General features: G+C 63.4%; 51 protein-coding genes and 2 pseudogenes (2 of these 53 cut by a window edge). 29 read left to right on the forward strand and 24 right to left on the reverse strand.

What is annotated here, in order from left to right:
- Positions 1–1,089 carry the 3' portion of an ABC transporter permease gene (locus DWB23_RS11640; protein WP_121742950.1) on the forward strand. The gene continues 192 nt to the left of window position 1, outside the view, so only the last 1,089 of its 1,281 coding nucleotides appear in the window; the start codon falls outside the window, past its left edge; its stop codon occupies positions 1,087–1,089.
- Positions 1,086–2,333 carry an ABC transporter permease gene (locus DWB23_RS11645; RefSeq protein WP_121742951.1) on the forward strand — a complete coding sequence of 416 codons (1,248 nt, stop codon included), beginning with the start codon at positions 1,086–1,088 and terminating at the stop codon, positions 2,331–2,333. The genes DWB23_RS11640 and DWB23_RS11645 overlap by 4 nt, the downstream gene beginning before the upstream one ends.
- A 35-nt stretch (positions 2,334–2,368) precedes the next feature.
- Here the strand turns inward: DWB23_RS11645 and DWB23_RS11650 are convergent, their stop codons facing one another.
- Together DWB23_RS11650 and DWB23_RS11655 are read right to left on the reverse strand one after the other, a co-directional pair.
- Entirely contained in the window at positions 2,369–3,001 is a 633-nt protein-coding gene (locus tag DWB23_RS11650) for an METTL5 family protein (protein WP_121742952.1), read from the reverse strand.
- A 10-nt stretch (positions 3,002–3,011) separates the two neighbouring features.
- Entirely contained in the window at positions 3,012–3,413 is a 402-nt protein-coding gene (locus tag DWB23_RS11655; protein WP_121742953.1) for a hypothetical protein, read from the reverse strand.
- 164 nt (positions 3,414–3,577) lie between these two features.
- Between DWB23_RS11655 and DWB23_RS11660 the strand changes: the two genes are divergently transcribed.
- The gene (locus tag DWB23_RS11660) at positions 3,578–3,745 is read left to right on the forward strand and encodes a TFIIB-type zinc ribbon-containing protein (protein ID WP_121742954.1); all 168 of its coding nucleotides are present in this window, start codon (positions 3,578–3,580) and stop codon (positions 3,743–3,745) included.
- A gap of 99 nt (positions 3,746–3,844) precedes the next feature.
- Here DWB23_RS11660 and DWB23_RS11665 read toward each other — a convergent pair whose 3' ends face one another.
- Complete coding sequence (locus tag DWB23_RS11665) at positions 3,845–4,873, reverse strand: disk-shape morphogenesis protein volactin (RefSeq protein WP_121742955.1); 1,029 nt, start codon at positions 4,871–4,873, stop codon at positions 3,845–3,847.
- A gap of 96 nt (positions 4,874–4,969) precedes the next feature.
- Positions 4,970–5,875, reverse strand: a complete 906-nt coding sequence (locus tag DWB23_RS11670; protein WP_121742956.1) for a DUF7139 domain-containing protein — start codon at positions 5,873–5,875, stop codon at positions 4,970–4,972.
- A 172-nt stretch (positions 5,876–6,047) separates the two neighbouring features.
- Between DWB23_RS11670 and dph2 the strand changes: the two genes are divergently transcribed.
- The 6 genes from dph2 to DWB23_RS11705 all read left to right on the forward strand — a co-directional run bounded on the left by dph2 (position 6,048) and on the right by DWB23_RS11705 (position 12,400).
- The gene (gene dph2, locus DWB23_RS11675; protein ID WP_121742957.1) at positions 6,048–7,097 is read left to right on the forward strand and encodes a diphthamide biosynthesis enzyme Dph2; all 1,050 of its coding nucleotides are present in this window, start codon (positions 6,048–6,050) and stop codon (positions 7,095–7,097) included.
- Between the two features lie 364 nt (positions 7,098–7,461).
- Positions 7,462–8,172 carry a DUF7344 domain-containing protein gene (locus tag DWB23_RS11685; protein WP_121742959.1) on the forward strand — a complete coding sequence of 237 codons (711 nt, stop codon included), beginning with the start codon at positions 7,462–7,464 and terminating at the stop codon, positions 8,170–8,172.
- Positions 8,173–8,321: 149 nt separating this feature from the next.
- Positions 8,322–9,155: an MBL fold metallo-hydrolase gene (locus DWB23_RS11690; RefSeq protein WP_121742960.1), complete on the forward strand. Its 834-nt coding sequence runs from the start codon at positions 8,322–8,324 to the stop codon at positions 9,153–9,155.
- A 136-nt stretch (positions 9,156–9,291) separates the two neighbouring features.
- Positions 9,292–10,932 carry a midas domain-containing protein gene (locus DWB23_RS11695; RefSeq protein WP_121742961.1) on the forward strand — a complete coding sequence of 547 codons (1,641 nt, stop codon included), beginning with the start codon at positions 9,292–9,294 and terminating at the stop codon, positions 10,930–10,932.
- 74 nt (positions 10,933–11,006) lie between these two features.
- The gene (locus DWB23_RS11700; RefSeq protein ID WP_121743098.1) at positions 11,007–11,942 is read left to right on the forward strand and encodes a hypothetical protein; all 936 of its coding nucleotides are present in this window, start codon (positions 11,007–11,009) and stop codon (positions 11,940–11,942) included.
- A gap of 92 nt (positions 11,943–12,034) precedes the next feature.
- Positions 12,035–12,400, forward strand: coding sequence for an ArsR/SmtB family transcription factor (locus DWB23_RS11705; protein ID WP_121742962.1), 366 nt, complete (start codon positions 12,035–12,037; stop codon positions 12,398–12,400).
- A 268-nt stretch (positions 12,401–12,668) separates the two neighbouring features.
- Here the strand turns inward: DWB23_RS11705 and DWB23_RS11710 are convergent, their stop codons facing one another.
- Positions 12,669–13,706: a tyrosine-type recombinase/integrase gene (locus tag DWB23_RS11710; RefSeq protein WP_121742963.1), complete on the reverse strand. Its 1,038-nt coding sequence runs from the start codon at positions 13,704–13,706 to the stop codon at positions 12,669–12,671.
- Complete coding sequence (locus DWB23_RS11715) at positions 13,699–14,088, reverse strand: DUF5805 domain-containing protein (protein WP_121742964.1); 390 nt, start codon at positions 14,086–14,088, stop codon at positions 13,699–13,701. The genes DWB23_RS11710 and DWB23_RS11715 overlap by 8 nt, the downstream gene beginning before the upstream one ends.
- A gap of 1,773 nt (positions 14,089–15,861) precedes the next feature.
- Here DWB23_RS11715 and DWB23_RS11725 point away from each other — a divergent pair.
- On the forward strand, positions 15,862–17,595 hold the full coding sequence (locus DWB23_RS11725; protein ID WP_121742966.1) for a histidine kinase N-terminal 7TM domain-containing protein: 1,734 nt from the start codon (positions 15,862–15,864) through the stop codon (positions 17,593–17,595).
- Between the two features lie 68 nt (positions 17,596–17,663).
- Here DWB23_RS11725 and DWB23_RS11730 read toward each other — a convergent pair whose 3' ends face one another.
- The 3 genes from DWB23_RS11730 to DWB23_RS11740 form a co-directional block, all read right to left on the reverse strand.
- Entirely contained in the window at positions 17,664–18,638 is a 975-nt protein-coding gene (locus tag DWB23_RS11730) for an acetamidase/formamidase family protein (RefSeq protein WP_121742967.1), read from the reverse strand.
- A 182-nt stretch (positions 18,639–18,820) separates the two neighbouring features.
- A complete protein-coding gene (locus tag DWB23_RS11735; protein ID WP_121742968.1) occupies positions 18,821–19,054 on the reverse strand; it encodes an HVO_2901 family zinc finger protein in 234 nt (77 codons plus the stop codon).
- Positions 19,055–19,446: 392 nt separating this feature from the next.
- Positions 19,447–20,856, reverse strand: a complete 1,410-nt coding sequence (locus DWB23_RS11740; protein ID WP_121742969.1) for a class II fumarate hydratase — start codon at positions 20,854–20,856, stop codon at positions 19,447–19,449.
- Positions 20,857–21,110: 254 nt separating this feature from the next.
- On the opposite strand from DWB23_RS11740, the gene DWB23_RS11745 reads away from it, so the two are divergent.
- From DWB23_RS11745 to DWB23_RS11760, 4 genes are read left to right on the forward strand one after another with little or no spacing between them, the layout of a single operon-like run.
- Entirely contained in the window at positions 21,111–22,328 is a 1,218-nt protein-coding gene (locus DWB23_RS11745) for an ABC transporter substrate-binding protein (protein WP_238717393.1), read from the forward strand.
- A gap of 15 nt (positions 22,329–22,343) precedes the next feature.
- Positions 22,344–23,354: a carbohydrate ABC transporter permease gene (locus DWB23_RS11750; protein WP_394341746.1), complete on the forward strand. Its 1,011-nt coding sequence runs from the start codon at positions 22,344–22,346 to the stop codon at positions 23,352–23,354.
- Positions 23,351–24,277, forward strand: coding sequence for a carbohydrate ABC transporter permease (locus tag DWB23_RS11755; RefSeq protein ID WP_121742971.1), 927 nt, complete (start codon positions 23,351–23,353; stop codon positions 24,275–24,277). Before DWB23_RS11750 ends, DWB23_RS11755 begins: the two co-directional genes overlap by 4 nt.
- Positions 24,278–24,316: 39 nt before the next feature.
- On the forward strand, positions 24,317–25,495 hold the full coding sequence (locus tag DWB23_RS11760; protein WP_121742972.1) for an ABC transporter ATP-binding protein: 1,179 nt from the start codon (positions 24,317–24,319) through the stop codon (positions 25,493–25,495).
- Between the two features lie 155 nt (positions 25,496–25,650).
- Here DWB23_RS11760 and DWB23_RS11765 read toward each other — a convergent pair whose 3' ends face one another.
- From DWB23_RS11765 to DWB23_RS11780, 4 genes are all read right to left on the reverse strand, one after another.
- A complete protein-coding gene (locus tag DWB23_RS11765; RefSeq protein ID WP_121742973.1) occupies positions 25,651–26,364 on the reverse strand; it encodes a DUF4013 domain-containing protein in 714 nt (237 codons plus the stop codon).
- Between the two features lie 125 nt (positions 26,365–26,489).
- Positions 26,490–28,190 (reverse strand): PH domain-containing protein, encoded by a 1,701-nt coding sequence (locus DWB23_RS11770; protein ID WP_121742974.1) that lies wholly within the window; start codon positions 28,188–28,190, stop codon positions 26,490–26,492.
- Between the two features lie 8 nt (positions 28,191–28,198).
- Positions 28,199–28,660, reverse strand: coding sequence for a PH domain-containing protein (locus DWB23_RS11775; protein WP_121742975.1), 462 nt, complete (start codon positions 28,658–28,660; stop codon positions 28,199–28,201).
- Positions 28,661–28,748: 88 nt separating this feature from the next.
- Complete coding sequence (locus DWB23_RS11780; RefSeq protein ID WP_121742976.1) at positions 28,749–29,003, reverse strand: BolA family protein; 255 nt, start codon at positions 29,001–29,003, stop codon at positions 28,749–28,751.
- A gap of 122 nt (positions 29,004–29,125) precedes the next feature.
- Here DWB23_RS11780 and DWB23_RS11785 point away from each other — a divergent pair, with 122 nt between their 5' ends.
- A complete protein-coding gene (locus tag DWB23_RS11785; protein ID WP_238717394.1) occupies positions 29,126–29,635 on the forward strand; it encodes a DUF7523 family protein in 510 nt (169 codons plus the stop codon).
- A gap of 80 nt (positions 29,636–29,715) precedes the next feature.
- Here the strand turns inward: DWB23_RS11785 and DWB23_RS24110 are convergent.
- Positions 29,716–29,784 (reverse strand): annotated as a pseudogene (locus DWB23_RS24110) (DUF7861 family protein); the annotation flags it as partial.
- Between the two features lie 160 nt (positions 29,785–29,944).
- Between DWB23_RS24110 and cysS the strand changes: the two are divergent.
- Both cysS and DWB23_RS11800 read left to right on the forward strand, forming a co-directional pair.
- Positions 29,945–31,438 carry a cysteine--tRNA ligase gene (cysS, locus tag DWB23_RS11795; protein WP_121742979.1) on the forward strand — a complete coding sequence of 498 codons (1,494 nt, stop codon included), beginning with the start codon at positions 29,945–29,947 and terminating at the stop codon, positions 31,436–31,438.
- Positions 31,439–31,602: 164 nt separating this feature from the next.
- Positions 31,603–32,328 carry a DUF6517 family protein gene (locus DWB23_RS11800; protein ID WP_238717395.1) on the forward strand — a complete coding sequence of 242 codons (726 nt, stop codon included), beginning with the start codon at positions 31,603–31,605 and terminating at the stop codon, positions 32,326–32,328.
- 46 nt (positions 32,329–32,374) lie between these two features.
- Here the strand turns inward: DWB23_RS11800 and DWB23_RS11805 are convergent, their stop codons facing one another.
- The 4 genes from DWB23_RS11805 to DWB23_RS11820 all read right to left on the reverse strand — a co-directional run bounded on the left by DWB23_RS11805 (position 32,375) and on the right by DWB23_RS11820 (position 35,320).
- Positions 32,375–33,475, reverse strand: coding sequence for a presenilin family intramembrane aspartyl protease PSH (locus tag DWB23_RS11805; RefSeq protein ID WP_121742981.1), 1,101 nt, complete (start codon positions 33,473–33,475; stop codon positions 32,375–32,377).
- A 143-nt stretch (positions 33,476–33,618) separates the two neighbouring features.
- Entirely contained in the window at positions 33,619–33,897 is a 279-nt protein-coding gene (locus tag DWB23_RS11810) for an H/ACA ribonucleoprotein complex subunit GAR1 (RefSeq protein ID WP_121742982.1), read from the reverse strand.
- Position 33,898: 1 nt separating this feature from the next.
- Positions 33,899–34,180, reverse strand: coding sequence for a signal recognition particle subunit SRP19 (srp19, locus tag DWB23_RS11815; protein ID WP_121742983.1), 282 nt, complete (start codon positions 34,178–34,180; stop codon positions 33,899–33,901).
- A gap of 60 nt (positions 34,181–34,240) precedes the next feature.
- Positions 34,241–35,320, reverse strand: coding sequence for a PGF-CTERM-anchored ABC transporter substrate-binding protein (locus tag DWB23_RS11820; RefSeq protein ID WP_121742984.1), 1,080 nt, complete (start codon positions 35,318–35,320; stop codon positions 34,241–34,243).
- A gap of 60 nt (positions 35,321–35,380) precedes the next feature.
- Between DWB23_RS11820 and btuC the strand changes: the two genes are divergently transcribed.
- Both btuC and DWB23_RS11830 read left to right on the forward strand, forming a co-directional pair.
- The gene (gene btuC / locus DWB23_RS11825) at positions 35,381–36,511 is read left to right on the forward strand and encodes a vitamin B12 ABC transporter permease BtuC (RefSeq protein ID WP_121742985.1); all 1,131 of its coding nucleotides are present in this window, start codon (positions 35,381–35,383) and stop codon (positions 36,509–36,511) included.
- A 128-nt stretch (positions 36,512–36,639) separates the two neighbouring features.
- Positions 36,640–37,869, forward strand: a pseudogene (locus DWB23_RS11830) (ATP-binding cassette domain-containing protein); the annotation flags it as partial.
- 150 nt (positions 37,870–38,019) lie between these two features.
- On the opposite strand, the gene DWB23_RS11835 reads toward DWB23_RS11830, so the two are convergent.
- Positions 38,020–39,195: a M24 family metallopeptidase gene (locus tag DWB23_RS11835; protein ID WP_121742987.1), complete on the reverse strand. Its 1,176-nt coding sequence runs from the start codon at positions 39,193–39,195 to the stop codon at positions 38,020–38,022.
- A gap of 306 nt (positions 39,196–39,501) precedes the next feature.
- Here DWB23_RS11835 and gatE point away from each other — a divergent pair, with 306 nt between their 5' ends.
- Positions 39,502–41,370 carry a Glu-tRNA(Gln) amidotransferase subunit GatE gene (gene gatE / locus DWB23_RS11840; RefSeq protein ID WP_121742988.1) on the forward strand — a complete coding sequence of 623 codons (1,869 nt, stop codon included), beginning with the start codon at positions 39,502–39,504 and terminating at the stop codon, positions 41,368–41,370.
- A gap of 74 nt (positions 41,371–41,444) precedes the next feature.
- Here the strand turns inward: gatE and DWB23_RS11845 are convergent, their stop codons facing one another.
- A complete protein-coding gene (locus DWB23_RS11845) occupies positions 41,445–41,927 on the reverse strand; it encodes an Lrp/AsnC family transcriptional regulator (protein ID WP_121742989.1) in 483 nt (160 codons plus the stop codon).
- A gap of 180 nt (positions 41,928–42,107) precedes the next feature.
- Between DWB23_RS11845 and DWB23_RS11850 the strand changes: the two genes are divergently transcribed.
- Positions 42,108–43,184, forward strand: a complete 1,077-nt coding sequence (locus DWB23_RS11850; protein ID WP_238717396.1) for a DMT family transporter — start codon at positions 42,108–42,110, stop codon at positions 43,182–43,184.
- A gap of 104 nt (positions 43,185–43,288) precedes the next feature.
- The gene (locus tag DWB23_RS11855; RefSeq protein ID WP_121742990.1) at positions 43,289–43,951 is read left to right on the forward strand and encodes an HTH domain-containing protein; all 663 of its coding nucleotides are present in this window, start codon (positions 43,289–43,291) and stop codon (positions 43,949–43,951) included.
- Positions 43,952–44,100: 149 nt separating this feature from the next.
- On the opposite strand, the gene DWB23_RS11860 is transcribed toward DWB23_RS11855, so the two are convergent.
- Positions 44,101–44,874, reverse strand: coding sequence for an RNA methyltransferase (locus DWB23_RS11860; protein WP_121743101.1), 774 nt, complete (start codon positions 44,872–44,874; stop codon positions 44,101–44,103).
- A gap of 1,132 nt (positions 44,875–46,006) precedes the next feature.
- Here DWB23_RS11860 and DWB23_RS11865 point away from each other — a divergent pair.
- The 4 genes from DWB23_RS11865 (at position 46,007) to DWB23_RS11880 (ending at position 50,001) form a co-directional block, all read left to right on the forward strand.
- A complete protein-coding gene (locus tag DWB23_RS11865; RefSeq protein WP_121742991.1) occupies positions 46,007–47,245 on the forward strand; it encodes a Cdc6/Cdc18 family protein in 1,239 nt (412 codons plus the stop codon).
- A 95-nt stretch (positions 47,246–47,340) separates the two neighbouring features.
- Positions 47,341–48,534 carry a dihydropteroate synthase gene (gene folP, locus DWB23_RS11870; protein WP_121742992.1) on the forward strand — a complete coding sequence of 398 codons (1,194 nt, stop codon included), beginning with the start codon at positions 47,341–47,343 and terminating at the stop codon, positions 48,532–48,534.
- A 197-nt stretch (positions 48,535–48,731) separates the two neighbouring features.
- Positions 48,732–49,439 (forward strand): 6-hydroxymethylpterin diphosphokinase MptE-like protein, encoded by a 708-nt coding sequence (locus DWB23_RS11875; RefSeq protein ID WP_121742993.1) that lies wholly within the window; start codon positions 48,732–48,734, stop codon positions 49,437–49,439.
- Between the two features lie 118 nt (positions 49,440–49,557).
- Positions 49,558–50,001, forward strand: coding sequence for a hypothetical protein (locus DWB23_RS11880; RefSeq protein ID WP_121742994.1), 444 nt, complete (start codon positions 49,558–49,560; stop codon positions 49,999–50,001).
- 54 nt (positions 50,002–50,055) lie between these two features.
- On the opposite strand, the gene DWB23_RS11885 is transcribed toward DWB23_RS11880, so the two are convergent.
- Positions 50,056–51,228: a tubulin/FtsZ family protein gene (locus DWB23_RS11885; protein ID WP_121742995.1), complete on the reverse strand. Its 1,173-nt coding sequence runs from the start codon at positions 51,226–51,228 to the stop codon at positions 50,056–50,058.
- A 315-nt stretch (positions 51,229–51,543) separates the two neighbouring features.
- Here DWB23_RS11885 and DWB23_RS11890 point away from each other — a divergent pair, with 315 nt between their 5' ends.
- The 3 genes from DWB23_RS11890 to DWB23_RS11900 all read left to right on the forward strand — a co-directional run bounded on the left by DWB23_RS11890 (position 51,544) and on the right by DWB23_RS11900 (position 55,815).
- Positions 51,544–53,292 carry an ABC transporter substrate-binding protein gene (locus tag DWB23_RS11890; RefSeq protein WP_121742996.1) on the forward strand — a complete coding sequence of 583 codons (1,749 nt, stop codon included), beginning with the start codon at positions 51,544–51,546 and terminating at the stop codon, positions 53,290–53,292.
- 119 nt (positions 53,293–53,411) lie between these two features.
- Positions 53,412–54,284 (forward strand): phosphatase PAP2 family protein, encoded by an 873-nt coding sequence (locus DWB23_RS11895; protein ID WP_121742997.1) that lies wholly within the window; start codon positions 53,412–53,414, stop codon positions 54,282–54,284.
- A gap of 118 nt (positions 54,285–54,402) precedes the next feature.
- The gene (locus DWB23_RS11900) at positions 54,403–55,815 is read left to right on the forward strand and encodes a cryptochrome/photolyase family protein (RefSeq protein ID WP_121742998.1); all 1,413 of its coding nucleotides are present in this window, start codon (positions 54,403–54,405) and stop codon (positions 55,813–55,815) included.
- Positions 55,816–55,889: 74 nt separating this feature from the next.
- On the opposite strand, the gene DWB23_RS11905 is transcribed toward DWB23_RS11900, so the two are convergent.
- Both DWB23_RS11905 and DWB23_RS11910 read right to left on the reverse strand, forming a co-directional pair.
- Positions 55,890–56,858 carry a sugar phosphate isomerase/epimerase family protein gene (locus DWB23_RS11905; RefSeq protein WP_121742999.1) on the reverse strand — a complete coding sequence of 323 codons (969 nt, stop codon included), beginning with the start codon at positions 56,856–56,858 and terminating at the stop codon, positions 55,890–55,892.
- Positions 56,859–56,945: 87 nt separating this feature from the next.
- Positions 56,946–57,017, reverse strand: partial view of a carboxypeptidase regulatory-like domain-containing protein gene (locus DWB23_RS11910; RefSeq protein WP_121743000.1) — the end only. The gene runs 246 nt beyond the window's last position; 72 of the gene's 318 nt are visible here — the last part of the coding sequence; the start codon falls outside the window, past its right edge; it ends in the stop codon at positions 56,946–56,948.

The raw sequence follows: 57,017 nt of genomic DNA on the forward strand, positions 1-57,017 counted from the left end.
CTCGCCGACGGCGGAGCGATCGCGGACAACGACGCCGCTGTCCAGATCAGTCCCGAAGAGAGCGACACCCTGTCGGCCGTCGACGGAGTCGAGGGGCCGCGACTCGGCGAGACCAACGAACGAGCCGAGACGATCCGCGGTGAAGACGGCGTCGACCACGCGTCGCCGGTTCTGATCGAACCGGTCCAGTTCGAGCCGGCGGACGGGGAGGGCGATCCACGGACGGTATTGCTCGTCGGGGTCGTTCCCGACGACGAACCGCGGACTGTCAGCGGGCTCTCAACGGAGCACCTCGAGCCGGGTGACTCGCACTACGCGAACGGCTCGTACAACGGCACCCGGCAGGGAGAGATCGTGCTCTCGGCGGCCGCTGCGAACCGACTCGAGGCGGAGACCGGCGACGAACTCGCCGTCGGGGGCGCACACATTCCCGCAAACGTCTCGGCACCGTCGGTTACCGCGACTACCGTCGAGCAGGCCGGCGACGGCGACGACGAGACGCCGATCGCGCTCGTTCACCTGAGCGAACTACAGACGCTCGCCGGAGCCGACGACGGCCAACTCGCCGACCAGATGTTGATCTGGGGCGACGCCGGTGCCGGGGAGACCGCCGCGGCGGATGCGTATCCCGACGCGGCGATTGAATCCACCGGCGGAGCCGACCCGTCGTCGCTGTTCGGCGACGGGCTGGCGTTCGCGACGAGTCTGCTCGCGCTGGTCGTCGGCATCGCGATCTGCGCCTCGTTCGTCGCGACGACCGCGGGAATGACCGTCAACGAGGACCGCCGTATGCTCGCCGTCCTCGAGTCGGTCGGGTTCCCCACCCACAGCCGACTCGTGGTCGTCGCGATGTCGACGCTCCTAACGACGCTGTGCGGTGCGCTTCTCGGGATCGTCCTGGGGGTCATCGGCATCCACGGCGTCAACGCGGCCGCCAGCGCGACCGTCTCCCCGGGTGCCGTCGCGCAGGTCCACCCGGTGTTCGTGCCCTACGCGCTCGTCGTCGCGCTCGTTTCCGGGCTCGTCGCCATCCCCTACCCGCTCGCGGTGGCCTCTCGGACGTCCGTACTCGAGGAGGTGGGACGATGAGCCTCCGACGAGCGGCGACGCGGACGAGAGCCGTGTTCGGCCTCGCGTTCGCACAGCTTCGGCGCTCCCCCGGTCGGACCGCACTCACCGTCTTCGCCGTGATGCTCGCGGTGTTGTCCGTGACGCTGCTCGCCAGTCTCGGCGTCGGCGTCGTCGAGACGGGCGAGGACGGCCTCGAAAACGCCGGTCGGGACATCTGGATCTCGAGCGACCCGATCGATCCCTCGGCCAGCGGAACGGAGAACCCGATCGTCGGCGCACACGGCGTTTCGGCCGATATCGCCGAACGCGACGACGTCAGCTCCGCCTCACCGATCGCGATGCACGACGTGTATATCGGGACTGACGCCGACTCCCTCGAGCGGACGTCGGCAGTCGGCGTCCCGCAGACGCACGACGAGTTCGGGTTCGAGGAGGGCGGCGGATTCGAAACCGAGCTGAACTTCTCCGAAGGCGAGCACCTCGACGGCGAACGTCCCACCGAGCCGACGACGGAAGAGATCGTCCTCGATCCCAACACCGCCGAGGAACTGGACGTCTCGGTCGGCGACACGGTCTATTTGGGAACGTCTCGAGAGACGGCTCGGGATCACGAGTTTACCGTCGTCGGGATCGCCGCGTACTACTCGCAGTATCTGGGATCGGATGCGGAAGCGGTTCCGCTGACCGATCTCCAGGCGATCGCCGGGACGTCGGGAACGGATCGAGCGACCTTCGTCACCGCCAGCGTCGAAGACGACGCCGACGCCGACGCGGTCGGGGCCGAACTCGACGACGAGTACGCCGCCTACGACGTTCGCACCAGCGACGAGCAGGTCGGCGCGATGGTCGAAGAGCAACCGCTCGTCCTCGCGAGCGGCGCGACGCTGGTCGGCCTCGCCCTCGTCGGCGGGATCGTGCTGACGGTCAACCTGTTCGCGCTCGTCGCCTACCAGCAGCGGGACGAACTCGCCGCGCTCCGGGCGATCGGGCTCTCTCGGTGGGTGCTCGCGGGAACGATCGGCGCACAGGGACTCGTCATCGGCTTGCTCGGCGGGATCATCGGCCTCGCTGCCACGCCGCTGCTCGCGATCGGGCTCAACCACCTCGCGTCGACCGTCGCCGGGTTCGAGTCCCTCCTGCAGACGCCGCCCGAGGTCTACGCGCTCGGCCTCGTCCTCGCGGTCGTCGTCGGGACGATCGTCGCACTCGTCACCGGCTGGCACGCCGGCCGCTACGCTCGCCTCGAGCAACTCGAGGGGTGATCGAGACGCCGTTCCCTCGGCGAAATCAGACGGTATCAGGACCACTCGATTCGGAACACTTCCGCCTCGAGCGTCGCCTCGGCTTCGGTGTGAAAATCGAACCGCTTCGCGATCGGGAATTCGGCCCGAAACGCGTGCGTGACGTCGCCCCCCTCGTCGTCGGCGAACGACTCGACGAACTCCCGGCTCCCTTCGTTGTGGATCGTATAGGAGACGGCGGCGATCGATCGCGCGGTCTCGAGAAACGTGCGATCGGCGTGGCGGTTGCCGCGCTGCGCGCCGAAAGGCGGGTTCGAGAGAACGGTCGCGTCGGTGAGCGAGAGCGGCGCGCGGGTGGCGTCACCGCGGAGCCAGCAGAGCGGGCCGTGCTTGCCCGCCTCGTCGATCCGCGCGGCGTTCGCCCGGGCCAGCGCGAGCGCATTGGGGTCGACGTCGATTCCCAGAACACGATCGGCTTCCGCGAGCGAGGCGGCGATCGCGAGCATCCCCGTTCCGGTGCCGAGGTCGACGACCTGCGCTTCGAGATCGCCCTGAAGCCGCGCCTGGTGGGCGATGTGGGCGGCGATCTCCGGAGGAGTGAGGTACTGCTCGAGTGCAGCGGAGGGCTCGGAAAAATCGTCGAGCGCCTCGAGCGCTCGAGCGAGGGTTCGTCGAGACGGGCCGGACATTACGGCTCTCTTAGGAGTCGAGCGTGATAGATCCGTCGAGTTCGAGCGCCAGCCCTTCTCGCTCGGCGCGTTCCGCGCAGGCGGCCAGCGCGGGTCGGACCTTCTCGGGATCTGCGATATCGTCGATCTGAACCGTCACGGTACCGACACCGAGGAACGACCCGGCCCGAACGTACCCGCGCACGCGGTCGATTTCGTCCTGCGTGGCCAGCGAGCAATCCTCGTCGAAACAGGCGTCGATGGTGAGGCCGGCGGGAAGCAGTCCCTGCTCGGTCAGTTCGCGCTTCAAATCCCGGAGTTGTTCGGCTGCCGTCGACTCGAGCGACTCGGCCTCGAGGGTGACCGGGGTGACGTCCGCGGGCTGGCAGCCCTCGATCGTCGGCTCGAATTCGGTACCTGATGACGTACTCATTGTCTATCTATACATGAGTCGCATACAAAAATCTTTGTAAATGTCCGATAGTAATACTCGGGAGCGGTCCGGCGACTGCGCCGTTCGGCGGTCGAACCGTCTGTGGGTCTCGCTTTCATGACAAGTTCGAATAGAGTTAAGGAGAGCCCGTGTGAGAGGCAGGTATGAAGTGTCCACGGTGTCAGGGCTCGCTCGAGGAACTCTCGTTGGGCGACGTCTCGACGGTGACGTGTCCCCACTGTGCGTTCGCGGACGTTCCGGTCGAACACGTCCGCGAGGACGAAGAGCCGGAATCGTGGCGGGACGCGTTCAATCGGTTTTACGAGGGGTAACTCGCCCCGCGCGGGCGCTAGTCGAACAAGACGTGTCATCCATTACCCGAGGCTCGAGCGGAGGAGTGTACGTACTACGTCGGAAAGAGAAACAGCGAGTTACTCGCTCGCCGGTGCTTCGGCTTCTTCCTCCTCGCGGTCGTGGTCGACGTCTTCGTCGGAGCGGGCGGCCACGAGGCCACCGCGGGCAACGCTGTAGAGCGGTTCGTTCGCGTGCGTAACACCGCTGATCGAGAACGGAATGTTCGCGTCCTCGAGGTGGTCACGGAACAGCGCCTCGAAGCCGCTCGGGCTCGAGGTACCGCCGGTGACGACGACGGGAACGTCGAGACCCTCTTCGACGTCTTCCTCGTCGACCTCTTTGACGATGTTCTCGATGACGTAGTCGAGCAGGTTCTCGTAGTAAATCGAGAGGGCACCCTCGACGCCGCCGACGTCGGTCGTAAAGTCGAGTTCGAAGTCGTCTTCCTTGATCGAGGTGACCTTGTCGACCGGCGTCCCGGTCGCGCGGGCGGCCTGCTCGTCGACCCAGTCGCCGCCGCGGGCGACGGAGAACTTCATGACGGGCACCGCGTAGTAGGAGAGACAGACGTTCGTCATCCCGGCACCGAAACTGATCCCCAGCCCGGTGAAGTTGTTGTCCGCGAGTTCGCTGTAGATGACGGACATCCCCTCGTTGATCGGTTCGGAGTCGTATCCCATGTCGTCTAAGAACGACTCGATCGTTTTCTGGTGGTACAGCGTCGAGAGATCCGAATCGATCGGATCCGCCGGCGACGAGAAGTAGAGTTTCTCGTCGGGATAAGCCGGCTCGCCGACGACCTGCTCGATGATGAGCTTCATCATCGGGATTGCGCTCTTCTCGTCGTTCGAGAGGATCCCGTGTTTCATCGGCCGCCGCGTTTCCTTGTTGAAGATGTTCGCAAAGTTGAGGGCGTCGTCACCGACGACGTACACCTTGTCGTCCTTACGAATGTGGAGCACTTCGCTTCGCGAGAGCATCTGCTCGGCCATATCCGAGTACTCGATCTCTACGAAGGAGTTTCGCTGTTGCACGAACACCGTGTCGTTCCCATCCTGCTGTGCAGACAGGATGTTCATCGTCCCAACATCTAGGCCTTTCGCCATAGTTTGGCAAGGTGACCGATGGATTATAAATCTATGTGAATTTACTATATCTCAAAATAGTATCCGAGAGGGATGGATTAACGGCATCGCGGGATATTACTGCCGCTTGACGAGGTTACGGAACCGCTCGAGCAGGCTCGAGAGCGGTCCGAGCGAGCTGTCGTCCGCGGTCGCCAACTCCTCCGCTTGCTGTTGTTCGCGGAGTTGTTTTAGCTTCGCCGTCTGATCGTCGACCGTCGATTGCGAGGTCGTTTTCTTCTTCTCGCCGCCTTTCAGCCCCTTGAGTCCGGCGACCTGCGCGTCGACGCCGGTCGAGCGGGCCGTCTTCGTCCCGGCGTCGGTGTCGACCGAGATCTCGTCGAAATCGTCTCCCGAGAAATTGAGTCGGCGGTGTTCGGTCTTTTCGACGCCACCCCAGGAGAGATCGACCCCCTCCATCGCGTTATCGATGTCTTCGCGGATATCCGCGTCGGAGAACTCCTCGTTATCGTCTCCGCCCTCATCGGCTTCGACCTGTTCGATGGTGCGGGCCATGTCGAGATAGTGAGCGATCAGTGCTGCACCGGTCGAGGCGGTGATCCCGGCCAGTCCCACGGCGTAGACCGCGACGACCTGCACCGTGTAATTGTTCCCGTAGCCGTTCCAGTGATCGGGATAGGCGTAGAGGAACCCGGCGACGGCCGCGATGGTCACGGCGACGCCGGCGATCGACGTGTACAGTACTCGGCGTTCCGACGGGAGCAAGACCACGATTCCGAGCATCAACAGGGGAAGCGCGATCATGACGATCGCGTACGCCGGCTCGGACCACGTGACGTACGCCGCGGTTCGGGCCTCGAACGTGGTGCTCCACAAAAAGAGCACCAGGGCGATGATCGCGAGGCCGATTCCGCCGAGGAACAGACCGAATCCGACGTAGATGTCGGTCCGGTCCTCTGGCTCACCGATGTATCGACGGTAAAGGTCGAAGAGATACCCGTCTGCAGGCTGTTCCGCTGACATTAGAATCTCGTTTACACTCCAGTACTATGACTGTTGGGACGGTCGAACCGGTCGCCCGACGGATCGGCTATCCGGCGTCGAACGCCGTATCGATCTCGTCCGCGGATCCATGCCGGTCGGTCGGGATTCGAAAAGCGCCGCTGTTATACGTCCGTGCCCGTTAGAACGGCTAATGAGCCAAGAGTCGGAGTACAGCGAAGGGGACCTCCGAAAGACGGGAATGCGTCTCAAGCACGACCGCGAGTGGGACTACGAACTCGAGCAGATCGTCGACGCGATCGAGGAGCGAGACGCAAAGAAGGTCGGATTACAGTTCCCCGAGGGATTGAAACGGCGCGGTCCGGCCGTCGCCGACGACCTGCGAGAGTTGGCCGACGACGACGTGACGTTCATGCTTTCGGGCCAGCCGTGTTACGGAGCCTGCGACCTCGACACCTATCTGATGAAGCGCACCGACGTGTTCGTCCACTTCGGCCACTCGCCGATGAAGGACACGGACAAGGTGATCTACGTCCCGCTGTTCTCGAACGTCGAAGTCACGCCGATCATGGAGGAGTCGCTGGACACCCTCGAGCCGCCCGAAGAGACCGAGAGCGTCGGCCTCGTCACCACCGCCCAGCACATGAACCGCTACGAAGAAATGCGCGAGTTCCTGGAGGACCGAGGCTACGAGGTCCAGAGCCGTCGCGGTGACGAACGACTCACCAACGAGGGACAGGTCCTCGGCTGCAACTACGCGAGCGCGGACGTGCCCGCGGAACAGGTACTCTACGTCGGCGGCGGGAAGTTCCACCCGCTGGGTCTGGCGATGGAACACCCCGACAAACACGTCGTCATCGCGGATCCGGTCAACAACGTCGTGACTCCCGCGGACACTGACAAATTCATGAAGCAGCGCTACGGCGCTGTTCACCGCGCGATGGACGCCGAGAAGTGGGGCGTCATCTTCTGTACCAAGATCGGCCAGGGTCGCTGGGAGATGGCACAGGACATCATCGACGACAACGACGACGCCTACCTCATCACGATGGACGAAGTAACCCCCGACCGACTCCGGAACTTCGACATGGACGCCTTCGTCAACACCGGCTGTCCGCGAATCACGACCGACGACGGGCCGCAGTTCCACAAGCCGATGCTCACCCCGGGCGAGTACCGCATCGCCGTCGGCGACAAGCCACTCGACAGCCTCTCGTTCGACACGTTCCACGGCACCTGGTAGGCCGGTTCGACCGACTCTCGCGGTTCGGGTTGCGGATTCTCGACTCGAGCGTCGACTGTTAACTCGTCTTCGAGTCAGTACTCGCCCGTCAGTATCGTGATTGTCCCTCCTCGTGGCAACGCCGTGCTTCGGCACTCGCCCGGATCGCCACGTCGTAGCGCCGGTCGGCGTTCCTGTCACTTCGCTCTCGAAAGACGGTCGCATCGAACTGAAAGTAAGAGCAGTTGATGGCCAAAAGTAGTATTACTATGTACAGAAAAATAGCAATCAACAGCTGATAGTCAACCGTTCGGGAGTAATCAGTGACTGATTCCAACGTGGTTTGGAGCAGTTCTTTTGCACGGTAGGCACCCATCGGTAGGTGATGAGTAATTCAGCTGGCAGCGGACGATCGACGGACGCTCGAGACGAGGTCTTCGGTGCGCTTGCGGACGGTGTTCGCCGTGAACTCCTTCGGATCGTTCGCGAGCGATCGCCGGCGGGCATCGCGAAAACGGATCTCGCGTTCGAGCTCGCCGCAGTGCTCGCGGACAAACCGCTCGTTGCGGTCAGCGACGACGAGTACCAGCGCGCACTCGTCGACTGCCATCACCGAACGCTGCCCGCGTTGCTCGACGTCGGCCTTCTCGAGGAAACCGAGGCGGGAACGGTCGTGGCGACCGACCATCGGGCGTTCGCGGATCCCGAAATCGAAGCCGTCGTTTCGGATCGGGGAGCCGATTACGGTGCCGATCTCGATGCGGTACTCGCGGCACTCGCCGACGCTCGACGGCGGACCGTTCTCTCGGAACTCGAAACGCAATCCCAGCCGCTTTCGACCGAAACGCTCGCTCGAGCGGTCGCGGCCCGCGAGGCAGGAACGACCGTTCGCGACGTCTCCGAGGATCGCGTCGAGGCGGTTGTCACGTCGCTCGTCCACATCCATTTGCCCCGGCTACAGGATGCCGGACTGATCGGCTACGACGCCGAGGTGGACAGCGTTTCCGCCGACGGTGATCGTCTCCCGTGGGCCGGCTGGTTCGAGGACGAGCACGAACGCGGCCGGTCGCTCGGAAACCGCGCTGCGACGTCGTGATCGGACGAGCACCGACAGGTCGTCTCCCTTCTCGGAACCGCCTCGTTACCCGCCCGATCTACCGCTGATCAGCGGTTTCGATCGCTCGCGGGAGGAAGCCGCTCACGAAGACAATAACACTTACCCACCCGGTCCACACAGATCCAGGTATGATCCAGAGCGACTGGGGAGACTGGCTCGTTCGTGACGTCGAAGACGCCTCGCCCGACGGCGTGGCGGTCTGGTATCTCGGCTGTAACGGATTCATCTTCAAAGGCGCTGCGGGAACGACGATCTACATCGATCCCTATCTCGGCCTGGGCGATCCACCGCGAACCGTCCGAATGATTCCGGTACCGTTCGATCCCGACGACGTTACCGAAGCCGACGCCGTCCTCGCGACGCACGAACATTCCGACCACGTCCACGGCGAGAGTCAGGCCCCCATCCTCGAGGCCACGGACGCAACCTTCTACGCGCCCGACGACAGCCTCGCGGCCGCCCGCGAGGACCAATCGTGGGAATCCGAGTGGGACATCACGGACGAGCACTTCGCCGAGGTCAGCCCGGACGACACCCTCGAAATCGGCGAGTTTACCGTCCACGTCGAGACGGCGAACGATCCCGACGCGACGCACCCGGTGAGCTACGTTCTCGAGCACGACGCGGGCACGTTCTTCCACGGCGGCGATACGAAACCGAGCGACGAGTTCGAACGGATCGGCGAGGCGTACGATATCGACCTCGGCGTTCTCGCTTTCGGTACCGTCGGCCGGATTCCCGACAAAGAGACCCGGGAACCGAAACGAACCCGCTGGTACAACGACGAGAACCAGATCATCGAGGCCGCATCGGCGCTTCGACTCGAGCGACTCCTCCCCAGTCACTGGGATATGTGGCGCGGGCTGACGTCGGATCCGAAAGTACTCCACCACCACGCGCGGAGTTTCGAGTATCCACGACGGCTGGACCTCGTCGAGATCGGCGACCGCGTCGATCTGTAGCGTTGCGCCCGTCGTTGTACCACCGGCGATCAGCCAAATTCCGACGGGATCCTCCGTCCTTCGGCGCGGACCGGAAATCAATCAGATCTGATACTGTCCGTATCATTTATAGTAATGGTGTGGTAACGTTGGTCCCATGAATAGCACCGCCGACACGGACGACGTGATCGAGGTCAGTGCCGACGGGTTGTCCGTTCGGAAAACGTTCACGGCGGACGAGTTTCCTGTCCCTGCGATCCGATTCGAGATCGACTCGAAAAACGACGAACAGGTGGCATTCCGACTCTCCGAGGACATTCCCGAATCGTTTCCGATGGATAAGGTCGGCTTCCATCCCGACTATCACAGCGACGACTGGACCGCCTTTCAGGACAACCACGTCGAGTTTACCGGCACCCTCGAGCCCGACGAGCAGTTCGTTACGGTTTACGGAGTTCGTATCGACGACGAGAGCGACGCCGAGCAGTTCCTGACGGAGCCGGAGATCGTCGAGGTTAGCTCCGAAGCCGAACACGGCTCGGATGCCGAGACGCTCGACGACGACGTCATCGGCACCATCGTCTCCGACGACGGCAATCAGGCCGTCAAGGACATGATTGCCGGCGACTCGGAGTCCGTCCCGGGCCTCGAGGAAGAGGAGGATGCGGACGAGTCGACCGCGGACGACGGCGATACCGGATCCGCGTCCAATCAGGACGACCTCGAGGACGAAGCCGACGGCCTCGATCTCGATCTCGGCGACATAGATCCCGAACCCGAGCAGGTCGACGACGAATCCGAGGCGGAAGACGACGCGCCGGAGATCGACCTCGGGTTCGACGAGGACGAGATTCCGGAACCCGACGAAGCGGTCGGCGACGGCGAAGACGACGAGGGCGAGGAGACCGACCTCGATATCGACCTCGGGGTCGACGAGGACGCCGACGCCGCCGATGCGGACGACGCTGACGCGCCGGAGGAGCCACTCGAGGACGCGGACGACAAAAGCGAGCCCGAGATCGAACTCGACCTCGAAGCTGCGGCGGCCGCAGTGGACGAAGACGCTGCGGGTGAAGACGACACGAGCGCGGAAGACGATGCGACGCTCGACGACGCCGAGCAGGCGTCGGTCGACAACGCCGCAGATACTGAGCCGACGTCGACCGACGACAGCGAAACAACCGAGACGGAACCCGAACCGGACGTCGCTGTCGATGCGACTGGTGCCGATCCGGACGCCGGAACCGACGACGGCGACAGCGAACCCGCGGAACCCGCGGAGGCCGCGGCGGCGACGTTCGATGGCTCCGTCGCTACTCGGCTCGCGACGGAACTTCGCGAGGACGAGATCGACGACGCGGACCTCGAGGTGTTGCGCTCGGAACTCGACCTCGAGCCGTCGGGTCCCGATATCGCGAAGCTCGAACACCTCCAGTCCCGGGTCGAGGAGGTCGCCGCCTACACCGACGCCCTCGAGCAGTTCCTCGAGGACAACGGCACCGGCAAGCAGCTTCTCGAGGAGGTCCAGGCGGACCTCGAGTCCATCGAGGACGACGTGGCTTCGATGGACGATCGAGTGGGTGGAACCGAAAGCCGCCTCGGGGACGTCGAAACCGACCTCGATGCGGTGACGGCCGACGTCTCGGACGTCGAGGACGACGTCGAAACCGTCGAAGGCGACCTCGAGGATGTTTCGACCGATCTCGTAACCGTCGAGGACGACCTCGAGGACGTCCGGGCGGAGGTCACCGACATCCAGGAGTGGCGCAACCAACTCGGATCGATGTTCTCGGAGTAAGGGCTCTGTTTCGCGCTCGCATCGCCGTTCCGGAAACGCAACTCGTTTATCCGTTGCCGGTCGAGAACCGCTCGATGGGCGAGACGATTCCGATCGCAGTTCCGCGAAAGGGGCGACCGCTCGAGTCGGTTCTCGATCGGTTCGCACGCCGACTCGACGTTCCCGACCTCGCGGACGATATCACGTCGACGCTTCGTCACGAAAAAGCGCTCACGAAGGGAATGGTCGATACCGAACCCGACGCCGATGATGACGTGTACCATCGTCTCGCCGAATACAGCACCGTTGACGATCCGACCGAACCCGAGTACACGCTCTTGCGAGACGACCGCGCCGGCAAACCCCGCCGAATCGTCTTCGACAGCGTCACGATTCCGCTCGAGAACGTCGACGGCGTTCCCGACGACACCGAGATCCAGCTTATCGGTCGCGAAGAGCCGTTCAGAGCGCTTCGAACGCACGAGTTCGCGCTCGGGTTCGACAGCGCCGACCTCATCCTGGAGGAAGTCGTCGAACTCCGTCCGGAGCCACTCGACCGGATCGGGGACATCAACGCCCGGATCAATCCCGCAGATACCGACGTTCGCGTCGTCACCGGTCTCGGCGATACCGTCTATCACACGATGATGGCCACCCCTGAAATCTCGCCGCCGCCGGCGTCGCTCGATCGGGACTTCCTCGAGCGCTACGAGGGGCCGCTCTGTATCGAACCGCGGTACGAACGGCTCGTACAGGCCGTACTCGGGACTCGAACGCTCGACGACATCCGATTCGTGCATCCGACAGCGGGTCGCGAAGAGGAGGCCGCGATCGCCGATACCGGGCTCGGCGTCTACCTGACCGTCACCGGCTCGACGGCTCGAGACCACGGCCTCCTGCTCGGCGAGCAACTGTTTCCCAGCGAGACCGTGCTGTTAGAGACCACGCCGGAAGTGACCGATACGGTTGCGGGCGTTCGCTCGCTGTTAAACGGGACCGACCTCGAGACGGAACTCGCGGTCGAGCAGTAAGCGGCGGCCGTCGCCACGGCGGATTCATTTTCGCGTCGAACACGCTGTGAGCGCGAACGGAGCGATTCGATCCCAGAGCGGTTACAGCTCCTATGAGCGAACGCGAAATCTCACCGAACGACCGAACGGAGGCACGAAAGCGCGTCGACTCGGAACTGCTCGAGGACGCACTCGACCTCGAGCGAGAGACGAACCGGCTGTCGGTGATGGGTGAGCCCACGCGATTTACGATCCTCTACTTGCTCGCCGAGGAGGGGCAAGTCAGAAGCGGCGAGCTGGCACAACTACTCGATCGTCGGCAAAACGACCTCTATCACCACCTCAACGCGCTCGAGGATGCGGGGTTAGTCGGGAAGTTCCGCGACGGTGGGAGTCGCGTCTACGAGCTGTCGCCCCTGGCAGAGGGGTTCGTCCCGCAGGTGCTCGATGCCGTTCGGGCTCGAGCCAGAGCCGTCTGATTTTGTGGACTGCTCGTTCGCCGAGTTTCGATAGCGACCGGTCCAAACGCAGCCATCAGCGCAACGCGTAGCAGACTACCGTTTTGGAAACCGCACAGCGGGGAACGTTATCGTGCGAATTCGAATGACCCGATCACCGAGGAGTTCGCGCATTTTGATATAGCGATATGAGATTTAAGAGACTGGTTTCGGACGGGTGTCATGAGTACCATCGTTGTAAATCGTCCGAATAATAGGAGCCAGGAAAGTCGACGACGCCACCGGCGGGTTACTCGGCCACGGAGTAGATGTGTTCGAGGTACGTTTGCCGAACCCGGTCCCCCCAGTTGTGGGTGTAGGTGTCGATCACGTCGCTGGCGACATCGCCCCGGAGATACTGGACGATACCGCGGTCTCCCGTCCGATCGCGAAGGTGGGTGGTGAAGAAGTGCCGGAAGTAGTGCGGGGTGACGTTTTCGGCTGCTCCGCCCCCTGTCCGATACCACCCCCGTTCCCTCGCGTACTGTTCGACCACGTGGTGGACGACGTTCGGCGTCAGCCGTTCGCCCCAGCTATCGGCCGTTCCGACGAACAGCGGCTCCGTCGCGGTAGTCGACGGCCCGCTCGAGGCCGTATCCGGCCGCACGGCGAGCCACCGAACCAGTACGGCTTTCAGTTCCTCGTCGATCGGAATCACGGTCTCCCGTTTCCGTTTGTTCGACGCCGTTCGTCGTTCGCCGCCGGATTCGCGTCCGTAGCTGTGTTCGGTCGCGATAAACAGCGAGTCCGGGCGGCCCGCGATGTGCGCCCGCGGCTGCCACGTCCGGGCCTCGTGCTCGAGGTTCACGTCGATCAGATCCAGGTTACAGAGCTCTCCCGCCCTGATTCCGGTTTTCAGCAGCGTAACCACGAGCGCTTGGTGCAGCGGATGTCGAACCTCACTGACGAACGATCGCATTTCCGCCAACGTCACGTCACGCCGCGTCGGGTTCGACTCGATGGACTCGTTCATCTCCTCTAGAACGACGGTCATCGGGTTCTCGTCGGTGTGACCGACTCGCTCGAGATAGCTGTAAAACCGGTTGAGATACGACGAGTACGTCGCGACGGTGCTCTCCGAATGCGTGGATCGAAGCTCGTGCACCCACGCCATACAGTCGCGGTAACTCGCCTCCGGCGGAGTCTTCTCGAAGCGCTCGAGGAGGAACTCCTCGTAGTCCGAGAGCACCCGCTCGTAGGCCGTCGCGGTTCGTTCGTTCCGACCGTGGTGTTCGATGTCCTGGAGGAAGTACTCGACCGTATTCGGCGTCTGCTGACCCTCACTCATCGTTCGTCACCACGTAGCCCCCCTCGCGTCCGCTGTATCGGACCCGATTCTCGTCCTGCAGTCGTTGCAGTTCGTCGTCGAGTTCCGCCTCGACGTCGTCGACCAGTGCGTCGACGAGTCCGTCCCAGCCGAGGGCGTCCGTTCGCTGGAGGACCTCGAGAATTCGGTCGGCGAAGTCGTCGTTCGCTTCGGTTCCGGGGCTGGCTGTCGTCTCCGCGGTGGAATCGATCGCGGGAATCTCGAAGTTCGTCCGCCCGGCCTGGACCATCGTTCTGACGAACTCGCTTTGGCTCATCTCGAGTTCGTCCGCCTGCGCTTGCCAGACCTCCTTTTGGTGTCGGGGAACGTACGTTTTCACGGCGACTCGATCATCGTCGGCCATACCCGGTCGGTCTCAGCGCCACCACTTCAATCTATCCCACTATCACAAATAAGGGCATTTATTTGGGTAGTTAGAACCCTATGGGCGGCCACAATAGACTATTATCTGTGTCCAAAGACCCAGTAGAACAGGCCCAGTAGTACCATGGAAGAAGATAATGGTGCTGCCGAGATGAGATACGACCTCGCCACCTCGAGGCTATCGGCACAATGTGAATTTTCACTGTCATACCTTGCGTTGGCTGTCGTCTTTTTGGTTAAAAGTTTGCCAATTTAGTAGAGCGATCCGTGCTAACTGGTAGAATTACCGGCAATATTAGAAGGCCGTTTCCACCGCCTGTCCCCTAGGGGTTGCGTCCCGAGAACCGGGTTGCAGAAATCGGTCGATTCGGCCCAAATAGTTACATGTGTGTCAGTAACTGCGCCGAGTTTTCGTCCGTACCCTTCGAGTCGTTCCACCAGTTTCGGTCAGCGAGCAGAAAACACCCTCGAGGAAAATCTCACATCACGTAGGGATCACCGTGAGCGTCGTTCGTCACCGAGAACGAATCCGTGTCGACCGAGTGACTTCGAGTGGGCGAAATCGGTCCTCGAGTCGGAATTCCGGGACGCTACGAAACGCCCGTACACAGGTATCCGTTCGTAAAGAGACGAGTTCGGCGTCGCTTGCTCGACCGGGGCTCTCAGTGTATCCCGGCCTGCGCTTGAAAATCGACGTTCGGCGGCTCGAGGCACGATTATTGCCAGCGGTGGATCGGATTCGAAGCCGTTCGTTCGTCGGATGTGCGATATCGAACTGGCGATCCGTACTAAACCGACCGTCGTTTCCGAAATCGGAATCGTATCGCGGCGAGTGCTCGGGTCCGAAGCGACGTACACCTGCGTTAGAGCGCGCTCTCGAGCCCTAGAAGACGACGGAGCGGGCCTCGAGAGTAACCCGGGCAGTGTTTTCAATAACCTCGCTGACGCGGCGTCAGCGGCCGTTGATCAACGGTCGGTACAGCCCGGAACGGGTCTCGATCCGATCGGTGACTGGTACCGAAAAGCGGTCGGCGACTGTCGCTCCTCGTATCGTTGCGGGAGAAGATGACGTTCGTCTCTCGTCGGCCCCCTCTCGGTTCCGGTTGTGTAAGGCGGTTCGCACCTCGACAGCGCTGCGGTCTACGATAGTAACAGCTACACCTATTCACGAACCGATCGCACGACGGCTGTGTAGTGACGTGCAGCGGCTCCGTTGGTTCGGTGTCTCGAGCGATGTCGAACCGTCGGATCGAGATCCGGTACCGGACGATTCGCGGTCGAACGACATTGCTCACCCATAATTATCGTCGTCGACTGTCCAGTTCGCGATACCGACTCGGGTTCGCTGCCCGCTCGCACGCCGTGCTGACGTGAGGCGTTCGCTATTTTCGGTCTCACTCGAGTGCGTGGGGTGAATTTCGAGGCTCGAGTGGGACCGGGAGATCATTGGTAGTGTGCGTTATTTGCGACTGTCGATTCATCCGCTCCGTGCACACCAGATATATCGTATATTGCTATATCGAACCGCAGTCGTACAGCACTCACTGTAACCGCTGTAAGTCATGCCCGCCCGATCGCACGACAGTTGTGCGGTCGGTGTGTAACTATGTACATTGGACGTTCGGTGGCACTGAACGAAGCGAACGAGACGCCCGTACGCTGATCGTCTGTCCGTCCGAACCGCGACAGCTATTGAAGAATCGACTGCCCAAATTACATAGGTCACCTGGTGGTTAGGACGTATACCCCACAGATGGCCAGCTATTATCCGGCACTACAGTGGACGCCCCACACGCCGGTACTCGTCGCGTCGTTTGTGGTCTGTACCGCACTCACGTTCGCTGGCTGGCGGTACCGTAACCAATCGGCCGCGTTTCCGTTTACCGTGATGATGCTCGGCTGCGCGTTGTATACTGGAACCGTCATCGTCGAATTTTCGGTCGTTGGCCTGGAGTCGACCCTGTTCTGGGCGCGACTGCAGTATCTCGGATGGGTGGTAATCACGCCGGCCGCATTCGTGTTCGTCCTCAGCTACACCGGTCGGAATCGTTGGGTGACGCTGAAACTGTTCGCGGCGCTGGCGGTCGTCCCGGTGGTCACCCTCTTACTCGTCTTTTCTCCGCTGGCTTCCGACCTCATCTTTCAGAATCCGCGGATGGTCGACAACGGTGGTATCGCGTACCTAGCCTACGATGCCGGACCGTGGTACGTCGCCGACGGCCTGTACAACAACGTCGTTATCGCGCTCGGATTCGTCCTGCTGGTGCGAACGTACTTTCGAACGACGATCGGTCAACGGGATCAGGTCGGGGTACTCGTAATTGGCTTACTACCGTACGTAACCCTCGTTCCGTTCTACTATCACGTTGGACCTGCCGTATTCGACTTCGGAACACCGTACGAGATCGAGCCGTTCTTGTTCACGTTTACGGGATCGATCTTCGCGTGGGCGCTGTACAAATACCAGTTTCTCGAGAGCGTTCCCGTCCCCTTCGAGTTGCTGCTCGAGGCCACGCCGAACGGGATTTTCGCCGTCGACAACGAGAGTCGCATCACCGAGTTCAATCGGACCGCATGCGAGTACTTGGACATGACCGAACCGATCATCGGACAACCGCTGGCGACGCTCTCCGAACCGGCCGAGCGGGTCGACGCAATCATCGCGGACGAACGGGAGCCCGAGTTACGGATCGGCAACGACGTGTATCACGTGTCGGCGTCCCAGCTCACCGACTCGCAGGGCGTCGAGCACGGGCGAATGGTGGTTATCCAGGACGTCACCGAGCGCGTACAGTACGATCGGCTGCTGGAGCGTCACAACGAGCAACTCGAGACGCTAAACCAGATGCTTCGCCACGACATTCGAAACGACACGATGGTCGCGCTCGGCTGGAGCGAAGTCCTGGCCGAACTCGTCGAAGAGACGCCGCTCGAGGAGGAGACGGTACCCCTTCTCGACTACATCGACACGTCCATCAGGCATATCACCGATCTCACGAAGATCGCATCGGAGCTCTCACAGCCCCTCGAGCGACCGGGAGACGATTGGAACCGCTCGATTCCGCTCCAACAGGTGCTCAAACAGGAGGTCGAGAAGGCAGCCGAAGCGTTTCCAGACGCCGTGTTCACGCTCGAGGACCCGCCGGACATCGAGGTTACCGCCGACAGGGCGCTCGCGTCCGCGGTCAGCAACGTGCTTCGAAACGCGGTACTACACAACGACAAGGAAATCCCGAGGGTCGACATCTCCGTCGACGTCGACGGCGACCGCGTGAGCGTTCGGATCGCGGATAACGGCCCGGGAATTCCGCCGGAGATGCGAGAGCGGATCTTCGAACGCGGGGTAAAGGGCAAACAGAGCGGCGGCACCGGACTCGGATTACACCTGGTTCAGACGTTCATGACCTGGTACGACGGGTCGATCGAAGTCGAAGACAACGACCCGACTGGAACGGTATTCACAATCGAACTGCCGGTCGTAGAGTAGTCGAGACGCCGCGCGGGGGCGATCTGTATGGTCGGCTGATGCCGCTCGTTCTCGCGCGTTCCGACCCGCTACCGGCGAAGGTTTTCGGGAAAGATGCTCTCCGGGAGATACGCCGAGACGACCCAGTTCGGCGCGTTGACTACCTCGTTGATCTTCAGGTCGACGGCCGCCGAACAGAGGATGTAGGCCTGTTCGCGGGTGAGTTCGCGCTCGTCGTGCAGGTGGTCGATCATCCCTCGGATGGCCGTTCTGGCTGCTTCGCGGAGATCGTCGCCGATTCCCGAGGTAGCGAACATCGGTTCGTCACGACCGGTCGGCGTGAACGGGCCGTCGGTCTCGAAGCGCGGCTGCTCGATCGAGAGATCCGAACGCACGTCGAATCGACACGTGACCGACATCGGAGCCTCGATTCCCGTCCCACAGACCTCGCCGTCTCCCTGGGCGGCGTGGCAGTCACCGACGCTAAACAGTGCGTCCTCGACCGCGACGGGAAGCGACAGCGTCGATCCCGCCGTCAGGTGTTTGACATCCATATTGCCCCCGACGGATCGCGGCGGAAACGTGCTGTGTTCCCCCTCCTCTCCGGGTGCGACGCCAAGAATACCGGGGAACGGATCCAGTGGGACTTCGATCCCGTTTACGAAGCGAGCGACGTCGTCCTCGAGATCCCAGACGTGCAACGCCGGGTCTGGAAACGCGTCGAAAAGCAATCCGAGGTCCGCTGCCCCCGGAAGAACCAGGGTGTATCCCCACCCGCGGTGCTCGAGTTCTAACAGTTCGATCTGGAGGACGTCGCCCGGACCGGCGCCGTCGATAGCGATCGGCCCGGTCAGGGGGTGTACGGGATCGATGTCCAGTTCGGCGACGTCCGCGGTCACCGAGTCGGGACCGAGTTGTCCGCTCGTGGCGTCCCGACACTCGAACCGGACGACGTCGCCAGGATCGATCGTCAGTACCGGTTCGAGATCGTTGTTCCACCTGCTGTGAACATTCGCGTCGTCGTCACTCACTCGATGATCTACCGCGTCGTGATCGCTGGACATTCGATTATATTACACGAGGCGGTACCTGATAAATTGATTCCCCTACCGAGTCGTCCTCACGAACAGTTCGCGTACGGTGGACTCGCGTCGGGTGCGGCCGGTCCGCTGCGAGCGCGAAGAACAGTAGTCGCTGCAGGGTACCGGTCGAAAATCGAAGAGTTCGCGTGGGCCTGTCGATCGGGTCAGTGCGTCGCCGTTCGGACGTCGTCGACTCGATACAGATCTTCCTGCAGTCCATCGCCCTCGCAGTCGTCGCTCGGACATTCGTAGTGCCAGCCGTCCTGCGTCGCATCGCCCTCCCGGAATCGGTCGCCACAGACCTGGCAGAAAAGCTGTCCCTTTTTGCACGTATCTCGGTGTAACTCGAGGGCGAGTTCGGTCTGGAAAGACTGGTTGCAGTTGCGACAGGTGTGCATATTTCGTCTGACGCGAGCATCCCCCAAAACTGCTTGGGTTCTTTTATTGCAACTTCAATGCCCGTGATTCGGCGTCACTGCTCCGATTTAGCCTCGACGGTCAGGGAAGAAAGAACGGTTATATTCGTGATTTACTCGGTGCTGGGTACTTCGTTCCCTGTCAGATCAGTTCCCACGATAGCCTGCGCTTCGGTCACACGATCGAATGTAAGGAATCAGGGATAATTCGTTTCGATTCGAGAGCCCACCGGATACGTCACGACCCGACATCGTGGGACGAAACATACTGTGATGGCCCGTCGGGGAACGACTGACGAGTTACGCGAGCGGTGACGGCCGACGGTACAGTAGACGGGATTCCAAACGGGTCGCGTTGATCGCCGCTGTGTGGGTCAGTCGTCTTGGCCGAGGATCCCGCGTTCGGTCATCTTCCGGGGATCGAGCACCTCGTCGGCTTCCACCTCGTCGAGGTAGCCCTTCTCGAGGACGACTTCTCGGACCGTCTTGCCCTCCTTGAGCGCCGTCTTGGCGACCTCGCTGGCCTTATCGTAGCCGATGTGGACGTTGAGCGAGGTGGCCATCGCCATCGACTCCTCGACGCGCTCCTCGCAGTACTCCGCGTTGGCCTCGAGCGGGTCGACGAAGCGCTCGGCGAAGACCTGACTCGAGTTCGAGATGAGCTCCGCGGACTCGAGGAAGTTGTGGGCCAGTACGGGTTTGTAGAGGTTGAGATCGATCTGACCTTCCGCCGCACCGGCGGAAACGGCAGCGTCGTTGCCGACGACCTGTTTGTGGACCTGATTGACGGCCTCGGCGACGACGGGGTTGATCTTGCCGGGCATGATCGAAGAACCGGGCTGGTTCTCGGGCTGTTCGACCTCGCCGAGCCCGTTGCGCGGTCCGGAGGCGAGCAGCCGTAGGTCGTTTGCGATCTTGTTCAGCGAGCCCGCAATTACTCGGAGTGCGCCGTGGGCCTCGCTCATCGCGTCGTGGGCGGCCTGGGCCTCGAAGTGGTTGTCCGCCTCGCGGAACTGGACGCCGGTCTCTTTCGTGATGTACTCGGCGGCGCGGCCGGGGAACTCCTCGTGCGTATTGAGTCCGGTGCCGACCGCGGTGCCGCCGAGAGCGAGTTCCGCGAGGTGTTCGCGGACGTTGTCGACGCGGCCGAGTCCCTTCTCGACCTGCGTTCGGTAGCCGCCGAACTCCTGGCCGAGGGTGACCGGCGTCGCGTCCTGAAGGTGTGTTCGTCCCGTCTTTACGACGTCGTCGAACTCCTCCTCTTTGCGCTCGAGCGCCTCGCGGAGCGTGTCGAGTGCCGGGATGACGTCCTTCTCGACGGCCTCGAGGGAGGCGACGTGCATCGCGGTGGGGATGACGTCGTTGCTCGATTGGCCGTAGTTGACGTGGTCGTTGGGGTGGACGGTGCGGTCGCCGATTTCGCTGCCCATGATTTCGGCCGCGCGGTTTGCGATGACCTCGTTGGCGTTCATGTTCGAGGACGTTCCGGAGCCGGTCTGGAAGACGTCGACCGGGAACTGGTCGTCGTGCTCGCCGGCGATGACCTCGTCGGCGGCCTCGATGATCGCCTCGGCCTCGGCCTCCTCGACGAGGCCGAGGTCGCGGTTGGCCTGCGCGGCGGCCTTTTTGACGACGCCGAGCGCGCGAATGAACCGTCGGCCGAAGGAGATACCCGAGATGGGGAAGTTCTGGATCGCCCGCTGGGTCTGTGCACCCCAGTAGGCGTCTTTCGGTACCTGCATCTCGCCGAGACTGTCGCGTTCGAGTCTGTAGTCCTCGCTCATGAGCGAACGGTTGGCGGTGGGGTGCGTAAAAGCCACCGGTCTGATTCCGGGAGCCGACGCGAACTACCACGGAACCGTTTCGATCTGTACTTCGTCAGTAGACGAGTGGGCAACTCTCCGTCGGATTAACTATTGACTCGGAATGTAATAAATATTGGAAACTATTAAGTGCCCCCCGTACAATCAATCATGTGTGATTTACAGTGGGTAACGGTAACAAGCTGTCCCGTCGAACGGTTCTTAAGGGTGCTGGAGTGGCAGGAACGGCGAGCCTCGTCGGTCTCGCAGGATGTTCGACCGATAGCGGTGGCGACACGCTCGAGGTTCTGCACGGCTGGACCGGCGGCGACGGTGCCGAGGCCGCCGACGCGCTCTTCGGCGCGTTCGAAGAAGCGCACTCGGACGTCGAGTACGACAATAAGCCGATCGGCGGCGGCGGTAACGAGAATCTCGATAATACGGTCGCTACCCGCCTTCAAGGGAGCAACCCGCCGAGTTCGTTCGCCGGATGGCCCGGCGCGAACTTAGAGCAGTACGGGGACGCTGTCGGCGACATCGAGTCCGAGGTCTGGGACGAGGCCGACCTGAAGGACGCCCACGTCGAGGAAGCGGTCGAACTCTGCGAGTACAACGGCGGCTTCTCGGCGGTCCCGATCGGCTCTCACCGCCTGAACGACCTCTTTTACAACGTCGGCGTCCTCGAGGACGCCGGCGTCGATCCGGAATCGCTGGACAGCGTTGATGCGCTGATCGACGCACTGGACACCGTGGAGTCGGAGACCGACGCGACGCCGCTTGCGATGTCGCTCGAGCCGTGGTGTATCCTCCAGACGTGGGCGCAGACGATGCTGGGCGAACACGGGTACGACGCCTACACGAGTTTCATTGAGGGCGACGGCGACGAGAGCGCCGTCCGCGATACGTTCGAGAAACTCGAGGAGATCCTCGATAACTACATCAACTCCGACGCGGATACCGTCGAGTTCACCGAAGTCAATCAGGACATCATGAGCGGCGACGCCGCGTTCATCCACCAGGGTAACTGGGTCGCCGGCGCATACCTCGCGGAGGACCTCGAGTACGGCACGGACTGGGACGCGGTTCGGTTCCCCGGGACGGAAGACTACTACACCCTCCACATCGACTCGTTCATCTACCCGAGCGACAATCCGACGCCCGAGGATACCGCGACCTGGCTGCAGTTCGTCGGATCCGAGGAAGCGCAGGTCGCGTTCAACCAGTACAAGGGATCGATCCCGACGCTGACGGACGTGTCGACCGACGAGTTCAACGACTACCTCACGAACACGATCGATGACTTCGACAGCGCTTCGGAGAAGCCGCCGACGCTCGCGCACGGACTCGCCGTTGACACGACGACGCAGTCCGACCTCGAGGAGGTACTCAATAACAACTTCGCGAAACCCTACAACGTGGACGATGCGACGGAAGGCTTCATGAACAACGTTTAATCCTTCCACAAGTTTATGAAATCTGTTTTAGAACTATTGCGTAGCGTCCGGCGTGAGCGGAGTGAGAACCGCGAACGCGAACGGTCGAGCCGAAAGCGGCGCATCAGGACGGACGGAGGCACCGTCGAGGAGCGATCGACGCTCCGTCGCGTACTCGACAGCGACATGGTCCAGTCGGCGCCGTTCTGGCTGCCGCCGTTCCTGTTGATGGGGTTTTTCGTGTACGCCGCGATCGGGTGGAATTTCCTGCTCTCGCTGACGGAGTACTCGGGCTTCGACAGTCCCGATTACAGCAACCTGGGTCTTCACAACTATCAGAAGATGTTGGACGATCCGGGGATGTGGGCGGCGACTCGAAACACGCTGGTCCTGCTCGTCGGGTTTACCGTCGTGTGCCTGATCGTCGGCCTCGTCCTGGCCCTGTTGCTCGACCGCGAAATCCGTTTCAGCAGGTCGTTCCGAACGATCTACCTCCTCCCGTTCGCCCTCTCGTTCATCGTCACGGCCCAGTTCTGGCGGTGGATGTACAACCCGAACAACGGCATCATCAACCAGTTCTTCGGCCTGTTCGGTCTCGGTCCGTACAGCTGGCTGGGGAGTCCGCGACTCGTACTGGGGTCGGTGATATTCGCGCTCGTCTGGCAGTTCAGCGGGTACACGATGATCATCTACCTCGCTGCGCTCCGGTCGATCCCCACCGATCAGTACGAGGCCGCGCGGGCCGACGGGGCGAGTACGTTTCGGATGTATCGGCGCGTGATTATTCCGCAGTTGCGTCCGGCGATGGTTAGTGCGTCCGTCGTACTGGTGTTGTTCGCGCTGAAAGCCTTCGACTTCCTGTACGCGATCTCCGGCGGCTACCGACCCCGCCGCGGGGCCGATATCCTGGCGACCAAGATGGTTCGCGAGTCGTTCGGCCGCTCCGAGTGGGCGTACGGGTCGTCGATCGCACTCTTGTTGTTCGTGTTGTCGCTGGCGGTCATCGCGCCGTACCTGTACAGTCAGTACAAGCGAGGGAACCTATGAGCGAGAAATCAGTTACGACCGAACAGACGGCGCCGGAGAGTTCGACGGGGGAGATTACGCTCAGAGACGTGGGGCTGTACGCGACGCTGGCCGGCCTCGTCGTATTCTATCTCCTGCCGATCGAGTCGGGACTCGTGACGTCGATCAAGTCATCGGAAGCGGTGAGAGAAACGTTCCCGTTCCTCCCGCCCCTCAGCGCCAGCGGAATCACGTTCGAGAAGTGGCAGGTCGCGTTCGACTACCTCGCGCCGGGGATGGTCAACAGCGTGTTGTTCACCATTCCGTCGACGCTCCTCTGTGCGATCTTCGGCAGCATGGCGGCCTACGGACTGACGCTGGTCAAGTGGCGCGGTCAGGTCGCCGTGCTCGCGCTGTTCATCGCGGGCGTCTTCGTCCCCTATCAGGCGGTGATCGTTCCGCTCTTCCAGTTCTGGAGCCAGTACATGCAGCTGGGCGCGCGCCTCTCGTTCCTGTGGGGTCTCCCACTGCTCGAGCCACACCACGCGACGATCCTCGAGCTGATCATCACGCACACGGCGTACGGGATCCCGATTGTGACGCTGCTGTTTCGCTCGCAGTACAAGACGATGTCCGACGAGATGATTGAGGCCGCGAGGCTCGACGGCGCGTCGATCTGGCGGGTCTACCGACGGATCGTTCTGCCGCTGTCGATACCGATGTTCGCGGTCGTGTTCATCTTCCAGTTCACCCAGATCTGGAACGAGTTCCTGTTCTCGCTGACGATCATCGGGAGCGTCAACAATCCGGCCGCGTCTGCGACCCTTATCCTGTCCGGACTCGGCGAGGCGCTCGAGGGGACCGACTACCCGCTCCGAATGGCGGGCGCGTTCATCACGGCGCTCCCGACATTACTCGTCTACGTGCTGTTCGCCGACAAGTTCGCGGAGGGGGTACAGACATGACCGACCGACAGCTAACGTTACGGAAACAGAGGACTTGAGATGGCAGAAACCCAACTCGACGACGTACGAAAGGTGTTCACGGAAGACGACGGCAGCGAGATCGTTGCCGTCAATGATGTATCGATCGACATCGAGGACGGGGAGTTCCTCGTTCTCGTCGGACCGTCCGGCTGCGGCAAGTCGACGACGCTCCGGATGATCGCGGGACTGGAGACGATCACGGACGGCGCGATCCGTCTCGACGACCGCGTGGTCAACGACCTGCCCGCGAAAGACCGGGATATCGCGATGGTGTTCCAGTCCTACGCGCTCTACCCGCACATGACCGTCCGGGAGAACATGTCGTTCGGGCTCGAGGAATCCACCGACCTCTCGGACGACGAGATCGGTGCCCGCGTCGAAGAGACCGCCGAGATGATGGGAATCAACGACCTGCTGGACCGGAAACCGGCCGAGCTCTCGGGCGGGCAACAACAGCGCGTCGCGCTCGGCCGGGCGATCGTCCGCGAACCGTCGGTCTTCCTGATGGACGAGCCGCTGTCGAATCTCGACGCCAAACTCCGCGCGCAGATGCGCACGGAGCTCCAGCAGCTCCAGGAGAAACTCGAGACGACGACGGTCTACGTCACGCACGATCAGACGGAGGCGATGACCATGGGCGACCGGATCGCCATCCTCGACGGCGGCGAACTTCAGCAGGTTGGGACGCCCCTCGAGTGTTATCACGAACCGGCGAACGTGTTCGTCGCGGACTTCATCGGCGAGCCCGCGATGAACTTCTTCGACGTGACCCGCCGCGATGCGGATGACGGGGGGGCCGTACTCGTCGGCGAGCACCTCGAGTACGCCATCTCGGAGGACGTCTCGGCGGCGGTCGGTGATCGTACCGAACTCGTCCTCGGAGTGCGTCCGGAGGACGTCGGCATCGAAATCAGCGACGGCGAGCGCCAGCGAGAAGACGGTCACGCCGTCCCGGCGACGGTCACCGTCGTCGAGCCGACCGGCGACGAAAACATCGTCTACCTCGCGCTCGGCGACGGTGGGAGCGAAGCCGATACGGTCATCGCGACGATCGACGGCATGAGCCAGACCGAAGCCGGCGAACGCGTGATGGTCCACATTCCCGAGGACGCCATCCACGTCTTCGACGCGAAAACCAGCGACGCGCTACACAACCGCCGCGTCGAGCACTCCGAACCCCGAATACCGAACGCCTGATCGGCGCGCACGGGTCCATCGACTCCGGCTGCAGGTCGCGCGATCCGATTCGTTCGATACCGTTTCCTCTTCTCGCCGTTCGTCCGCACCTCGAGCAGTAGCCTCGTCCGATCGTCATCTTCGAGCCGAACCGACCGGCGACGAAAACACCGGCCCTACCGCGGCTTCGACGTCGATCCGCCGCCCACCGCTCGAGCGTAGCCGAGACCGACGGCGTGCGTCCCCGCGACGAGGAGATAGGCGGCGGCCGCCGCGGCGACCAACCCCACCGCGTCGGCGCGGCGGAACGTCGTGACGGCGAACCACGTCGCGAGGACGACGAGCGAAAAGCCGACCGTCCAGCGCAGAAAGTACGTCGCGTCGGTCAACGCGGGACGCAGGGCGTCGGCCTCGGCGGCCGCGCGCAACCGTCCGGTCGACACGCTCGCGGCAACCGCGACAGGGTAGACGTACGCACACGCGATGAAAACGAACACCAGCGCGGTCGACGAGACGAGTGCGAACAGCCCCGTTCCGTTTCCGAGCGCGATCCTTTCCGGCGTCTCCAGCAACGACCACGCCAACAGAGCGATCGACGGGACGAGGAGCGCGGTCGCCAACGCGAGAGCCTCGCATCCGGAGCGGATAACCGCCCGCGCGGACGGCCGCGGTCGCTGCTCGTCGGAACCGAGTACGAACGACGTCGTTCCGAACAGGGTGATAGCGCCGAGGAGCGCGACGAACGCGGGAACGAGCGCGACCGCTAACGGGGCGAGTGCCACCGCGTATCGCAACCCGACCGCGATCGCGACGACACCGAGACCGCACCTGAGAAGCGCCGTCCGACCGATCTCGTCGCTGACCGGGTACCGAAGCACGTCGCCGATCATGTCCGTCCTCGGTGTCGTTCCTCGTCGGGTCGATCGATCCCGTCCGGAGCCATACACGGCGAGTGGGACGGTCGGGGCAAAAACGTCGCGGTCCCGGTCGTGACGCTACGCCACGGTCCGTTCGGTCAGGTAAAATCCGGCGACAACCCCATGTCGTCGTCTCGAGCGCGTTCGCGCAGCGCCGACTGGAGCCGTTTGCGACTCGTCGTCTGGATCTCGCGAGCGACCTCGAGATCGATGTCGTAGACCGTCGGCGTCGCCCAGAAGAACGTCTGGGAGCTCGCCGTGTCGACGACGAGCGATGCTAGTCCGAGCCGGCGCTGGAAGATCGACCGCCGCGTCGAGACGGTCTGAATACGGTAGTAGGGGATCACGGTCGTTCGCTCCTGCCAGAAGCCACGCCGGATGACCAGGTGGTCGTCGCCGACGTAGTAGCCCAGGTGGACGTACTGCAGGTGGGCCGCCGGCGGTACCGCGGCGAAGACGACTACCGCGAGGTACCAGCGCTCGAGCGCGGTGACCCGCGTGATGGCGAAGCAGGCCGCGACGATGGCACCGGCGACCAGCGAGTATCGGACGAGGTACCGCCGCCGAGCCGTCGTCGGCGGGGAGCTGAATTTCGGCGTCTCGACGCCGGTGAGGTTTTCGGTGAACCGGCGGGCGCGGCGCTGTTCGGCCAGCGGAACGGCCGACTGGCTTCCGCCGCTGCTCTCGGGGCCGTAGCCGGCGGTCTCGACCCACATTCCGGCGTAGCCGATCAGTCGCTGCAGCGGGTTGGCGGTCATCGTCACCGACTGCACTTTCTCTACGGGAATCGATCCGCTGTAGCGCTGGAGGAGCCCGCGCTCGTAGACGAAGTCCTCGCCGGTGCGCCCGAGTTCGAAGCCGTAGTAGGTGGCGAACGTGTAGGCGACGCTCAGCAGGTACGTGACGACGAGACCGTTGAGCATCGAGATCACCGTCAGAATCCCGTAGTTGGTCGGCGATCCCTCGTCGAGCGTTTCCGGACCGCCGAAGGGCTGTGCGGTGGTGACGAGTAGATCGAGAATCGGGTCGGTCACGAGGAAGAAGACGAACAGAACGCCGGCCACGGCTGCGGGCCGGAACGACGTAAACGAGTAGAGCAGGAGTTCCCGCGCCTCGAGGTCGAACAGTCGCTCGCGGCGCGTCCGACCCGGACCGGACGCGCCATCTCGGTAGTCCGAGACGGGTTCCGGCCCGTCGAACGGCGGCGTCGACTCCGAAACGCCCCGATTAGCCGTCCCGTCGGCCTCACTGCCGGAGACGACATCCGCCCGGGTAGCGTCGCCCGACGGCTCGTCCGTTCCGGTCGATTTCCGCCGGTCGGCGCTCGCGGCGTCGCGCTTTCGCCGGCGGTCTTTCACCTCGGCGGTTCGGCGTCGGATCCGGTCTTGCAGCCGAGTCGCTTCCGACTCGCTGACGAAGTTCAGCGACGCTTCGGTATCGCCGCCGCCGGCGGTCTCGATCGAGACGATGGCGAGTCCGAGCAGTCGCTGGAGGACGCCCTGTCGAACGTCGACGTTCTGGATTCGGCCGTAGGGAATTTCCCGTGAGCGGCGGGCGAACACGCCCGACGAAACGTCGAACGTATCGGGGGTGATACCGTACTCGAACCGGTAGTAGTAGGCGATTCCGTAGGCCGCGCCGGCGAGAAAGCCAAGCGGCGCAGCCAGAGGGGACCAGGACGAGTTGATCGGGTCGAATATCGCGCCGAGGACGAGCACGAGAACCATCGGTATCCACAGCCAGAGGAACCCGTACTGGAGGGCGGACGTAACCGCGCTGAGTGGGTGAAGTCGATTCATACTCGAGATCAGACCGCGTCGTCGGCTTCGCTTTCGACGGCGAGTTCACGAAGCGTATCCTGGAGGTCTCTGGCGCGATCGGGTGTCAGACCCGGGATTCGGACGTCGGCGTTTCGCGTCCCCGCCGTGTAGACGACCACGCTCGAGAGCCCCAACGCTCGTTCGATGGGGCCGAACTGGGTGTCGACGTGCTGGACGCGGACGAACGGAACCGCGGTTTCGACGAACGTCACGACGCCGCGCTCGAGGTAGAGCGCGTCCGGCTGGAGTTCGAACTGCCAGACCTGGTAGAGCCGAACGGCGTAGACGATCCCGAGGACGAGCGCGAGACCGACGACGCCGGCCATCACGGCCGTCGGGACGTCGGTGAGCCATCGGTCGACGGCCGCGAGGATAACACCGAGGACGATCGCCGTGATCGCCCCCTGGGCGATCCAGAGCAGTCTAATACGGGAGTGAAGCGATTCCATATACACATCCTATCAGGAGGGATGGATAAAGCTGCGGTTCCGGTGGGCGGCGCCGCCTTCGGCCGGAACCGGCGTTCGAACCGACCGGTCAGGCCTCGTGCTCGTCGTACTCTTCGGGCGTGTACGTCGAGACCTCGAGCGCGTGAATGTCCGTCGTCATGTGGTCGCCGAGGGCGTCGTAGACCGCCTGGTGTTGCTGGACCAGCGGCAGGTCCTCGAACGTCGGGGAGACGACCGTCGCGGCGAGGTGATCGTCGTCGTGTTCGTCGCGGGCGTGCGTTACCGTCGCGTTCGCGTCTTCGAGGTCCGCTTCGATGAGATCCTCGATGTCGGATAGCTCCATGCTCGAGTGATCGGGTGCTCGCGGCAAAAGCGCCGCGGTCCCGATGTGACCGGCGCTCCGGCGAGTGCCGTTCCCACTCGACGGTCGCCGCGTTTATGTCGACTCGGTTCGCTCTCTGCGATATGTCACTGGCAGCCACGACCCGGCGCGCCGCCGAGGAGCACCCGTTTCTCGTGACGGCCTTGCGAGCGGGCGTCGTCAACTACACCGGCGCTGCCCGGTTTCTCGAGGTCGACGGGGAGACCGACGCGATCGCCACGGCGCTTCGGCGCTACGCCGAGGAGCTGCCGGCGTACGAGTGCGAGTCGCGCGACGTTAGGGTCAGAATGGAAAGCGGAGTCGGGCCGGTCGGCGCCGCGGCGGGCGATACCGGGGCGGACGACGCACTCGTCTCCGTCGGCGGGACCGCGTTTGGCCCCGGAGCGGGTGATCGGACGGCGATCGTCGCGGCCGGGGCCGTCGACGCGACCGCACTCGCCGAAACCCTACAGCGCCTGTCGATCGAGGACATCGAACCGGCCGCGGCCGCCGTCGGCGCAGCGTCGATGATAGTCGTCGTCGACCGCCTCGAGGGGGCGAACGCGCTTCGGGCGGTCGAGGGTTCGCTCGAACGGGTTCCGACGGAACGATGACGCGCTTCGCTGAACTGGACGCCGATGATGAGGTGGGGTATCCCGCCCGGATCGAACCCACCAGAGACGGAGAGCGCTCCGGTCGTTACGACCGACCACCGGTCGCCGTGGTGAGTCGGTTCTCGAGTGTGGATCCGGTCGTGTTTCACAGTCGGTCGACGGCTGCCAGCGCCGTATAGCTCCCCTACAGGCGTACCGATTCGACTAGCCGCGAAACAGTACAGAAACGTTCCGGCGCGTGTGAGTTCGCGCTCGAGCCCTGTACGCTATTAACAGCGTTTAACTACGGGCCGGAGGTAGACGTACGCAATGACCCTGCACGTGACGAACACGTTGACGGGCGAGAAAGAGCCGTTCGAGCCACAGGACCCCGAGAACGTTCTGCTCTACTACTGTGGCCTGACGGTCTCGGATCCGCCACACCTGGGCCACGCGCGGTCGTGGGTCCACGTCGACGTCATGCACCGCTGGCTCGAGTACCTCGGCTACGACGTCCGTCACGTCGAGAACTTCACCGATATTAACGAGAAGATCGTCGCCCGCGTCGGCGAGGATGACCTCGGGGACGACGAGGAAACCGTCGCGGAGACCTACATCGAACAGACGCTGTCGAGTATGCGCGCGCTCAATCTCCTGCGGGCGGAGGTCTATCCCCGCGTGTCGGAGCACGTTCCCGAAATCATCGACCTCGTCGAGACCCTGATCGAGAAGGGCTACGCCTACGAGTCCAACGGCTCGGTCTACTTCGACGTCGCCAGCTTCGAGGAGTACGGCAAACTCTCGAATCAGGAACTCGATGAGATCGAGTCACAGGGTGACCCCGACGAGCGCAGCGAGAAGCGCAATCCGGCGGACTTCGCGCTCTGGAAGGCCGGCGGCGTCGACGAGGGTGCCGTCCACGAGCACCGACACGAGGGCGTCGACCACGGGGGCGAACCGCCCGAGGGACTGACCTGGGACTCGCCGTGGGGCGAGGGGCGACCCGGCTGGCACATCGAGTGCTCGGCCATGAGCATGACCCACCTCGGCGAGACGCTCGATATCCACGTCGGCGGCCGCGACCTCGTCTTTCCCCACCACGAAAACGAGATCGCCCAGTCCGAGGCCGCGACGGACGAGCGCTTTGCCAACTACTGGCTCCACTGTGAACTGTTCCAGATGGGCGACGAGAAGATGTCCTCGAGTCTCGGCAACTTCGTCACCGTCGAGGAGGGCGTCGACCGGCTGGGAACGAACGTCCTGCGGACCTTCCTCACCGCGGGATCTTACAACAGCACACAGCTCTACGCCGACGAGACGATCGCCGAGGCCGAAGAGCGCTGGGATCGACTCGAGCGGGCCTACGACGCGGCCGTCGACGCGGTGGACTCCACCGACGCGAGGACAAAAATCGTCGACGAGTCGTTCCGGACGGCGGTCGACGAGGCCCGCGCGTCGTTCGTCGAGGCGATGAACGACGACTTCAACACGCGAGAGGCGCAGTCGGCGCTGCTGTCCATCGCGACGGCGGTGAACTCACACGTCGACGACCGCGATGAGTACGACTACCGCGGACTCCGAGAAGCCGTCGACGCGCTTGAGGAACTCGGCTCCGTCCTCGGTCTCTCGTTCGCGGGTGAGACGGCGGGTACGGCAACCCTCGCCGGCGACGTGGTCGAACTCGTCCTCGACGTGCGCGCTCGAGAGCGTGCGGACGGCAACTACGGCCGCGCCGACGAGTTACGCGACGAACTCGAGGCGCTCGGCATCGAGGTCCAGGACACGGACGACGGCGCGAGCTATCGACTGCCGTCCGGCGAGTGATACCGACCGACGAGTTTCGGTCGAACGCGATCGAGCGCCACTGACCGCCGTTCGACGGTGGCGGGGACACAGCGGGGCGGAGCGAGTGTCTCGAATCGGCCGAATTCCACGCGGTGATGAAGACCACGAAATTTATACTTCGGAGTACGGTCGACCTGACTAGTATGAATCGACGACTGTTCGTTGCCACGATCGCGGCTGGAGCGGTGGGTACCTCGGCGGGCTGTCTCAGCGGCATCATCAACGACGCCACGACGTTCGAGGCGTTCCCGGTCCGAGTGTCCACGGCCGCCGCGGACGAGGCCGGGTACGAATACAAAGGGACCAGGAAACGAGTCGAAGAGCGCGAGTTCGCCGGCGAAAGCGTCGAGGTGACGAACTATCTCAGCGAGTACACCCGGACCCTCGAGCTCCCGCTCGATGCCTTCGGATCGGAGACGGAAGCCGGCGTCTTTGCACTCATCTCGACGCCACAGGTCAGCGTCGCGGGCGAGAGCTTCAATCCCGTCGGCGAGATGTCCACGGCGGAACTCGCCGAACACGTCCAGAACCAGTACGACAAACTCGAGATCGGGAGTAACATCGGCGGTCGAGCCCTCGAACCCGACGAACTCGACGTGCGGGTCTCGTTCGATACCTACGAAGGAGCAGCGACGCTACACGGCGAGCAAGAGATCAATGTGCTCGTCGATATCGCCCAGCCGGATCACGATTCCGACCACCTCGTACTCATCGGCGTCTATCCCGACGAAGAGGGGTTTTCGGCAGAATCCGAACAGGGGCGAATCGATACCATGGTCGCCGGCCTCGAGCACAGCGACGACGTAGACGTCGATATCGTCGAGGAGGATGGAGACGGCGGCGACAACGAGACGGACGAAAACGAGTAGCGTCCCTCGCAAAAACGATCGTCGCTGATCGACCGTTCGCGTGCGCTTACAGGCCGAGCGCCGTCATAAGCGACAGCCCGCTCGCGAGCGCGCCGAGGAGGTAGCCGCCGATCGCGCCGCCGTTGAGCAGCGGCAGTCCCGCGTGGGGTCGCCCCTTGAGAACCATGAACATGAGGACGAGCAGGCCGGCGATCGTGCCGACGAGTGCGCCGAGGGCGGGAACGTTCAGCGCGATTCCCGGAACGTCGATCGTGCCGACGTCGAGGAAGTACGCCGCGCTCGCGACGAGAATCGTCGGGATGACGGCGTCGCCGAGGCCGATGAACAGCGCGTCACGTTCCATGCCGCCCTCGTCGGGATCGGTCCCGTCAATTTCGGCGTCGGCATCGGTTCGGGCGTCATCGCCGGTGGCGTCCGTATCACTCGTCGATGGCCCGCCGTTGGCTGCGGTGGTGGACGTCGAGTCCGTGGGAGTCGCCTCTGCAGAAGCCGAATCCGTCTCGTCGCCCGATTCGTCCTCGAGGACGCCGTCGGTGCTGCCCGCGGCGAGGTAGGAGTACGAGAGGGTCGTCGGGATCACGAGGACGACGGGGATCTTGAGGTCCATCACGCCCTCGGCGAGATCGAGCATGTGCTCGGTCCCGTAGACGCTGATGGCGTCGTAGACGGCGAGGACGGACAGCAACAGGATGGCCGGCAGGAGTCCGAAGCTGATCCCGAACAGGGCGGCCGCACCGGCCCCCATCACCACCCCGGTGCTGTCGATGACGTACCACTCCGGATAGAACAGGAGGGCTGCCCCGATCCCGACGGCGGCGAGCGCGGCGACGGCGTTGACTCCGCCGACGGTGACCGCGGGCGGGACGAGTTCGGCGAAGACGAACCACGCGAGCATCACGCTGACGCCGATGATCATGGCCTTGATGAGCCACTGGACGTCGTACTTGAACGTCACGAGCATGAGGGCGGTCGCGACGAGAATAATGGCGAAGTACACCACGCTGTTGGCCGGGTCGTCGGGGTCCTCGACCGCCTGTCGATCCGAATCGTGGAAGGGCTCGATCAGCGCCAGCGCACCGAGCTGGACACCGAGAAAGAGCACCACCGTCAGACCGACGGCGAGGAGGACCCGCGTCCGATGATTCATAGCCCGGCGTTCGTACCCCGCTCCTATGGGTGTTTTCGTCTTCGCTCGAGCGAGCGACTCGGATGGCGGTCGGTTCGCGGTCGCTCGAGCCACGCGTTCGAGCGGTGCTACCGGTCTCCAGGGTGTTGTGGATGCCCGGAGCGCTATCGAGCGTACAGTGGCGATCCCACGAGCGACGGCAGGTGAACGCCGGCGTCGGGCGTCACCGCGAGATAGGGGCGCTCGACCGGCCCGAAGACGTCGACGACGCGGCCGACCTCCTCGAGGGAGTCGTCTAAGACCATCGTCCCGATCTCGTTTCGGAGCGCGCTATCGGAGTTCGCCCCGCCGTCGGCACCACCGGATCCGCTATCGTCGGTGTCGTCCGTCCGCAACACGGCGAGGCCCTGTGCGGTACGGACGACCGATCCAACCCGGCGCATCTTACTCGCGCATCGCGACGACGTAGGCCGCGACGGCCTGGACGAGGTCGTTTTTCGCCGAGTCGTCGGCCCCGCGGACGACGACGCGGCCGCGATCGGCCCAGTGCTCCCTGGAGTAGGCCTTGTCCCGTTCGATCGTGGCATCGTACCCGATCTGCTGGACCGCCTTGGCGATTTCGTCGACCGTCGGCTCTTCGACTGATAGATCTCGTGACACGCGCCGACCCTCGGCCCGTGAGAGGCCCGCATCGAGATAGGCGGGCCAGATGACGTTCTCGACCATGCGTTCATCTCGAGCAGCCGACGAGTAAACCCTTTTCAAAACGAGACGGGAATTCGGCGATTATCGACGGCCCGCGAGGAACGCGACGGCGAGGAGCGCTGCGACGGCCACTGCCACCCCGAAGCCGGGGATCGTATCGTTTTCGGCGTCGCTTTCACTGTCGTCGGTTTCACCGTCGCCGCTTTCGTTGGCCGCTTCGAGGCCCTCGCTCGCCTGCTCGTAGGCGTCGGGGTGAACTGTTTCGACGATATCCACGACGGCGTAGAGTACCTGCGGTGCGGGCTGACTGATCTGGTTCGCATCGACGGAGACCGTATTCTCGTTCTGATAGGCCGTCGTTGCCTCAGCCCCGTTGGGTATCGGCGGTTCGTCGGTGTAGTCTGGGTAGATGATCCACTCGGGATCTTCGTCGACGATCATCTCGGTGCTGAGTTGCGGGTAGAACGTGCCTTCCGCCTGTTCGGCGATGTCCTCGACACCGGCGGTCGTCAGCACCTCGTGGATGAACGAATCGGTTCCGGCGGTCGTTCCGTCCTCGCCCATCGCGTAGTAGGCGAGCGGTCGATCCGCTCCCTCGAGGGCCGTTTCGACGACCTCGAGACGCTCGTCCATCCAGTCGACGGTTTCCTCGGCACCGCCGCACTCGCCGGTCAGTTCACCGGTTCGAAGGGTGTTCTCGCGCACGTCGTCCATCGAGTTCGCGGCATCGAACTGGTAGACCGTGAGGCCGGACTCGCGAAGACCTTCGACGTCCGCGTCAGCCGTGGCGTTTGCAGCCAGAACGAGGTCCGGATCGAGGTCGACCACCAGTTCGTGGTCGACCTCGTAGTTGTCGGTGATATCCACGCGGTCGCCGATTTCGAGGCCGCTCGTCGCCTCCTCGTCGGGCATCCCGTCGAGGCGGTCCTCGGCACCGATCTCGAAGACGGTCTGTGCGTCGCTCGCCTGCAAGGCGACGATGGACTCCGGCGGTTCCTCGAGCGTGATCTCTTCGCCGGTCGCGTCCGTTACCTCGAGCGGGTACTCACACTCCGCGTCGCTCGCATCGGCGGTAGTTTGGACGCTCGTCCCAGCTACGGTGGGGGCAAACAGCGAGAGGGCCAGTAGTACGGTAACGAAAACGACGAGTTTCTGTCGCATTATCCGCTATGACGGGGGTCTTCAACAAATATTTGTCTAACCCAACCGAGGTTGCAGTATATGACGCGCCCGGTCCGGACCGTTTCGTGGTCGGCGGGGTTGATCGTGCTACTCATCGCCGTCATCATCGGTAGCGCCGCCCTCGGATCGGTCAGGATCGATCCGGTGACGGTGGCGCTGGCCATCTTGAACGCTGTCGTCGTTCCGTCGGGCGTGACACTCGAGACCGGAACCCTGCCGGTAATCGGGACCGGGGTTCCGGTTCCGGATCTCCGGTACACGTCGATCTTCTCGTTCGACGTTTCGCGAACGGACCAGATCATCGTGGCCGATATTCGGCTGCCGAGGATCGCCCTCGCGGCGACGGTCGGGTTCTCGCTCGCGGCCGCGGGAACGGTCATGCAGGGATTCTTCCGAAATCCGCTCGCCGATCCGTCGATTATCGGTGTTTCGTCCGGCGCCGCTGTCGGTGCCGTCGCAGCGATCGCGTTTCCGGCCCTGATTCCGTTCGGAAGTCTCCACCTCTCGGCGTTCGTCGGCGCGCTGGGGGCGGCGTTTTTCGTCTACGGGATCGCGACCGAAGGCGGACGAACGCCGGTCGCGACGCTGCTGTTGGCGGGCGTCGCCATACAGGCGTTTCTCGGCGCGATGATTTCCTACATGCTCGTCCTCAGCGGCGACGAACTCAGACAGGCCGTGGTCTGGATGATGGGGCATCTCAACAACAGCACCTGGGGCGACGTCGCGTTCGCGCTGCCGGTCACCCTTGCCGGCGTTCTCGTCTTGCTGGCGTACACGCGCGACATGAACGTTCTCTTGCTGGGTGAGGAGGACGCACACCACCTGGGCGTCAACGTCGAACGGACCAAACTGCTCTTGCTCGCGATCGCGAGCCTCGTCACCGCGGCCGGCGTTGCGGTCGCGGGCGTCATCGGGTTCGTCGGACTGGTCGTTCCCCACATCATGCGCCTGGTCGTCGGCCCCGACCACCGCATCCTGTTGCCGACCAGCGCGCTCGCCGGCGCGTCGTTTCTGGTCGCGACCGATACGATCGCCCGGATCGGGACGGTCCCGCTCCCGTTCGGCCTCGAGTTCGCGACCCCCGTCGTGCCCGTCGGAATCATCACGGCCGCGTTGGGCGCGCCCTTTTTCCTCTTCTTGCTCACCCGCCGGGAGGTGCATTCGGTATGACGCAGCGACCGGAGACGCACGATGGCGAACCCGAGCGCCAGGCCCGTACGCACCGCCCCGATCCGGCGGCGATATCGGTCGATAACTGTTCGCTCTCCTTCGGCGATCTCTCGGTCCTCGAGAACGTGTCGCTGACCGTTGAGCCGGGGGAGTTCGTCGGGTTCGTCGGCCCCAATGGAGCCGGGAAGACGACGCTCCTGCGGGCCATCAGCGGTGCGCTGGAGCCGGCCGCCGGAACGGTGTCGATCGGCGACAGCGATATCCACGCGATCCCCTCGAAGGCCTCGAGTCGGCTGGTATCGGTCGTGCCTCAGGATACGACGCTCTCGTTTTCCTTCCCCGTTCGCGACGTCGTCGAGATGGGGCGACACCCCCATCGGTCGCGGTTTTCCGCGCCGACTCGCAGGGACCAGCAGGCGGTCGAACGCGCCCTCGAGCGCACGCGAACGAACGATCTGGCTGACCGACCGATCGACGAAGTGAGCGGCGGGCAGCGCCAGCGCGTCGTCCTCGCGCGTGCGATCGCCCAGGAAACGCCGGCGCTGTTGCTCGACGAGCCGACCGGCAGCCTCGACATCAACCACCAGGTCGAGACGCTCGAGTTGGTCCGGGAACTGGTCGAGGAGGGCCGAACCGTCTGCGCGGCGATTCACGACCTCGACCTGGCCGCGCGCTACTGCGATCGACTCGTGATGCTCGCGGACGGCGAAATCTACCGGAGCGGTCCGCCGGGGGACGTGCTGACCGGAGACTCGCTCGCCGCCGTCTTCGACGCGACGGCGACCGTCACGCCGAACCCGATCACGGGGACGGAGACGGTGACGGCGCTTTCGGACCGCCGTCGAAACGGCGCGGACGACGGTCCAGACGGGCGGGCGCTCCGAGACGGTCGCCTTCACGTTCTCGGAACGGGAACGCGCGCCGCGGGCGTCCTCGCCCGACTCGAGACCGCGGATGCGGGACTCGAGGTCTCCGTCGGCCCCGTTACGAGGGGTGATACGACGGCCGAGACGGCCCGATCGCTCGAGGTCGACCGCATCGAGGTCCCGCCGTTCGAATCGCTCTCGGAGTCCGATCTGATGATCTTCGAGAACCGGGTCTCCGAGGCCGACGTGACGGTCCTGGCCGACCCCGAGATCGGTACGGGCGGGACCGGCAGCCAGCAGCTTCTCGAGGCGGTCGACGGTACGAACACGCCGATCGTTGAGGCGACGCCGGAGACGGTGCTCGAGGCGGTCGGAGACGCGCTCGCAAACCGGTCGGCGTCAGCAGAGACGGACTCCGACGCAGGTTCGGAGTCGTCGTACACGGATAGCGACTCGAGTTCGGGGCTGTCGGCCGGGTCGTCCAGCGACTGATGCCGTCGAATTAATCCAGTGAACGGTGGTTTCGAACTGGCAACCGGTTCGGCGAGTATACTGGCGGACGGCTCCGTCGAAGGCCAAAGAAGCGGATTGATGTTTACAGCGATCAGTACAGAGGGAGAGGGGAACGAGTATGTAGAAGCGCTACACGACGCCGAGTTCCCGGGGATAGTCGGTCAAGTTTTCGTAGCCTGTCTCGGTCACCACGACGAGGTCTTCGAGGCGGACGCCGCCGGTTCCCTGCTCGTACAACCCGGGCTCGACCGTGACGACGTGGCCGGGCCGTAGCTCCCCGCCGCCCCAGTTGAGCTTCGGCTTTTCGTGCACGTCGAGCCCGACGCCGTGGCCGGTGGCGCTTGTGAAGCCGTCCTCGGTGGCCTCGTCGGTCCGGAGCGTCGGGTACCCCGCGTGCTCGAACACGTCGCAGACCGCCTCGTTCACCGCCTCGCCGGTCACGCCGGGCTGGATGGTTCCGAGCGCCGTCTCGTATGCCTCCCGGGTCACCTCGTACCACTCCCTGATTTTCGCGTCAGGTTCACCCTTCACGAACGTCCGGGTCACGTCCCCGAAGTACCGCGATTCCTTGTTGCGCGGGAAGATGTCGACGATGATCGGATCGCCCGCCGCTATCGGGCCCGTCCCGACCGCGTGCGCCGTGGCCCCCTCCGCCCCTGAGGCGACGATGCACTCGTCTAGCGCACAGCCCTCCTCCAGCAGTGTAGCTTCGATAGCCCGGCAGACCCGCTCGCTGGTGAGCACCTCCCCGTCCAAGTGCAGGACACCCGACTCGACCGTCGCACGTTCGAGCATTTCCTCGGCGACCGCCATCGCACTCTCGTTCGCCCGCTGGGTCTCTCTTACGTGTTTGACTTCCACCTCGGTTTTCAGCGCGCGAATATCACCAACCGTGTCGTCGTAGTCGGTGACGACGTTGACGCCGTGGGCGCGGAGGACATCGGCAGTGCCGTTCGGGAAGGAGGCCGGTACCGACACCGCGTCGACGTCGTTCTCGGCGAGAAACTCTGCCGTCGCGATGGGACCGGCTCTCGCCGGCCCGTGTTCGATGACCTTGCTCCCGTAATCGAACTCTGAGAACCGTCGCACGCTATCGCCGTCGCCTTCGGTGCTCGCTCGCGCGTACACCATGTCGGGGACGAGCAGGTGCACCTTCCCGTCGAGGTACAGAGTGATGAAGTTCCCCATCGCGCGAAAGCCCGAGAGGTAGTACTGGTTGCTATCCTCACCGTCGTCGTTAATCAGATACCCGTCGGTACCTGCCTCGTTGAGATACGTCGTTAGCTGTGGATAAGCGGGAGCCATGGAGCGAAATTGATGAACCGAGAAATAAATGTTGTTAAACAGAGATGTCAAATCGCCTCTCTCACGATGCTAGTTGTCAGATCCGAGAGTAAGACCACGGCCGGCGTATGAACGTCTGAAAAGCACATTCGTACGCATCGTAAACGAGCGTGTCAAAACAACACACAGCTACCGGAGAGGATCGTATCAGAACCGACCGGACGGCGATCGCGAGCGCTCGAGCGCGATCGGTCCGTGAATCGGTCCAACCGAGAGTACGAGCGCAACTGGACGGTTTTTTACCCCTCCGCCTCCGAGTGGCCGCTAATGAGCGAGTACGACTACGACGAGCTCGGACTCGTCGCCGGGCTGGAGATCCACCAGCAACTCGAGACGGCGACGAAGCTGTTCTGCCAGTGTCCGACCGAGCTTCGCGAGCCCGAAGAGTCGACGCGTCGGTTCACGCGCTATCTTCATCCCACGCGCAGCGAACTCGGCGAGATCGATCAGGCCGCCTTAGAAGAGAGCAAGGTCGACCGCGAGTTCGAGTACCTCGCGTACGACTCGACCTGCCTGGTCGAGGAAGACGACGAACCACCACACGAGCTGGACGACGAGGCCCTCGAGACGGTCCTCGAGGTGGCCCAGCTGATGGAGATGAACCCAGTCGATCAGGCGCACGTCATGCGAAAGCTCGTCGTGGACGGCTCGAACACGTCGGGCTTCCAGCGCTCGACGCTGATCGCGACCGACGGAGCGATCGAGACGAGCGACGGGGCGGTGGGGATCGAGGACCTCCTGCTCGAGGAGGAAAGCGCCCAGCGCGTCGAAGAGACCGACGACGGCGTTCGCTACAGCCTCGACCGGCTCGGGATTCCGCTGGTCGAGATCGGCACGAAACCGGATATCTCGACGCCCGACCAGGCCCTCGAGGCGGCCGAGCGAATCGGCATGTTGCTTCGCTCGACGGGGAAGGTCAAGCGCGGTCTGGGGACGATTCGCCAGGACGTCAACGTCTCCATCGAGGACGGCGCGCGCGTCGAGGTCAAGGGAGTCCAGAGCCTCGACGGTATCGACGACATCGTTCGAAACGAAGCCGCACGGCAGGTCGAACTCGTCGAGATTCGCGACGAACTCGAGGAGCGGGAGGCGTCGATCGGCGAGATGCAGGACGTGACCGGCGTGTTCGAGGGAACCGAGAGCGGTGTCATCGCTGGCGCGCTCGACTCCGGCGGGGCCGTCGCGGCCGTCCCGCTGTACGGTTTCGACGGTATCGTTGGCCGGGAAGTCGCGCCCGACCGTCGCCTCGGAACCGAGTTCTCCGACTACGCGAAACGCCACGGCGCGGGCGGGATCTTCCACACGGACGAACTGCCGGCGTACGGCGTCACCGAGGACGAAGTCGCGGATCTTCGGGACGCCGTCGGGGCGGGTCCCGACGATGCCGTGGCGATCGTCGCCGCTGACACCGGTGTGGCGGAAACCGCCATCGAAGCCGTCGCCGAGCGCGCCGGAGTTGCACTCGAGGGCGTCCCCGAGGAAACCCGCGGCGCGAACGAAGACGGGACGACTCGCTATCTGCGCCCGCTTCCCGGTGCGGCACGGATGTATCCCGAGACGGACGTGCCGCCGGTCGAGCCCGATCCGAGCGAGGTGCCGAAGCCGGAACTGCTGACCGAGAAGGTCGAGCGCTATCAGGCCGAGTACGACCTCGGCACGGGACTGGCGGAGCAGGTCGCCTACGGGAAGCGGATGCCGCTGTTCGAGGCTGTCGTCGCCGACGGGGTCGATCCGACGCTCGCCGCGACGACGCTCGAGTCGACGCTGACCGAACTCCGGCGGGACGACGTGTCGGTCGAAAACCTCGAGCGCGAACACCTCGAGGGCGTTCTCGGGATGGTCGAGGATGGCGACCTTCCCAACGAGGGCGTGCCGGACCTGCTCTCTGCGCTGGCCGAGGAGCCGGATCGAACGCCGGAGGAGGCGGCCGAGGAAGCCGGCCTCGGCGGCGTCGACGAGAGCGAGGTTCGCGAGGCCGTCGTCGAGGTCGTCGAGCGAAACGAGGACCAGGTTGCGGACGAAGGAATGCAGGCGTTTTCCGGGCTCATGGGCGAGTGTATGGGCGCGCTGCGCGGCAAGGCGGACGGCGACCTCGTGAGCGAACTGCTCCGCGAGGAGATTCAGAAGCGGGCGTGAGCGGTCCTCCCTGACCGGTGCTGGTCTCGCTGTTCGTATTCTCCCCCTCGAGTAATCCGACTCGAGCGGATACCCTATTCGTCGGGTAACTCCTCAAGCAGCGTCTCCAGCTCGTAACTCTGCAGCGCGTCGCGCTCTTCGATCGCCGAGATGACGAACGTCGAGTCGGTCCGGTCGACGCCCTCGAGTTGCTCGAACTCGGCGATCAGACGCTCGACCATCCCGCTGTCGCTCAGTCGCGCGACGACGATGAAGTCCGTCTCGCCCATCGTGAAGTAGACGTTCGTGACGCCCTCGACGGTCAGGAGTCGGTCCGCGAACTCCTCGTAGGAGCCGCGATAGTCGGCGTGAACCTCCACGAGGACGGTCACTCCGAGGCCGAGTTTCTCGAGATCGATGTCGTAGCGGTCGTTCGTGATGATCCCCTCCTCCCGGAGATTGTTCAGCCGGTAGTGGATCGTCGAAACGGGGATGCCGGTCGCTTCGTGGAGCCGTTCGGGGCTCCCCGTCTCGAGTTCGGCGATCGCCTTGAGAAGTCGGACATCGCGTTCGTCCATGAGGGAGTCCTCGGCGGGGATCGGAATGTATCCTTCGCCTGATGTACTTGGAGAACTCTACAACGGACGTGTCCTGTGTGGCGGTCGATTCGGATCAAGATCATATGTGTGGTTTTGGGTTCGTCGACATCGGTTTGATTGTAGAAGGATCTAAATACACCCGTCCGTTTCGAACTGGATATGGTCACTATCGCCTCTCTTCGATCTGAGTACCGTGGATTGATTCTCTTTTCGATGCTCTCGCTTTGCTGGGGCAGTTCGTTCGTCGCGATCGAAATCGGGCTCGAGCACGTCCCGCCGCTGTTGTTCGCCGGGCTTCGCTACGCGGTGGCTGGCGCGATCGTCCTCGGCTACGCAGCCGTCGTCACCGACAGGATTCGCCCGTCGGGACGGTCGGAGTGGCTCGTCGTCGTCGTCGCCGGCGTGTTCGTCATCGCGCTCTATCACGGGCTGTTGTACCTCGGGGAACTGCACGTTTCGGGCGCAGTCGCGGCGACGGTCGTCAGCACGGCACCGATCCTCACGGTCGCGTTCGCGGGCGTTTTGCTCCCGAGCGAACGGCTCAGTCTCGTCGGTGTCGGCGGTTTCGTACTCGGGCTGGTCGGCGTCGTCCTCGTCGTCCGACCATCGCCGGCGGCGCTCGGGGGAGAGGTGACGTTCGGTGCGATACTCGTCTTCGCCTCCGCCGTCGCGTTCGCGCTCGGCAGCGTACTCGTCCGGCCGATCGAATCGGATCTGCCACTCGAGACGCTACAGGCCTGGTCGATGCTGCTCGGTGCCGGAGTGTTGCTCGGCTGGGCGGTCCTGCGAGGCGAATCGGTGGCCGCCATCGAGATGACGACGACAGCGCTGCTCTCGTATGGGTACCTGACGCTGGTCTCCGGGGTCTTCGCGTTCTTGCTCTACTTCGAACTCCTCGATCGAAGCGGGGCGACGCAGGTGAACCTCGTCGGATACGCCGAGCCGGCGGTCGCGATCTGCGTGAGCTGGCTCGTGCTCGGGTCCGTCGTCGACTCGCTCACGGTCGTCGGTCTGGTGACGATTCTCGTCGGGTTCGTCGTCATCAAGCGAGATGCGTTTCGGTCGCTCCTTCGATCGGCCTGGACGACCGCGCCGACCGAGAGCCGACGAGCGGCGGGTGAGCACCCCGAGTCCCGAACCGACGGCGTCCGAACCGACGGCGGCGTTTCGGTCGAGTCCAACTCGAGTCGTTCGATGGACGAGGGCTCGTGCTCGCGGTTCGAACGTCAAGAATAGACCGTTGCTGGAGTCCCGGTCCGCGTCGCGTGTATAATCGCGTATAAATTCCTCTAAGGGGTCCCAGGAAACGTTTACCAGTGAGAACGTGGGTGGTATACATCATGACAACACCGACAATCACGACAGTGTGCCACGTGCGCGCGCCGCTCTTGCTCGAGCCGGTCGACAGGCAGATCGAAACCTTACGGGCCTGCGAGACGGAGGGGGCGATCGACGAGCTCTTACTCCGTAGCTGGCCGAAAGAGGTCTCACTCACCGACAACAGTCCCTATCAGGAAGCCCTCGAGAGCTTCGACCGATTCGAGCAGTGGGCCGAGGAGCGCGGCGTGAGCATCCGCCCGCCGTTCAGAGAGCGCGCGACGACGTCGCAGATTTCCGGCGAGACGAACGATTTGCTCGTGATGCCCCTGCTGTGTCTCGAGGTCTACGCCGACGACGAACTGATCGGCGTGTTCCCCCACACCGACGAGGAACTCGAGGAGACGCACACGACGGACGAGGCCATCGCCTCGCTTCGAACGGGCGAACTGCCGACGCCGTTGGGTGCTGCCGGCGAGACCGAAACGCGATCGGAACCGACGACGGGCGTCGTAGACGCGGGCGTCTGTCCCGACTGCGACGGGTCGCTGATCGACGGGCAAGGGCTGTTCGCTTGCCCCGACTGCGGCTGGATCGGTACCGTTTCCGAGTCGGGACGGTACGTCTCACAGGCCGCGCGCGAGCGAGCGAAAGAAAGCGAGGAAACGCCGGTAGCGCCGCAGTGAGTTGACCGTAGTCGATACCGGACCCGTGGATCGTTCAGTTTTCGAGTCGTCAAGAGCGACCGACAGCGTACTCGCCCCCAATTGAGACGGTTTCGCACGGTACGGTCTCGAGCCGCCGGGGTTCGGTTGTTGTTTTTCGGGGCGTTCAGTCACTGCTTTTCGGGGCGTTCCGTCGCCCGGCGGAGCAATCCGAGAAGTGCGTTCGCCTCGCCCATGGTCAGATCCGCCCGGCCGTACACGCGGCGGAGCATTCGCATCGTTTTGTCGCGTTTCTCTTCGGGATGGTTGAGTTCCTCGAGTAAGTCCGCCCACTGGTCGTACACTCGATCGACGGTCGGTTTGGGGGCTCGGACGCGCTCTAGGTCCGGGTGTTGCGTTTCCTCGTCCGCGAGGGTGAGAGATTGCAGTTCGTAGAGCGTGATGGTCGCGGCCTGCCCGAGGTTGAGCACGGGGTACTCGGCGTGGGCCGGAATCGAACAGATCTCGTCGATCCGAGCGAGTTCCTCGTTGGTGAGCCCGACGCGTTCGCGCCCGAAGACGAGCGCGGTGGGTCCGTCGACGGTCCGCAGCCGATCCGCGAGCTCCGCCGGCGTGGAGAACGGAAACCGAACGTGACTGCGGTCGTCCTCGTTGGTCACCGCCGTACAGCCGATCGTGTGGTAGCTCTCGACGATGTGATCGAACGTCGTCTCGGTCGCGTTCGGGAGGATGTCCTCTCGAGCGTGCCCTGCGTAGCCGTACGCCTCGCCGTCGGGATCGAGTTCCGGCGGGTCGACAAGCAGGAGGTCCTCGAATCCGAAGTTCTTCATCGCGCGGGCGATCGTGCCGACGTTACCCGGCGACTGGGCGTCGACGACGGCGACCGCCGGCGGTGTCCGTGAACGTCCCCTCGAGCGGTCGGTTTCAGACGACTCGGTATTCATCGGATGATACTCGATATCGGCTCGAGGAGCCGGGTATCCGTTTCGGTTCCGTTCGTGAGCCTGCGAGTGTCTCCATGAGTGTTCGCTGACGTGGAATCGACGGTGATCATACACCGATTAGCTGGCGGGCGGTCAAAAGATATCTGTTCGATTCGAGTCGGCAGTCCCGGTTAGCAGTGTTTGGAACGGACGCCACTCTCGATTCGTAACTTCCGGATCGTCCCCGATAGCTGAAGTCGGACGTTCCACCGATATAATCGTCTACACAACTAGTCTAGAAATCCGTTCTAGAAACAACTAGACTATACTAGACTACTAGACTAGATTCTTCGTCTAGATTATCAGCGGTAGCCGATAGGTAGCGGCCTACACCACTGGTTGGTAGCGGGGCTGAGCACCGTCGTGAACTGGCTCTGATCTTTCGTTCGAACCCTCTCCAATCGATTCGACAGGAACTGTACGGCAATCACGGAAGGGGCGAGTACTGATGAAACGGGTCTGGTGTTGGGGGGACACACCCCCCTCGCGTTTGTAACGCAGTTTAGGTGTGGGGGTCTTCACGTGGAACACACCACCTTCGCGGATGTAACATCTGGCTCTTATCGTCCATCTCGACACGGATCCCGGAATGATCGAACACCCACCCCACCCATTCGGCGTTACAAACGCGAGGGGGGTGTGTGTCCCCACTAGCAACTGCCGTAGTGTCCGAGAAAGGGCTTTATCCGCCGATATCGGCAACTTCGGTAGAACACGATCTACTGTACCGCCACCGAACGGGTTTCAGAGATCACCCGGCACTGTCACCGGTGGTGGCACCTAACCGGAGACTGACACCGCCGTTACATCCGCGAGGGGGGCGTGGGTGCTTCACACAGTTGAATTGTCGGGGGATGAGTTCCTGTCCCGAGTTGGTGCTCTCGAGTCGAGTTATCGTCGAACACCGTTCGAAATCACTGCTAGCAATCGTCATGTGCCTCGCGCCGCCTCACAAACGCGAGACCGCTGTCCATCGACAACCGCAACGATAGTGGCGAATATTCGGGTTTTGGGCCTTGATACGCAATATTTACATCCGCGATAGATCTCCATAGCTTTATTTCAATCCAGTTGGAAGACACGGGCTACTGCAATGTCCGCCAACGACGATCGTGATCCACTCTTTCGGTACGACGATCCGGTCTTTGCCGACGAGCGCCTGCTCGAGATCACACATCTTCCCGGCCCGGACCGGATCGTCGGACGCGACGAGCAAATGCAACGGGTTGCGGACGCCCTGAATCCCGCGATTTTCGGGAGCGAGCCGAACCACCTGTTCATCTTCGGCAAGACCGGAACCGGCAAGTCGCTGATCTCCCGATCGATCACCCAGCGGGTGATCTCGGAGGCCCAGCGCGACGACATCACGGTGAAGTACGCGTTCATCGACTGCGGGGAGCAAAACACCGAGGCGTCGATCGTCAAGACGATCGCACAGATCGTCAACGAGTCGAACAAGAGCGGCGTCTCCGTCCCCGATCGCGGCCTCGGGACGGGCGACTACTACAAACGGCTGTGGCAGTCGATCGACCACTGCACCGACGTCACGATCGTCATCTTGGACGAGATCGACATGCTCGAGGACGACGAGGTCCTCCGGAAACTCTCCCGCGCCGGCGAGAACCGACGTATCTCGGACTCGAGCATCGGAATCATCGGCATCTCGAACAAGATCGACTTTCCGGACCACCTCTCCGAACGCGTAAAATCGAGTCTGTCCCGGGACGAACTCGTCTTCTCGCCCTACGACGCCAACCAGCTCGTCGAGATCCTCGAGAAACGACGCGACGCGTTCCACGACGGCGTGCTCTCCGACGACGTTATTCCGCTGACCGCCGCGCTCGCGGCCCAGGAACACGGGGACGCGCGCAAGGCGATCGACATCCTCCGCAACGCCGGCCGCATCGCGAAGAAACAGGACGCGACTCGAGTCACCGCGGATCACGTCCGTGACGCCAAAGAGAAGACCGAAGCCGATCGATTCAACGAGTTGATCGAGGGCTCGCCACAGCAGGCCAAGGCGATCCTCTACTCGCTGACGCTGCTGACCGAGAACAGTTCGGAAAAGGAGTTCCCGACGAAGATCATCTACAACCAGTACAAGGAAATCGCTCGCCAGCTCGATTTCGACGTCCTCTCGGAGCGCCGAGTGCAGGAGATCCTCCAGGAACAGAACTTCCTCAACGTGATCCAGTCCGAGCGCGAGGGTCGCGGGCGCGGACGCGGTGCCCACGCCAAACACCGACTGCTCGAGAACCCCTCGATCGTCCGGAAAGTCCTGCTTCGGGACTCCCGGCTGGCCGTCCTTGAAGAAGACGCTAAAAACGAGTAGCGACCGATCGCCGACGACGCAGCGCTTACTGCCGTTCGATTCAGTCCCGGTTCGTCAATCGCGGTACCTTTGAGGCTGCTCTTCCGAGACCGAGTATGAACGCCGTCGACGCGGCGGGGTTGGGAATCGGCGACGAGTACCCGCCCCGGATCATGGGCGTGTTGAACGTCAGCGAGGAGTCCCCGTACGATCCGAGCGTCTTCGACGACGCCGGCGACGCAGCCCGGTACGTCGACGAGGAACTGATCGGTGAGGGTGCCGACATCGTGGATATCGGGCTCGAGTCGGCGAACAAACGCTTCGATGTGCTCACGGCCGACCAGGAACTCGATCGGCTCCACACCGCGCTCGAGACGATCGAGCGCGTCTCCGGGGACGCGATCTTTTCGATCGAAACCCGGTACGCCGAAGTGGCAGACGAGGCGCTCTCGCGGGGCTTCGACATGGTCAACGATATCTCCGGCTTCGCCGATCCGGAGATGCCGACCGTCTGTGCGGACCACGACGTTGCCGTCGTCAAGATGGCGAGCCCGCCGGATCTCGAGCGCCCGGGTGCGGTCGAGGAAACCGACTGGGCCGGCCGAAAGTCGCCCGAGTGGGCGTCTCAGGCCGACTACGTCGATCAGGTCTTCGAAGCGCTGAAACAGAACGGACTGACCGACAAGACGATCATCGACCCGGCCTTCGGCGGCTGGAGCGAGGCCCAGACGCTCGAGGGCGACCGCGAAACGTTCCGTCGTCTTCGAGAGTTTCGCGCGCTCGGACGGCCCGTGCTCGTCTCGATCAATCGAAAGAACTTCCTCGGCGATATCGCCGGTCGCGAGACGGAGGATCGGCTCCCGGTCAGCCTCGCGGCCACCTCGATGGCCGTCGAACGCGGTGCGCACGTGATTCGAACCCACGACGTCGCCGAAACCCGCGACGCGGCCCTGGTTGGGGACGCGTTTACCGACCGCGCTCGCGTCGTCACCGACGAGTTCTCGGTGTCCCGGCTGGACGTTCGCTCGAGCCGTGAACTCCGGGCGCACCTCGAGGAACGCGGTATCGATCCCAAGGGTGCCGACGACTGGTGTTCGCTGGCGATCAAGGTCGACGGACTCGACGGAGACGATCGGGTTCGGGTGGCGTCGATCGCGTCCGAGTACGACACGGCCGTGAAACACGTGAACACGGGACAACTCCTCCTCGTCGGATCGACAGCCGCGATTTCAGACGTGTCAGCCCATCTTCGGGACGCAAACGGCGATCTGAGGGGGCTCGGAGAATCGTTCGCGGAAATGCTTGAGTAAGAGAAAGCTTATGCCGGATGCTTCGAAAAGAGGAAGTGGACGCCGGGCGGCCTCCCGGGTAGGGGTACTTTGGAGGCGACCCCCGGCCCACAACACGAATTATTGCGGTGTTATGTCGACGAGTGACAACGACGACGAGTCCGCTGTCATCGGACACGAGACCGAATACAGATACGACTCCGTCTCTCATCTCAGGTATGGAGTTCGACGAGTGGGAACCCGTGTACGAACCGATCCTGGCCGAGTTCGGCTACGAGCGGGCGGGCGACGAGCGAGCGCGTGATACGCTGGCCTCGCTGACCGACGACTTCGATCTCGCTCACCTCTCGAGCGCTCGAGACGCCACGGTCGCGGTCGCCGGCGCTGGCCCGTCACTGGAGCGTGAGCGCGCACTCGAGCGGGCCCGCGCAGCCGACGTCGTTTTTGCAGCCTCGACGGCGGCCGATACGCTCGCCGAACGCGGGGTCGACGTCGACTGTATGGTTACGGATCTCGACAAGAACCCGGAGACGGTCCGGCGGTTGACCGAGCGAGGGGTTCCGGTCGCGGTCCACGCTCACGGCGACAACGTTCCCGCGCTCCGCGCGGTGGTTCCCGATTGCGCCGGCGAGTACGTGTTGCCGACGACGCAAGCAGCGCCGCGGGGACCGGTTCGGAACGTCGGCGGGTTTACTGACGGCGACCGCGCGGCCTTTCTCGCGGATCATCTCGGGGCCGCCCGCTTGGTCTTCGTCGGCTGGGACTTCGACGATCCCACGGTGGATTCGACGAAAGCGCGAAAGCTCGCGTGGGCCGAACGGTTGCTGTACTGGCTCGAGTCGCGTCGCGGCGATCGATTCGAGCTACTGGACGGCCGACGAGAGACGATCGAGACGCGTGCACTCCCGCTCGAGGCCGGTGAGTGACGGTTCGCCGCGGCGATCGGTAGCTCCTCGCCGCTCCCGTGAACGACCAGTTGGCAATAACGAAATTGACGATCGATTGGTAATAACGGTTAAGATGAACAGGCGGTGACCATAGTACGTGGATACTCGACTCATCGTTACGGCTCCGGTGATGGCGTACGTCGCCGTTCTCGGACTGTTTTCGCTCGCCCAGTCGACGGTCGACGTCGCGTTTACGGACGGGCAACCGGCGTTTATGATCGTCATCGGACTTCTCGGTCCGGTAACCGCGCTCGGATTGATCTGGCTCAAGAACTACGCCTACGGTGCACCGCTGCTCGTCTTGACGGTGTTTTCGAACGCGTGGTTCGTGAGCTACTTCTTTTTCGTCCACGACAACTCGGCGAACGTGTTCGCCGCGTCGGGCGACGGTGCGGCGGCCTATATGATGTCGGCGGTCGGGCTCGTCGCCACCTCGCTCATCCTCGGCGGCGTCGGCTGCTGGCTGTGGTACCGAGAGAGCGCCCAGTTTCGGACCGCGGTCGATCGGTTCGTCCGTCCGTCGACGGGACCCGAGCACTAACGCGGATCGCGATACCGTTCGGAACCGTGATGGCCGATAGAACCACACGAACTCTCAAAACAGCGCGTCGAGTTCCCCGCCCGTATCGACCAGGGATGCGAACTCGTCCTGGGCGCGCGCGTTGACCACCTCTGTCGTCTCCTGGGCCTCGATCGCGACCTGCTGAAGTTGATCGATTCTCGAGACGTCCGTCACGCCCGACAAGAGCACGATCGCGCCGACCTCGTCGCTATCGGAGATCGGGTAATCGCCGCCGCGGATCTCCATACTCCCCGTCTCGTCCTCGAGCCACTGACGGCCGCGCTCGATTCCCTTACGGCTCAACTCGGTGGACGGACCGGTGGCCACGACGAGGCCACGGTCGGTACTGCCGACGTTACACTGGAGGGTGAGCCGACCAAGCGTCGCCTTGCGCACGAGACTGCTCAGGCGGGTAGTCGCGCTTCCCTCGTCGAAACCGCCGGCATCGTTGCCGCCGGTCAATGACGAGAGGAGCCCGTCGCCGCTCGTGTCGACGGTCTCGCTCGCGTAGCCGATCGTCGAAACGCCGCCGCCCGAGAGCGTGTTGATGATCTCGGAGGAGTCGACGACACTTTCAGCGACGTCGTCGCCGTAGCCGACCTCTCCGGCGGCGAACAGCAGCCCGAACCGCTCGACGATTTCGCGGTTGATCCGATCGTAGCCGCCCTGGACGGACTCGCCGGCGCTGCGCCAGACGTCGTTATCGAAGACCAGCAGGTTGTCGGCCTCGCGGACGAACGTCTGGAACGAACGGGCCGCATTGAGCGTGTAGATCCCGCCTTCGTCCGTCGCCGGAAGGATACCGAGCCCGTAGACCGGCTGGGTGTAGAGCTGCTTGAGATGCTTTGCGAGGACGGGTGCACCCCCGGAGCCGGTGCCGCCGCCCATGCCGGCGACGACGAGGAACGCATCGAGTTCGTGGGTCGGAACTCGATCGATCGCGTGTTGGACCTCGTCGATGTCCGCCTCGGCGATCTCGGCTCCGAGTTCGTTATCGCCGCCGACGCCGTGGCCGTTTACGCGCGACTGCCCGATGAGGATTCGATTCGTCCGGGGGACGTACTCGAGTCCCTGCAAGTCCGCCGTTGCCGTGTTGACCGCGATTCCGTCTTCGACGAATTCGCGATCAATGGCGTCGTCGTACGCCAGAAATCGATCGACTACTTTTCCGCCAGCCTGACCAATGCCGATGAGTGCGAGTTTCATGGGTAGCTCTCGTGGCCGTTCCCGGCGTGGACGCGTCCATCACTGGACCGGTCCATCGAGTGGGAGCGGACGTCACACGTGCATCGATACCACGACACCGTATTGTTATGGCGAACATATATCGGTAGAAAAGATAATCAGTATCCCGTTACTATCTCGAAAACCATCATCCGGCGAGGACCTGCGGTACGTCACACCCATCAATCCGTAAGACTGTCCGCGCTACCGATCGCCCGACGGCCGCACGTCGTCCGTTCGTCGAGATGTCGTCTCGAGAGTAAGTCCTATACGCCGTGGTGGCGTACTCGAGCGCGTATGGAAGACGTCGCTCCCTCGACGACCAGACGGGGGTTGCTCGCTGGGATCGGTGTTGGAACCAGCGCCCTCGCCGGGTGCGCGGAGCGACTCTGGTCGCAGGCAGAAACCAGCGACCCGGAGCAGGTTTCGCTGACAATCAAGACTGTTCCGGCGGACGACGACCGCCTCGCCGCGACGATCGCGAGCCAGCTCCGTGAGAACTACGTTGCGGCCGGCATCGACGCAACGCACGAACCGGTCTCCATGGCGGAACTGTATCGCGATATTCTGCTCGAGGGTAACTACGACGTATTCGTCGCCAGACACGACGGATTCGACGAGTACGACGCCCTCCGCGGGCTGTTGCACTCACAGTTCGTCAGCGAACAGGGGTGGCAAAACCCCTTCCAGTTCTCCGATATCACGGTCGACGACTACCTCGAGGAACAGCGGATGGCCGAGGGAGACGACCGTCTCGACGTGCTCATCGATCTGATCGACCACCTGCTGGAGACAACACCGTACACGGTTGTCGCCCATCCCTACCCGCTCAGCGGGCTGGACAACGAGTTGAGCGTCCCGAACCCGCCTCGGCGTCCACACCAGTACCTGGATATCCTCACCCACCCGAACAACGAGTCGCGAAACGGTCCACTCGAAGTCGGCGTCTTCGGTGAAGGTCTCACCGAGCGGCTGAACCCGCTCACCGTCGACCAGAACCGGATCGCCGGTCTACTGGGCCTCCTGTACGATCCACTGGTCCGACGGATCGACGAGGAGTACGTTCCGTGGCTGGCCGAAGACGTTGAGTGGACCGAACAGGGCCAGCTCCGAGCCCGCGTTACCCTTCGGGAGGGACTCGAGTGGCACGACGGGACGGATCTCGATGCCGACGACGTGGCGTTTACGCTCGACTTTCTCGAGGACACCTCGATGGGTTCGATCGACAGTGGCGCCCCCGCACCGCGATATCGGGGGCGACAGACGTTGGTCGACAGGACGAACGTGATCAATTCGCGGACGATATCCCTGTTCTTTACCCAGACGAACCAGTCGGCCGCTCGTCGGGCGCTGACGATCCCGCTGCTCCCGACGCATATCTGGGCCGACCGGGCGGAAGTCGTGACCGAGCGCCAGACGCAAGCGATTATGGACGACAACTCCGAGCCGATCGGTTCGGGACTGTTCGCCTTCGGAGAGTCCACGACCGACGCCGAGATCCAACTCGAACCGTTCGATGCACACGTCCTCCGCGAAGCGACGGACCGTCCGTCGGTGCTCGAGAACTCCTCCCGGTTCGATGGAATCACCTTCCAGGTCGATCCGAACGCTGGCTCGATGGTCGACGCGCTTGTCAACGGTGAGGTCGACGTGACGGCGAGCGAACTGCCACCGGAAAGCGCCGGGGAAATTCGAAAGGCGGAGAACACCGCAACCGTGACGGGGACGTCCGACGCGTTCTACATGATCGGCTACAGCAGCCATCACCCCCAACTCGGCAACCCTCACTTTCGGCGGATCTGTTCGCGGCTAATCGACCGCGAGCACGCCGTGACCGAGTTTTTCGACGGCCTCGCCGAACCGGCTACCTCCGCCAATGCGCTCGTCGGCATCCGCGACGACGCCTGGGAGTACGACCACGATTTCGGCACCGCTTCGGATCCTCTCGAGTTTCCCGGTACCGACGGAGAGATCAACGCGTCTCGGGTCCAGTCTCTCTTCTCGGCTATTCACTACCGCTACGAAGACGATATCCTGCTCGAGTGAGTTCTCGTCCCGGCCGTGCGGACGCGACAGCGCTCGGCGGAGACGCGGTGTGAGGTCGGCAACGAGATAATTTGAAAGAGTTAATGGGTCGTGGGCTGTACGGTGAGCAGACACACCGTATGGCACTCGCCGAAGTACTGCTCGAGCTTGCCCTCATCGTGACGACGATGCTCGTTACGGCAACGCTCATTATCGTCGGACCGCGGAACGTGGCCGACGCACTACGGGATTTTCGCTGGCGTCTCGAGGCCTGCGTACTCCCGTTTTCCGCGCTCGTGGTCGTGCTTCTGTTGCGGTGGTCGACACAGGATGTCGTTCATCGACTCGAGCGGCAAGTGCTCCGGAACAACATCACGGCGGTCCTGTTCGAACTCGATCAGCTACTCTTCGGGACGAACCCCGTCACCGTTCTCCAGTCGTTTCAAACCGATCTCGTGACGTCGTTTTTCGTCTTCGTCTACATGTACGGCTACGCGTTTTTGCTGATCTTCCCGTTTATCGCGTACTTCGCGCTCGACGAGATGGACGACCTGTCGAACCTCGTGATCGCCTTTACCGCGAACTACGGAATCGGGCTGCTCTGTTACACCTTCTTTCTCGCGTTCGGTCCGCGAAACTACGATCCGCTGCTGTTCGAGGGGCTGTTGTACGAGGCGTTTCCCCAGTCCCGGATGCTGACGAACGAGATCAACCAGAGCACGAACGTCTTTCCGTCACTGCACACCTCGCTGTCGATGACCGTCTTCTTCCTCTCGTGGGTGACCCGAGAGAAGTATCCGATCTGGCTGTTCGTCTCCGGCTTCTTCGCGATCAGCATCTCGCTTTCGACGATGTACCTGGGTATCCACTGGTTCTCCGACGTCGTCGCCGGAACGTTGCTCGCACTCGTCAGCGTCTACATCGGCGTCAACTACACGGTCGAGGGGTTTCTCGCGTGGATTCGCCGGTTCTTCGAGACGCAGTCCGGACCGCCGAACGCCGACGGCGAGTAGGTATCGGTCGAGGTACTCGGCGAGAGCCGTCGTAGCGCCGTCTCGAGTCGCCGCTCGCGCCCGCCGACGCGACTCGCCACACCCCGATTCTTTCTACGATCGAGTCGTCGATTCGAGTATGAACCTCCACTGGCACCGCCGCGATCTCCGCGGAACCGACAACCTCGGCCTCGCACACGCAGCCACAGCGGCCGACGGCCGGGTTGTTCCCGTGTTCGTCCTGGATCCGACCGTCCTCGAGCACGCGTCACCAGTTCGGGTCGCCTGCCTGCTCGAGGCCCTCGACGGCCTTCGTGGCTGGTATCGCGAGCGGGAGAGCGACCTACTCGTCGTCCGTGGCGAAGCCAGCGAGGTGCTCTCGCGGCTCGCTCGCGAACACGACGCCGAAGCCGTCGTCTGGGCGACCGATTACAGCGCGCTCGCTCGGGAGCGCGATCTGGCGGTAACGGCAGCACTCGAGGACGACGACGTCCGGTGTGAGACCGTCCACGACGCGATCCACCACGAACCGGGGTCGATAACACCGAACGAGGGCGACCACTACTCGGTGTTTTCGTACTTCTGGAAAAAGTGGCGCGACCGAGAGAAACGCGAACCGGTCGATCCACCGGCGGCGAACGACCTCGCCGACCTCACGGGTGAGCCGCTGCCGTCGCTCGCCGAACTCGGGTTCGAAGAGCCAGTTCCGACGCCGCCACGGGTCACCCAGCCGGCGGCCCGTGAGCGACTTACGGCCTTTTGCTCTGGACCGATCTATCGGTACGCCGAAACCCGTGACCGTCCGGCTCTCGACGGCACCTCCCGGCTTTCGGTCCATCTCAAGTGGGGGACCGTCGGCATTCGAGCGGTGTACGAAGCCACGGAACGGGCGGCAAACCGCGGGGAGACCGACGAAGCACGCGAGAGCGTCAGGGCGTTCCAGCGGCAACTCGCCTGGCGCGAGTTCTACGCGTACGTCCTCGCGTTTAACCCCGAAACAGTCGCTGAGAACTTCAACGACTACGAGAACGCGATACCGTGGCGAAACGATACCGACGAAATCGAGGCCTGGAAAGCCGGGAAAACCGGGTATCCGATCGTCGATGCGGGGATGCGTCAGTTGCGGGCGACGGGATGGATGCACAACCGCGTTCGGATGCTCGTCGCGTCGTTTCTGACGAAGGATCTATTGACCGACTGGCGAGTCGGCTACGACTGGTTCCGCGCGAACCTCGCCGACCACGAGACGGCGAACGACGTCGGTGGGTGGCAGTGGGCCGGCTCGACCGGGACCGACGCCCAGCCCTATTTTCGGGTGTTCAATCCGATGAAACAGGGACGCGAGTACGATCCGGACGCCGAGTACATCCGCGAACACGTCCCCGAACTCGCCGACGCGACGGCTACGGAGATTCACGGGTGGCACGACCTCGAGTCGACGGAGCGGGATCGAATCGCCGCCGCGTATCCGGCACCGATCGTCGATCACGCGGATCGCAGAGAGCGCGCAATCGCAGCGTTCGAACGGGCACGCGGGGAGCCCTCGAAGTAACTGCCGAGAGACGGTCGTGCTGACACCACGGGGAGTCGGTCAGCCGGCCGTCTGGCGGAGGCCGCCTCGAGCACTCACTCTGCCCAGTAGGCTTCACCCGGCTCCGTCTCGAAGACCGCCCGCTCGAGGAGGTCGACGGCTTTCTCCAGGCCCTCCCGGGAACTCGTCAGCGAGTCCTCGTGTTCGATGCTCAGGGCACTGTCGTAGCCGACCATGCGCAGCGTCGAGACGAGGTCCTTCCAGTGGGATTCGTCGTGACCGTAGCCGACCGATCGGAAGAGCCACGAGCGGTTCGGTTCGTCGTCGTAGGCCGTCGTGTCGAGGACGCCCTTCTCCCGCGCCTGGGCCTCGTAGATCTTGGTATCCTTGGCGTGGAAGTGGTGAATGGCGTCTCGCTCGCCGAGGTACCGGATCGCGTCGGTAATCGAGATGCCCTGCCAGTAGAGGTGCGAGGGATCGAAGTTCGCGCCGATACGGTCGCCGGTCTCTTCGCGCAGCCGCGCCATTCCGTGGGGTTCGTGGACCAGCATGTTCGGGTGCATCTCGATCGCGATATCGACGTCGTGCTCGTCGGCGTACTCGGCCAGTTCGTCCCAGTACGACACCGCCTGCTCCCACTGGTACTCGAGCGCGTCGGCGTGTTCCGAGGGCCACGGGGCCGTAATCCAGTTCGGCACCTCATCGTCCGGGCCGCCCGCGGGGAGTCCCGAGAAGCAGGTCACGGTCCCGACCTCGAGCTGGGAGGCGAGTTGAATCGCCTCTCGAAGCTCGAGATCGGCTCGCTCGGCCCGCTCGTCGTCGGGATGCAGCGGATTGTTGTGCGTCGCGAGCGCGCTAATCCGCATGTCGTAGCCCTCGAGCAGGTTTCGAACCTCCTGTTGGGCGCTATCGTTGTCGAGGTACTCCGCCCGCGGCAGGTGATCCTGTCCGGGGTGACCGCCGACGCCGGGTTCGATCGCGCTGACGCCGAGGTCGTCGAGATAGGAGAGCGCTCCCTCGAGCGATTCGTCCGCCAGCGGCGGGGTGTGAACGCCGATATCCATACGGAACGACGGACGACGGCCGGGAAAATAAAACGTCCGCTGGCGAACGGACTGCGAGCCGGTGGCGGACGGTCCTCCGTCGCTGGCCTACAGCACCCGCGGCTCGGGCCGATGTGGGGATCGCGACGTCGAGGGTCTCGGGACGGCCCGGACGAGCGT

The organism is Natronorubrum halophilum (assembly GCF_003670115.1).
Lineage (GTDB): Archaea > Halobacteriota > Halobacteria > Halobacteriales > Natrialbaceae > Natronorubrum > Natronorubrum halophilum.

Bases quoted from the DNA above. Each gene is read 5' to 3' on its own strand.
- DWB23_RS11645 (WP_121742951.1), top strand. From the start codon at position 1,086: ATGAGCCTCCGACGAGCGGCGACGCGGACGAGAGCCGTGTTCGGCCTC.
- DWB23_RS11650 (WP_121742952.1), bottom strand. From the start codon at position 3,001: ATGTCCGGCCCGTCTCGACGAACCCTCGCTCGAGCGCTCGAGGCGCTC.
- DWB23_RS11655 (WP_121742953.1), bottom strand. From the start codon at position 3,413: ATGAGTACGTCATCAGGTACCGAATTCGAGCCGACGATCGAGGGCTGC.
- DWB23_RS11660 (WP_121742954.1), top strand. From the start codon at position 3,578: ATGAAGTGTCCACGGTGTCAGGGCTCGCTCGAGGAACTCTCGTTGGGC.
- DWB23_RS11665 (WP_121742955.1), bottom strand. From the start codon at position 4,873: ATGGCGAAAGGCCTAGATGTTGGGACGATGAACATCCTGTCTGCACAG.
- DWB23_RS11670 (WP_121742956.1), bottom strand. From the start codon at position 5,875: ATGTCAGCGGAACAGCCTGCAGACGGGTATCTCTTCGACCTTTACCGT.
- dph2 (WP_121742957.1), top strand. From the start codon at position 6,048: ATGAGCCAAGAGTCGGAGTACAGCGAAGGGGACCTCCGAAAGACGGGA.
- DWB23_RS11685 (WP_121742959.1), top strand. From the start codon at position 7,462: ATGAGTAATTCAGCTGGCAGCGGACGATCGACGGACGCTCGAGACGAG.
- DWB23_RS11690 (WP_121742960.1), top strand. From the start codon at position 8,322: ATGATCCAGAGCGACTGGGGAGACTGGCTCGTTCGTGACGTCGAAGAC.
- DWB23_RS11695 (WP_121742961.1), top strand. From the start codon at position 9,292: ATGAATAGCACCGCCGACACGGACGACGTGATCGAGGTCAGTGCCGAC.
- DWB23_RS11700 (WP_121743098.1), top strand. From the start codon at position 11,007: ATGGGCGAGACGATTCCGATCGCAGTTCCGCGAAAGGGGCGACCGCTC.
- DWB23_RS11705 (WP_121742962.1), top strand. From the start codon at position 12,035: ATGAGCGAACGCGAAATCTCACCGAACGACCGAACGGAGGCACGAAAG.
- DWB23_RS11710 (WP_121742963.1), bottom strand. From the start codon at position 13,706: ATGAGTGAGGGTCAGCAGACGCCGAATACGGTCGAGTACTTCCTCCAG.
- DWB23_RS11715 (WP_121742964.1), bottom strand. From the start codon at position 14,088: ATGGCCGACGATGATCGAGTCGCCGTGAAAACGTACGTTCCCCGACAC.
- DWB23_RS11725 (WP_121742966.1), top strand. From the start codon at position 15,862: ATGGCCAGCTATTATCCGGCACTACAGTGGACGCCCCACACGCCGGTA.
- DWB23_RS11730 (WP_121742967.1), bottom strand. From the start codon at position 18,638: ATGTCCAGCGATCACGACGCGGTAGATCATCGAGTGAGTGACGACGAC.
- DWB23_RS11735 (WP_121742968.1), bottom strand. From the start codon at position 19,054: ATGCACACCTGTCGCAACTGCAACCAGTCTTTCCAGACCGAACTCGCC.
- DWB23_RS11740 (WP_121742969.1), bottom strand. From the start codon at position 20,856: ATGAGCGAGGACTACAGACTCGAACGCGACAGTCTCGGCGAGATGCAG.
- DWB23_RS11750 (WP_394341746.1), top strand. From the start codon at position 22,344: ATGAAATCTGTTTTAGAACTATTGCGTAGCGTCCGGCGTGAGCGGAGT.
- DWB23_RS11755 (WP_121742971.1), top strand. From the start codon at position 23,351: ATGAGCGAGAAATCAGTTACGACCGAACAGACGGCGCCGGAGAGTTCG.
- DWB23_RS11760 (WP_121742972.1), top strand. From the start codon at position 24,317: ATGGCAGAAACCCAACTCGACGACGTACGAAAGGTGTTCACGGAAGAC.
- DWB23_RS11765 (WP_121742973.1), bottom strand. From the start codon at position 26,364: ATGATCGGCGACGTGCTTCGGTACCCGGTCAGCGACGAGATCGGTCGG.
- DWB23_RS11770 (WP_121742974.1), bottom strand. From the start codon at position 28,190: ATGAATCGACTTCACCCACTCAGCGCGGTTACGTCCGCCCTCCAGTAC.
- DWB23_RS11775 (WP_121742975.1), bottom strand. From the start codon at position 28,660: ATGGAATCGCTTCACTCCCGTATTAGACTGCTCTGGATCGCCCAGGGG.
- DWB23_RS11780 (WP_121742976.1), bottom strand. From the start codon at position 29,003: ATGGAGCTATCCGACATCGAGGATCTCATCGAAGCGGACCTCGAAGAC.
- DWB23_RS11785 (WP_238717394.1), top strand. From the start codon at position 29,126: ATGTCACTGGCAGCCACGACCCGGCGCGCCGCCGAGGAGCACCCGTTT.
- cysS (WP_121742979.1), top strand. From the start codon at position 29,945: ATGACCCTGCACGTGACGAACACGTTGACGGGCGAGAAAGAGCCGTTC.
- DWB23_RS11800 (WP_238717395.1), top strand. From the start codon at position 31,603: ATGAATCGACGACTGTTCGTTGCCACGATCGCGGCTGGAGCGGTGGGT.
- DWB23_RS11805 (WP_121742981.1), bottom strand. From the start codon at position 33,475: ATGAATCATCGGACGCGGGTCCTCCTCGCCGTCGGTCTGACGGTGGTG.
- DWB23_RS11810 (WP_121742982.1), bottom strand. From the start codon at position 33,897: ATGCGCCGGGTTGGATCGGTCGTCCGTACCGCACAGGGCCTCGCCGTG.
- srp19 (WP_121742983.1), bottom strand. From the start codon at position 34,180: ATGGTCGAGAACGTCATCTGGCCCGCCTATCTCGATGCGGGCCTCTCA.
- DWB23_RS11820 (WP_121742984.1), bottom strand. From the start codon at position 35,320: ATGCGACAGAAACTCGTCGTTTTCGTTACCGTACTACTGGCCCTCTCG.
- btuC (WP_121742985.1), top strand. From the start codon at position 35,381: ATGACGCGCCCGGTCCGGACCGTTTCGTGGTCGGCGGGGTTGATCGTG.
- DWB23_RS11835 (WP_121742987.1), bottom strand. From the start codon at position 39,195: ATGGCTCCCGCTTATCCACAGCTAACGACGTATCTCAACGAGGCAGGT.
- gatE (WP_121742988.1), top strand. From the start codon at position 39,502: ATGAGCGAGTACGACTACGACGAGCTCGGACTCGTCGCCGGGCTGGAG.
- DWB23_RS11845 (WP_121742989.1), bottom strand. From the start codon at position 41,927: ATGGACGAACGCGATGTCCGACTTCTCAAGGCGATCGCCGAACTCGAG.
- DWB23_RS11850 (WP_238717396.1), top strand. From the start codon at position 42,108: ATGGTCACTATCGCCTCTCTTCGATCTGAGTACCGTGGATTGATTCTC.
- DWB23_RS11855 (WP_121742990.1), top strand. From the start codon at position 43,289: ATGACAACACCGACAATCACGACAGTGTGCCACGTGCGCGCGCCGCTC.
- DWB23_RS11860 (WP_121743101.1), bottom strand. From the start codon at position 44,874: ATGAATACCGAGTCGTCTGAAACCGACCGCTCGAGGGGACGTTCACGG.
- DWB23_RS11865 (WP_121742991.1), top strand. From the start codon at position 46,007: ATGTCCGCCAACGACGATCGTGATCCACTCTTTCGGTACGACGATCCG.
- folP (WP_121742992.1), top strand. From the start codon at position 47,341: ATGAACGCCGTCGACGCGGCGGGGTTGGGAATCGGCGACGAGTACCCG.
- DWB23_RS11875 (WP_121742993.1), top strand. From the start codon at position 48,732: ATGGAGTTCGACGAGTGGGAACCCGTGTACGAACCGATCCTGGCCGAG.
- DWB23_RS11885 (WP_121742995.1), bottom strand. From the start codon at position 51,228: ATGAAACTCGCACTCATCGGCATTGGTCAGGCTGGCGGAAAAGTAGTC.
- DWB23_RS11890 (WP_121742996.1), top strand. From the start codon at position 51,544: ATGGAAGACGTCGCTCCCTCGACGACCAGACGGGGGTTGCTCGCTGGG.
- DWB23_RS11895 (WP_121742997.1), top strand. From the start codon at position 53,412: ATGGCACTCGCCGAAGTACTGCTCGAGCTTGCCCTCATCGTGACGACG.
- DWB23_RS11900 (WP_121742998.1), top strand. From the start codon at position 54,403: ATGAACCTCCACTGGCACCGCCGCGATCTCCGCGGAACCGACAACCTC.
- DWB23_RS11905 (WP_121742999.1), bottom strand. From the start codon at position 56,858: ATGGATATCGGCGTTCACACCCCGCCGCTGGCGGACGAATCGCTCGAG.